Source organism: Pseudomonas citronellolis, assembly GCF_001586155.1.
In the GTDB taxonomy this organism is placed as follows: domain Bacteria; phylum Pseudomonadota; class Gammaproteobacteria; order Pseudomonadales; family Pseudomonadaceae; genus Pseudomonas; species Pseudomonas citronellolis.
Genome location: NZ_CP014158.1, coordinates 2,816,836 through 2,872,873 on the forward strand (window position 1 = coordinate 2,816,836; position 56,038 = coordinate 2,872,873).

At 61.2% G+C, this 56,038-nt stretch carries 51 protein-coding genes and 2 pseudogenes (2 of these 53 running past the window's edge); 28 read left to right on the top strand and 25 right to left on the bottom strand.

Going from position 1 to position 56,038, the window contains the following annotated elements; genetic code table 11:
* Both PcP3B5_RS12475 and PcP3B5_RS12480 read left to right on the top strand, forming a co-directional pair.
* Window positions 1-80, top strand: partial view of an electron transfer flavoprotein subunit beta/FixA family protein gene (locus PcP3B5_RS12475; RefSeq protein WP_061561401.1) — the end only. 703 nt of this gene lie to the left of the window's left edge; the window shows 80 of its 783 coding nt (coding positions 704-783); its start codon lies beyond the left edge, outside the window; it ends in the stop codon at window positions 78-80.
* The gene (locus PcP3B5_RS12480; protein ID WP_061561402.1) at window positions 77-1,045 is read left to right on the top strand and encodes an electron transfer flavoprotein subunit alpha/FixB family protein; all 969 of its coding nucleotides are present in this window, start codon (window positions 77-79) and stop codon (window positions 1,043-1,045) included. Before PcP3B5_RS12475 ends, PcP3B5_RS12480 begins: the two co-directional genes overlap by 4 nt.
* Before the next feature lie 9 nt (window positions 1,046-1,054).
* Here the strand turns inward: PcP3B5_RS12480 and PcP3B5_RS12485 are convergent, their stop codons facing one another.
* Window positions 1,055-1,996 carry a LysR family transcriptional regulator gene (locus PcP3B5_RS12485; protein WP_061561403.1) on the bottom strand — a complete coding sequence of 314 codons (942 nt, stop codon included), beginning with the start codon at window positions 1,994-1,996 and terminating at the stop codon, window positions 1,055-1,057.
* Window positions 1,997-2,094: 98 nt separating this feature from the next.
* On the opposite strand from PcP3B5_RS12485, the gene PcP3B5_RS12490 reads away from it, so the two are divergent.
* From PcP3B5_RS12490 to PcP3B5_RS12500, 3 genes are read left to right on the top strand one after another with little or no spacing between them, the layout of a single operon-like run.
* Complete coding sequence (locus tag PcP3B5_RS12490) at window positions 2,095-3,543, top strand: FAD-dependent oxidoreductase (RefSeq protein WP_061561404.1); 1,449 nt, start codon at window positions 2,095-2,097, stop codon at window positions 3,541-3,543.
* 1 nt (window position 3,544) lies between these two features.
* A complete protein-coding gene (locus PcP3B5_RS12495) occupies window positions 3,545-4,276 on the top strand; it encodes an SDR family NAD(P)-dependent oxidoreductase (RefSeq protein WP_061561405.1) in 732 nt (243 codons plus the stop codon).
* Window positions 4,277-4,298: 22 nt separating this feature from the next.
* The gene (locus tag PcP3B5_RS12500; protein ID WP_061561406.1) at window positions 4,299-4,874 is read left to right on the top strand and encodes a cysteine hydrolase family protein; all 576 of its coding nucleotides are present in this window, start codon (window positions 4,299-4,301) and stop codon (window positions 4,872-4,874) included.
* A 63-nt stretch (window positions 4,875-4,937) separates the two neighbouring features.
* Here the strand turns inward: PcP3B5_RS12500 and PcP3B5_RS12505 are convergent, their stop codons facing one another.
* Window positions 4,938-6,767 (bottom strand): sigma-54-dependent Fis family transcriptional regulator, encoded by a 1,830-nt coding sequence (locus PcP3B5_RS12505; RefSeq protein WP_061561407.1) that lies wholly within the window; start codon window positions 6,765-6,767, stop codon window positions 4,938-4,940.
* A 280-nt stretch (window positions 6,768-7,047) separates the two neighbouring features.
* Here PcP3B5_RS12505 and PcP3B5_RS12510 point away from each other — a divergent pair, with 280 nt between their 5' ends.
* The 13 genes from PcP3B5_RS12510 to PcP3B5_RS32140 all read left to right on the top strand — a co-directional run bounded on the left by PcP3B5_RS12510 (window position 7,048) and on the right by PcP3B5_RS32140 (window position 21,681).
* Window positions 7,048-8,040 (top strand): VOC family protein, encoded by a 993-nt coding sequence (locus tag PcP3B5_RS12510; protein WP_237143086.1) that lies wholly within the window; start codon window positions 7,048-7,050, stop codon window positions 8,038-8,040.
* 91 nt (window positions 8,041-8,131) lie between these two features.
* Window positions 8,132-8,635, top strand: coding sequence for a flavin reductase family protein (locus tag PcP3B5_RS12515; protein WP_237143087.1), 504 nt, complete (start codon window positions 8,132-8,134; stop codon window positions 8,633-8,635).
* A gap of 31 nt (window positions 8,636-8,666) precedes the next feature.
* Window positions 8,667-9,875, top strand: a complete 1,209-nt coding sequence (locus tag PcP3B5_RS12520; protein WP_061561409.1) for an acyl-CoA dehydrogenase family protein — start codon at window positions 8,667-8,669, stop codon at window positions 9,873-9,875.
* Window positions 9,876-9,984: 109 nt separating this feature from the next.
* Window positions 9,985-11,655 carry a DUF1302 domain-containing protein gene (locus PcP3B5_RS12525; protein ID WP_082816299.1) on the top strand — a complete coding sequence of 557 codons (1,671 nt, stop codon included), beginning with the start codon at window positions 9,985-9,987 and terminating at the stop codon, window positions 11,653-11,655.
* Between the two features lie 11 nt (window positions 11,656-11,666).
* Complete coding sequence (locus PcP3B5_RS12530) at window positions 11,667-13,037, top strand: DUF1329 domain-containing protein (RefSeq protein ID WP_061561410.1); 1,371 nt, start codon at window positions 11,667-11,669, stop codon at window positions 13,035-13,037.
* Between the two features lie 58 nt (window positions 13,038-13,095).
* Window positions 13,096-14,184: a WD40/YVTN/BNR-like repeat-containing protein gene (locus PcP3B5_RS12535; protein WP_061561411.1), complete on the top strand. Its 1,089-nt coding sequence runs from the start codon at window positions 13,096-13,098 to the stop codon at window positions 14,182-14,184.
* A 12-nt stretch (window positions 14,185-14,196) separates the two neighbouring features.
* Window positions 14,197-16,623, top strand: a complete 2,427-nt coding sequence (locus tag PcP3B5_RS12540; protein WP_061561412.1) for an efflux RND transporter permease subunit — start codon at window positions 14,197-14,199, stop codon at window positions 16,621-16,623.
* A complete protein-coding gene (locus tag PcP3B5_RS12545; protein ID WP_061561413.1) occupies window positions 16,620-17,057 on the top strand; it encodes a GlcG/HbpS family heme-binding protein in 438 nt (145 codons plus the stop codon). The genes PcP3B5_RS12540 and PcP3B5_RS12545 overlap by 4 nt, the downstream gene beginning before the upstream one ends.
* A 37-nt stretch (window positions 17,058-17,094) precedes the next feature.
* Complete coding sequence (gene dmpE, locus PcP3B5_RS12550) at window positions 17,095-17,880, top strand: 2-oxopent-4-enoate hydratase (protein ID WP_061561414.1); 786 nt, start codon at window positions 17,095-17,097, stop codon at window positions 17,878-17,880.
* Between the two features lie 16 nt (window positions 17,881-17,896).
* The gene (locus PcP3B5_RS12555) at window positions 17,897-18,835 is read left to right on the top strand and encodes an acetaldehyde dehydrogenase (acetylating) (protein ID WP_061561415.1); all 939 of its coding nucleotides are present in this window, start codon (window positions 17,897-17,899) and stop codon (window positions 18,833-18,835) included.
* Window positions 18,836-18,845: 10 nt separating this feature from the next.
* Complete coding sequence (gene dmpG, locus PcP3B5_RS12560) at window positions 18,846-19,868, top strand: 4-hydroxy-2-oxovalerate aldolase (RefSeq protein WP_061561416.1); 1,023 nt, start codon at window positions 18,846-18,848, stop codon at window positions 19,866-19,868.
* A 67-nt stretch (window positions 19,869-19,935) separates the two neighbouring features.
* On the top strand, window positions 19,936-20,664 hold the full coding sequence (locus tag PcP3B5_RS12565; protein ID WP_061561417.1) for a hypothetical protein: 729 nt from the start codon (window positions 19,936-19,938) through the stop codon (window positions 20,662-20,664).
* A 465-nt stretch (window positions 20,665-21,129) separates the two neighbouring features.
* Window positions 21,130-21,681 carry a sulfatase-like hydrolase/transferase gene (locus tag PcP3B5_RS32140; protein ID WP_237143088.1) on the top strand — a complete coding sequence of 184 codons (552 nt, stop codon included), beginning with the start codon at window positions 21,130-21,132 and terminating at the stop codon, window positions 21,679-21,681.
* A 230-nt stretch (window positions 21,682-21,911) separates the two neighbouring features.
* Here PcP3B5_RS32140 and PcP3B5_RS31405 read toward each other — a convergent pair whose 3' ends face one another.
* Window positions 21,912-22,277, bottom strand: a complete 366-nt coding sequence (locus PcP3B5_RS31405; protein ID WP_145923894.1) for a hypothetical protein — start codon at window positions 22,275-22,277, stop codon at window positions 21,912-21,914.
* 29 nt (window positions 22,278-22,306) lie between these two features.
* Here PcP3B5_RS31405 and PcP3B5_RS12575 point away from each other — a divergent pair, with 29 nt between their 5' ends.
* From PcP3B5_RS12575 to PcP3B5_RS32550, 4 genes and pseudogenes are all read left to right on the top strand, one after another.
* Window positions 22,307-23,152: an alpha/beta fold hydrolase gene (locus PcP3B5_RS12575; protein WP_061561419.1), complete on the top strand. Its 846-nt coding sequence runs from the start codon at window positions 22,307-22,309 to the stop codon at window positions 23,150-23,152.
* Between the two features lie 153 nt (window positions 23,153-23,305).
* Window positions 23,306-24,511, top strand: coding sequence for a multidrug effflux MFS transporter (locus tag PcP3B5_RS12580; RefSeq protein WP_061561420.1), 1,206 nt, complete (start codon window positions 23,306-23,308; stop codon window positions 24,509-24,511).
* Between the two features lie 907 nt (window positions 24,512-25,418).
* Window positions 25,419-25,661 (top strand): annotated as a pseudogene (locus PcP3B5_RS32545) (methyl-accepting chemotaxis protein); the annotation flags it as partial.
* A 66-nt stretch (window positions 25,662-25,727) separates the two neighbouring features.
* Window positions 25,728-26,576, top strand: coding sequence for a methyl-accepting chemotaxis protein (locus tag PcP3B5_RS32550; RefSeq protein ID WP_420820167.1), 849 nt, complete (start codon window positions 25,728-25,730; stop codon window positions 26,574-26,576).
* A gap of 632 nt (window positions 26,577-27,208) precedes the next feature.
* On the opposite strand, the gene mobH is transcribed toward PcP3B5_RS32550, so the two are convergent.
* A complete protein-coding gene (gene mobH / locus PcP3B5_RS12590) occupies window positions 27,209-29,023 on the bottom strand; it encodes a MobH family relaxase (RefSeq protein ID WP_061561422.1) in 1,815 nt (604 codons plus the stop codon).
* Between the two features lie 208 nt (window positions 29,024-29,231).
* Window positions 29,232-29,699 (bottom strand): hypothetical protein, encoded by a 468-nt coding sequence (locus PcP3B5_RS30620; protein WP_082816300.1) that lies wholly within the window; start codon window positions 29,697-29,699, stop codon window positions 29,232-29,234.
* Between the two features lie 511 nt (window positions 29,700-30,210).
* On the opposite strand from PcP3B5_RS30620, the gene PcP3B5_RS30625 reads away from it, so the two are divergent.
* The gene (locus PcP3B5_RS30625) at window positions 30,211-30,588 is read left to right on the top strand and encodes a DUF3742 family protein (RefSeq protein ID WP_082816301.1); all 378 of its coding nucleotides are present in this window, start codon (window positions 30,211-30,213) and stop codon (window positions 30,586-30,588) included.
* Between the two features lie 17 nt (window positions 30,589-30,605).
* Here PcP3B5_RS30625 and PcP3B5_RS12595 read toward each other — a convergent pair whose 3' ends face one another.
* From PcP3B5_RS12595 to PcP3B5_RS12615, 5 genes are all read right to left on the bottom strand, one after another.
* Window positions 30,606-32,120, bottom strand: a complete 1,515-nt coding sequence (locus tag PcP3B5_RS12595; protein ID WP_061561423.1) for a conjugal transfer protein TraG N-terminal domain-containing protein — start codon at window positions 32,118-32,120, stop codon at window positions 30,606-30,608.
* A gap of 13 nt (window positions 32,121-32,133) precedes the next feature.
* A complete protein-coding gene (locus PcP3B5_RS12600) occupies window positions 32,134-32,478 on the bottom strand; it encodes a hypothetical protein (RefSeq protein ID WP_061561424.1) in 345 nt (114 codons plus the stop codon).
* Window positions 32,475-33,818 carry an integrating conjugative element protein gene (locus PcP3B5_RS12605; RefSeq protein ID WP_061561425.1) on the bottom strand — a complete coding sequence of 448 codons (1,344 nt, stop codon included), beginning with the start codon at window positions 33,816-33,818 and terminating at the stop codon, window positions 32,475-32,477. Before PcP3B5_RS12605 ends, PcP3B5_RS12600 begins: the two co-directional genes overlap by 4 nt.
* A 62-nt stretch (window positions 33,819-33,880) precedes the next feature.
* Window positions 33,881-34,819: a TIGR03756 family integrating conjugative element protein gene (locus tag PcP3B5_RS12610; protein ID WP_061561426.1), complete on the bottom strand. Its 939-nt coding sequence runs from the start codon at window positions 34,817-34,819 to the stop codon at window positions 33,881-33,883.
* Window positions 34,816-35,253 (bottom strand): TIGR03757 family integrating conjugative element protein, encoded by a 438-nt coding sequence (locus PcP3B5_RS12615; RefSeq protein ID WP_061561427.1) that lies wholly within the window; start codon window positions 35,251-35,253, stop codon window positions 34,816-34,818. Before PcP3B5_RS12615 ends, PcP3B5_RS12610 begins: the two co-directional genes overlap by 4 nt.
* A 623-nt stretch (window positions 35,254-35,876) precedes the next feature.
* Here PcP3B5_RS12615 and PcP3B5_RS32145 point away from each other — a divergent pair.
* Window positions 35,877-36,071, top strand: a pseudogene (locus tag PcP3B5_RS32145) (hypothetical protein); the annotation flags it as partial.
* A gap of 40 nt (window positions 36,072-36,111) precedes the next feature.
* On the opposite strand, the gene PcP3B5_RS32715 reads toward PcP3B5_RS32145, so the two are convergent.
* Window positions 36,112-36,219, bottom strand: coding sequence for a DUF7740 domain-containing protein (locus PcP3B5_RS32715; RefSeq protein WP_476726661.1), 108 nt, complete (start codon window positions 36,217-36,219; stop codon window positions 36,112-36,114).
* A gap of 467 nt (window positions 36,220-36,686) precedes the next feature.
* Between PcP3B5_RS32715 and PcP3B5_RS31410 the strand changes: the two genes are divergently transcribed.
* Together PcP3B5_RS31410 and PcP3B5_RS30635 are read left to right on the top strand one after the other, a co-directional pair.
* Window positions 36,687-37,229 carry a hypothetical protein gene (locus PcP3B5_RS31410; protein ID WP_145923895.1) on the top strand — a complete coding sequence of 181 codons (543 nt, stop codon included), beginning with the start codon at window positions 36,687-36,689 and terminating at the stop codon, window positions 37,227-37,229.
* Complete coding sequence (locus PcP3B5_RS30635; RefSeq protein WP_082816302.1) at window positions 37,226-38,536, top strand: hypothetical protein; 1,311 nt, start codon at window positions 37,226-37,228, stop codon at window positions 38,534-38,536. Before PcP3B5_RS31410 ends, PcP3B5_RS30635 begins: the two co-directional genes overlap by 4 nt.
* Window positions 38,537-38,825: 289 nt before the next feature.
* Here the strand turns inward: PcP3B5_RS30635 and PcP3B5_RS12620 are convergent, their stop codons facing one another.
* The 10 genes from PcP3B5_RS12620 to PcP3B5_RS12665 form a co-directional block, all read right to left on the bottom strand.
* Window positions 38,826-39,740 carry a LysR family transcriptional regulator gene (locus tag PcP3B5_RS12620; RefSeq protein ID WP_061561428.1) on the bottom strand — a complete coding sequence of 305 codons (915 nt, stop codon included), beginning with the start codon at window positions 39,738-39,740 and terminating at the stop codon, window positions 38,826-38,828.
* A gap of 79 nt (window positions 39,741-39,819) precedes the next feature.
* On the bottom strand, window positions 39,820-40,905 hold the full coding sequence (locus PcP3B5_RS12625; protein WP_061561429.1) for a methyltransferase: 1,086 nt from the start codon (window positions 40,903-40,905) through the stop codon (window positions 39,820-39,822).
* 4 nt (window positions 40,906-40,909) lie between these two features.
* Entirely contained in the window at window positions 40,910-41,947 is a 1,038-nt protein-coding gene (locus tag PcP3B5_RS12630; protein ID WP_061561430.1) for an NAD(P)/FAD-dependent oxidoreductase, read from the bottom strand.
* A gap of 4 nt (window positions 41,948-41,951) precedes the next feature.
* Window positions 41,952-43,829, bottom strand: a complete 1,878-nt coding sequence (locus PcP3B5_RS12635) for a class I tRNA ligase family protein (protein ID WP_061561431.1) — start codon at window positions 43,827-43,829, stop codon at window positions 41,952-41,954.
* Between the two features lie 87 nt (window positions 43,830-43,916).
* Window positions 43,917-45,149 carry a diaminopimelate decarboxylase gene (gene lysA, locus PcP3B5_RS12640; protein ID WP_061561432.1) on the bottom strand — a complete coding sequence of 411 codons (1,233 nt, stop codon included), beginning with the start codon at window positions 45,147-45,149 and terminating at the stop codon, window positions 43,917-43,919.
* Window positions 45,146-45,538: a cupin domain-containing protein gene (locus PcP3B5_RS12645; protein WP_061561433.1), complete on the bottom strand. Its 393-nt coding sequence runs from the start codon at window positions 45,536-45,538 to the stop codon at window positions 45,146-45,148. The genes lysA and PcP3B5_RS12645 overlap by 4 nt, the downstream gene beginning before the upstream one ends.
* A 19-nt stretch (window positions 45,539-45,557) precedes the next feature.
* Window positions 45,558-46,820 (bottom strand): ATP-grasp domain-containing protein, encoded by a 1,263-nt coding sequence (locus PcP3B5_RS12650; protein WP_061561434.1) that lies wholly within the window; start codon window positions 46,818-46,820, stop codon window positions 45,558-45,560.
* Window positions 46,821-46,837: 17 nt separating this feature from the next.
* Complete coding sequence (locus PcP3B5_RS12655) at window positions 46,838-48,013, bottom strand: MFS transporter (RefSeq protein WP_061561435.1); 1,176 nt, start codon at window positions 48,011-48,013, stop codon at window positions 46,838-46,840.
* A complete protein-coding gene (locus tag PcP3B5_RS12660; RefSeq protein ID WP_061561436.1) occupies window positions 48,010-49,311 on the bottom strand; it encodes a SidA/IucD/PvdA family monooxygenase in 1,302 nt (433 codons plus the stop codon). The genes PcP3B5_RS12655 and PcP3B5_RS12660 overlap by 4 nt, the downstream gene beginning before the upstream one ends.
* A gap of 466 nt (window positions 49,312-49,777) precedes the next feature.
* Window positions 49,778-49,975 (bottom strand): DUF7740 domain-containing protein, encoded by a 198-nt coding sequence (locus PcP3B5_RS12665; RefSeq protein ID WP_061561437.1) that lies wholly within the window; start codon window positions 49,973-49,975, stop codon window positions 49,778-49,780.
* A 177-nt stretch (window positions 49,976-50,152) separates the two neighbouring features.
* Between PcP3B5_RS12665 and PcP3B5_RS12670 the strand changes: the two genes are divergently transcribed.
* Window positions 50,153-50,524, top strand: coding sequence for an MbcA/ParS/Xre antitoxin family protein (locus PcP3B5_RS12670; protein ID WP_061561438.1), 372 nt, complete (start codon window positions 50,153-50,155; stop codon window positions 50,522-50,524).
* Entirely contained in the window at window positions 50,521-51,045 is a 525-nt protein-coding gene (locus PcP3B5_RS12675) for an RES family NAD+ phosphorylase (protein ID WP_061561439.1), read from the top strand. The genes PcP3B5_RS12670 and PcP3B5_RS12675 overlap by 4 nt, the downstream gene beginning before the upstream one ends.
* A gap of 12 nt (window positions 51,046-51,057) precedes the next feature.
* Here PcP3B5_RS12675 and PcP3B5_RS12680 read toward each other — a convergent pair whose 3' ends face one another.
* The 4 genes from PcP3B5_RS12680 to PcP3B5_RS12685 form a co-directional block, all read right to left on the bottom strand.
* Complete coding sequence (locus tag PcP3B5_RS12680; RefSeq protein WP_061561440.1) at window positions 51,058-53,895, bottom strand: conjugative transfer ATPase; 2,838 nt, start codon at window positions 53,893-53,895, stop codon at window positions 51,058-51,060.
* A gap of 203 nt (window positions 53,896-54,098) precedes the next feature.
* Window positions 54,099-54,476 carry a hypothetical protein gene (locus PcP3B5_RS31415; protein ID WP_145923896.1) on the bottom strand — a complete coding sequence of 126 codons (378 nt, stop codon included), beginning with the start codon at window positions 54,474-54,476 and terminating at the stop codon, window positions 54,099-54,101.
* A 240-nt stretch (window positions 54,477-54,716) separates the two neighbouring features.
* Entirely contained in the window at window positions 54,717-55,493 is a 777-nt protein-coding gene (locus PcP3B5_RS31420; protein ID WP_145923897.1) for a hypothetical protein, read from the bottom strand.
* 202 nt (window positions 55,494-55,695) lie between these two features.
* On the bottom strand, window positions 55,696-56,038 hold the 3' portion of the coding sequence (locus PcP3B5_RS12685; RefSeq protein WP_061561441.1) for a DUF1543 domain-containing protein. Its footprint extends 158 nt past the window's final position; the window shows 343 of its 501 coding nt (coding positions 159-501); the start codon falls outside the window, past its right edge; its stop codon occupies window positions 55,696-55,698.

A 56,038-nucleotide genomic window follows, 5' to 3' on the forward strand; every position in this document is an offset into this window, starting at 1 on the left:
GCCGCCTGCTCGAGGGCACGGCGCCGGTGCAGGCGCGTGCGCTGCTCGACTGGTTGAAGGCGCAGGGGGTGAATCCATGAGCGACGTGATGGTGGTGCTGCCCCAGGCTTGGGGCGAGGAGGCGCTCGACGCTGGGCTGGCGGCTGCGCAGAGTCTGTCGGCCGAGCACGACGGCTTCGTCGCTGTGCTGATCGGCGACGAGGTGCTAGTGAGCGTGTGCGAGCGCGTCGCCCAGACCGGTGCGCGGCAGATCTGGAAGGCCACGCATGCCAAGTTGGCTGGTCGGGATGATCCGGCAGCGCTGGCAGTGGCTGCCGCCGAGGCGCTGCGCCGAGTGCCGGGTATCGCTGCTGGCGTGCCGCTGGTGCTGCTGCCGCCGGGGCCGCTCGGTGAGGAGCTGGCGGCGCTGCTCGCCGAGCGTCTTGGCGGTCGTGCGTTGGGCCGCTGCCTGACGCTGCGTCGTGACGGCACCGCGCTGCTCGCCGAGCGCGCCGCCTGGGGAGGGCGCATGCGTATCACTCTGCGGGTCGACGACGGTCCGGCGTGTGCCTGCCTGCGGGCCGGCCGGCCGCGCTTGGATCTGGTTGGTGCACCGGCGTTACATAACCTGGCGCTGCACGAAGAGCTGTCGGCGGCGTTGGCCCTGGAACTGCGCGACAGCGCGCAGCGCCTGCCGCCACTCGATGGCGCGAGCTTGGTGGTGTCCGGCGGGCGTGGTGTCAACGAGGCCGGTTTCGCCCAGCTCGAAGCGCTAGCCGTCGCGCTCGGCGGTACCCTCGGTGGCAGCCTGCCGGCGGTGGACGCCGGCATGGTGCCGGTGATGCGTCAGGTCGGGGTCTCCGGCAAATTCGTCAGTCCCGACGTTTACCTTGCCGTCGGTATTTCCGGCACGCCGCAGCACTTGGCGGGCGTCAGCCCGGACAGCCGCATCGTGGCGATCAACTCCGACCCTGGTGCGGAGATCTTCAAGGTCGCCAGCGTCGGTGTGGTCGGTGAATGGCAGGCGCTGTTGCCAGCCCTGCTGGAAGCCGTCGCCGAGGTTTGAACTGTGCACTTAGCGCCGGCCTGGCCGCAGCGCCACGGCGGCTTCGGCCGGCGGCCGGCGCTGCGCGTCGAGAGTGGCGAGCATGAAGTCGATGAAGGCGCGGGTGCGCGGAGCGACAAAGCGCGCTTTCGGCGTCACCGTGTAGAAGCTACGCCCGCCGGTACCCCAGTCGCCGAACAGCTCGACCAACTGGCCGGCGGAGATCAGAGCGTTGACGAACACGTCGAGCACGTAGATGAAACCCTGATCGGCCAGCGCTGCTTGGATCAGCGCGTCGGTGCCGTTGAAGTGCAGGCTGCCGCGCGGGTTCAGGCTATGCTGCTCGTCGTCGCGCTGGAACGACCATTCCGCCGGGGTATAGCGACCTGGTCCGAACAGCCCTAGGCAATGCGCCGGGTCCAGTTCACGAGGATGTGCCGGCGTGCCCAGACGAGCGAGCAGGGCAGGGGTGGCGCAGGCGACGTAGTGTGCCTGGTACAGCGGTCGAGCGACCAGATCGGCGTCGTTGACCGAGTCGATACGGATTGCCACGTCGGTGCCGCTGGCGATCAGGTCGCCGGTCTGGTCGGTCAGGCGCAAGGCCACCGACAGCTCAGGATGCTGCGCAGTGAACGCTGGCAGTGCTGGACAGATCAACGCGCGGGCGAAGGCCGCCGGCGACTCGATGCACAGCTGCCCGCCGATCGCGCCCTTCTTTTCACGCACAGCGCTTTCCGCTGCTTCGATCTGCTGCAGTAGCCGCGTGCACTCCTCGAAATATACCGTGCCCTCGTCGGTCAGTCGCAACGAGCGGGTGTTGCGCGACAGCAGGGTCACACCCAGGTAGTTCTCCAGGTTGCGCACACTTGACGTCACCGTGGCGTTGGCGATGTCCAGCGACTCGGCAGCGCGGCTGAAGTTGCCGCATTCCACCACCTGCACGAACACCTGCATGGCCCAGAGTCTGTCCATTGGTTCTTCACCTTTTTCTAAAAGCCCATTAGACGTGCCTCGCTCGAACCCTCCCGGAGGCCGGCCCATAGTACCAGCCACCAAGGGAGGTACTGACAATGACTGATTTGAACTTCGATCTGGTGGTGGTGGGATGTGGTGTCGCGGGCCTGTCGGCGGCGCTCAGCGGTGCAGAGAACGGCCTGCGCGTGGCGGTGCTGGAGCGGGCGACGCGCGAGGAGCGCGGAGGACAGAGCCGGTTCACCGAGGCCTACCTGCGCATGAAGAGCCACGAGGAAGTCACTGACGACTTCGACACCTTCCTCGCCGAGCACTCTGGCTATTACCAGGACCCCGACTTCGTCGCCGAAAGCCTGCGGGACCGTGCCAGCCGTTCGATACAGGCGCGTGCTGTGGGTACGGTTGACGCCAATGTGATCGGCGCCTTCTCCGCTTACGTACCGGAGACCATCGACTGGCTCAAGGCTAACGGTGTGAAGTTCGACTTCCTGCCGACCCAGTTCCTCACCAGCACCCAGCCGCGCTTGCTGCCGGTTGGCGGCGGAGAGGCAGTGGTCGAGGCACTGGCGGCACGCGCCGAAGCACTTGGTGCGCAGTTCTTCTACGAGACTACTGGCCGTTCGCTGATCACCGAAGGCGGCAAGGTCATTGGCCTGCGCGCCCGCTCGCGCGAGTGGGGTGAACTGCAGTTCCTGGGGGCGGTGGTGCTGGCCTCCGGTGGCTTCGAAGGCAACCCGGAAATGCTCGCGCGCTACCTCGGTCCACGCTCGGTATTCCTGCGTCCGGTGTGCAAGGGCGGCTACTACAACCGCGGCGAGGGCATCCAGATGGCTCTCGACGTCGGCGCTGCGCCGTGCGGTGAGTACGGCAGCTACCATGCCGAACCGGTCGATCCGCGCTCCGGGGTTTCCGAGCCGTCGATCTTCATCTTCCCCTACGGCGTGCTGGTCAATCAGCTCGGCGAACGCTTCACCGACGAGGCGCCGGGCACCGTGGATGCCTGGTACGAGCGCGTCACCCGGCAGATCTACCAGCAGCCGGAAGGTATGGCCTGGGTAATCCTCGACCAGCGCGTGAAGGACATCCCCAACTACCGCCTCGGCATCCGCACCGACCAGCCGGCTGTCGAAGCACCGACCCTAGCTGGGCTGGCAGAGAAGATCGGTGTGCCGGCAGCCACCCTGGAAGAGCAGGTGGCGCGCTACAACGCCGCCTGCCGGCCAGGTGACTACCGTCCGCTGCAGCTTGATGGCGTTGCCACCGAGGGCCTGTTGCCGGCGAAGAGCAACTGGGCGCTGCCGCTCGACCGGGGCCCGTACATGGCCTATCCGATCATTTCCGCCAACGTGTTCACCTTCGGAGGCCTGAAAATCGACGAGGAGGCGCGGGTGATCGACGCCGACGGTGAGCCGATCGACAACTTGTATGCCGCCGGCGAAACCGTTGGCCTGTACTTCGGCAACTACGCGGGCGGTACCTCGGTGCTCAAGGGCTTGGTGTTTGGTCGTCTGGCCGGACAAGCCGCGGCCGCGCGGCGGAGCGTTTGAGATGGGCGTAGCCGTGGTCACTGGTGCCGGCGGCGCCATCGGCAGTGCGGTGTGCCGCCAACTCGCCGCCGAGGGCTACCAGGTGGCGGCTCTCGATCTCGTCGAACCAGAAAAGCTCGTCAAGCGTACGCAATTTTTTGCCTGCAATGTCACTTCGCGCAGTGCGGTGCGTAGCGTGATCGAGGATGTCGAGGATCACCTCGGTGAGATCGACGCGCTGGTCAACGTTGCCGGTGTGGTTTCGCGCGGTAGCGCGCTGAGTCTGAGCGTCGCCGAGTTTGAACGGGTCATGAAGGTAAACGTGCAGGGTACGCTGATTCCTTGCCAGGTGATCGGTCAGCGCCTCGCCGAGCGTGGTTTTGGCGCGATCGTCAACGTCGGTTCCGTGGTCGGAAAGAATGGGGGCAATGCGCGCCCCTGGCTCGACCCCGGCGAGCAGGCCAATGCCGGCAACGTCGCCTACGGCATGTCCAAGGCGGCGGTGCACACCCTCACCCTGTTTCTCGCCAAGGAGCTGGCGGCACGGGGAGTACGGGTCAATGCGGTGGCGCCCGGACCGATCGCCACCGATATGACCACGAGCTTCCCGGAGCACCTAAAGGCGCTCATCCCACTCGGTCGCATGGGCCGTGCCGACGAGGTGGCCGCCGCGGTGAGCTTCCTGCTTTCCGATAAGGCCGGCTTCATCTCCGGCGAGATTCTCGACATCAACGGCGCACTCTGGTGCGACTGACTCACCCTAAGGAAACGCAACGATGAAAAGCATCTATCTGGTTCTCGACATGCAGAACGACCTAGTCCACGCCGACGGCGCCAGCGGCAAGGGCCCTCTCGGCGAGCAGGTGCGTGCGCGCAACGTGATCGAGCGCACTGCAAAGGCCATCTCCAAGGCGCGCGCCAAGGGTATTCCAGTGGCCTATGTGCGAGTTGCATTCTCTGATGACCACCGTGAAGCCAACCCGAACTCCCAGGTGTTCGGCCCCATCGCCAAGAACGGCATTCTCAAGGCCGATGCCTGGGGGGGCCAGGTTCACGAGGCGCTGGCGCCGCAAGCTGGCGAGTGGGACATCGTCAAGCACCGTGTCTCGCCGTTCTACGCTACCCGCCTGGAGGTGCTGCTGCGCCGCGAAGGCATCGAGCGCATCTACTGCAGCGGCGTGAGCACCCAGGCGGTGGTCCAGGCTACCGTGCGCGACGCTCACGACCGCGACTTCGACGTGGTGGTGCTGGAGGACTGCTGCGCCTGTCCGAACGAGCAGGAGCACCTCAACTCCATGGGCAGCATCGCGCGCTTCTGCACCAGCGTGAATTCCGACGCCGCTTTCGACTGAACTCCACCTCTCCACGCCTTTCAGGGCGCCGGCACCTCCCCGTGGGGTCGGCGCCTTTTTTCGTCAGGCGCCTTCGTTCTGCATCTTCTTCAGCCGGTAGTCGAGCTGCGCGCGGCTGAGGCCGAGCAGCGGGGCAGCCTTGGAAATGTTGCCCTCGCTGAGTTGCATCGCGACCTCGATATACACCTCCTCAATCTCGCTGAGGCGGATTGGGCCGCGCTGCAGGGTGCGTTGTGCTACCGCCATGAGCTGATCGCGGCTGGCGTTCTCCTGCTGGGCGCTGCCGAGACCGGGTGTCGGTGTGGCGTCGGGCATACGGATGCCGATGCTCGGGCTGGCGTCCCAGCCGAGGGTGCCGATGCGTTCAAGTTGGCCGCTCAGAGCGTCGAGGCCGGAGAGGTGGCGGATGTCCAGGGCATCACCATCATCGGCGAGAATCACTGCGCGCTCGACGACGTTCTCGAATTCACGAATGTTGCCCGGCCAGTGATAGTCGAGGATCACCTGTAGTGCTCGTGGGGTGATACCGTTCAGGCGCCGGCCGTGCAGGGCGCTGAGCTTGCGCACGAACGTGTCTAGCAGCAGTGGCAAGTCGTCCTTGCGCTCGCGTAGCGGTGCGATGGTCACCGGGAACACGTTTAGCCGGTAGAACAGATCGCTGCGGAAGGTCCCAGCCTTCACCGCCTTGGCCAGGTCCTCGTTGGTCGCGGCGATCACCCGTACGTCGACCTTGATCGTTTTGTTGCTGCCTAGGCGTTCCAGTTCGCCGCTCTGCAGAACGCGCAGGAGCTTGCCTTGGGCGGTCATGCTGAGGGTTGCCACCTCGTCGAGGAATATGGTGCCGCCATGGGCGATTTCAAAGCGGCCCGGCCGTGCTTCGGTGGCGCCGGAGTAGGCGCCACGCTGCACGCCGAACAGTTCGGATTCGATCAGCTGTTCGGGGATTGCCGCGCAGTTGATCTCGACGAAAGCGGCATCGGCGCGCTGGCTGTTGGCATGCACTTCGTGGGCGAACATGGTCTTGCCGACGCCGCTTTCGCCGAGCAGTAGCACGGTGGCATTGGTACCGGCGACGCGGAGAATCTTGTGCAGTGCATTGTGATAGGCCGCCGAGCTGCCCACCGGACGATCGAGGTCGGTTGGAAGCGGCGTCTCGATGCCGAGACCGAAAGGCGCTTGCTGCGGGCTGACCACCAGGCGGGTACGCAGGGTAGGGGGCGTGCGGCGGTGGTCGGTGGCGCGCGGCTGGAAATACTTGAGGTCTTCTTCGGCGTCATCCCAGTCCTCAACCGGTCGCGCTACCACCCGGCAATGCTCGTGGCCACAGGCCTGACACTCGATCTCGCGGACAAGGAAACGGCGGCCCATCAGGCGGGTCAGGAAGCCCGAGCTGTAGCCGACCTCCATCCAGCAGATCGGGTCGGTGCTGGTGCCGTTGGCCGCAATGTGCACGTCGCTCTCGACTGAGCGTTTCCAGGTGAATTCACCATGCAGGTAGCCCTTGGCCGGATCGACCTCGATGAATTTTGGCGCCACCTCGACGATGCCTGACAGTGCGTGCAACTGGCCGCCGGCGGCGAGGATCTCCAGTTCATTGCCTGTGCCACGCGCCTGGATTGCCAGATCGGCGTCGCGCAGGCCAGTGAGGTAGCCGATGCGGGTGAACAGGCCGCGGGTGAATTCCACGCCGTTGCTTTCCAGCAGTTCCTGGCGGAGCGCGCCGAAGGCTTCAACGTGAAGCAGCATCATGCGCTTGCCTCCGAGCCAGATGAGGCCCTCCTTCGGGTTGAAGTAAAGCTGGTCGGTGAGGTCTTGCATGTCGGGGAAACGCAGGTCAGTGATGATGTTGATGCGCGGCGGGCTGTTCGGCGCGTCGCTGACGGGATGGGTCATGTCAGGGCCTATCGATCTTGTTGTAGTTATCTGATCGTGTGTGATGCCAACAGCGTGCCAGGCTCCGTTTCAGAGTCCGGCAGCATGACCCGGCGGCTTGGGGTGGCAAATAGAGCCCGCCCCGCAGCGGGTTATGCAGCGCTTCACGAAAATCCATATATGAATTTCAACATGTTTTGAAAATCCTGAAATTGCGCCTTTCGACGGATGGCTACGAAGAAACTCCTCCAGATGAATTTTTATTTTCGTAAGTAATTGAATGTAAAGGAGTAAAAATTTATTGCTGGCATGCTTCGAAAGCTGGCACAGCGCTTGCCATTGTCTCCTCAAGGTCACCGGCCGCAGCGCGCGGTGGCAGAACAACAACAAGAGGTATGCACAAGTGGCAGAAATTCATTCGCTGGCTTACGTCGGCCTGGGCGTAAGCGATCTTGACCGGTGGCAATGGTTCGCCACCGAAATCCTGGGTATGCAAGTGGCCGGGCGTGACGAGGGCAGCCTCAGTCTGCGTATGGACGAGTACTGCCAGCGTTTCTTCCTTGAGCGCAATCCCATCGATGACCTGCTGGTTGCCGGCTGGCAGTTCCGCAGCGAAGCGGAGCTTGAGGACTACGTCGCCGAACTGCGAGAGAAGGGTGTTGCAGTTGAGGCGCTCGGCAAGGACCTGTTGCAGCGGCGAATGGTCGAGAAGGCCTACAGTTGCCTGGACCCTAACGGTTTCGCCCACGAGTTCTTCTTCGGCCACCGCGTCGTCGAGTTGTCCGACAGCTTCCGCTCGGCGGTGTTGAGAGGCGGCTTCGTCACCGGTGACCTCGGTGTTGGCCACATCCTGCCGTTCGCCAAGAATGGTCCGGAAACCGTGGCTTTCTACAAGGACGTGCTCAAGCTACGCGTCAGCGACTATATCCGCGAGGAAGTGCGCCCGGGCCTCGTGGTCGATGCGACCTTCTTCCATACCGCTACCGGCCGCCACCACTCCATCGCCACCGCCGAGGCACCGACACCGAAGGTGCTCAACCACTTCATGATCCAGGTCGAACAGATGGATGACGTCGGACTGGCCTACGACCGAGCGGTGAAAGCCGGCATTCCGATCATTCTCGAGCTCGGGCATCACCCGAACGACAAGATGTTCTCCTTCTATGCGCAGACCCCCTCCGGCTTCAACTTCGAGATGGGCTGGGGCGGCATCGTTATCGACGAGGCCGCTTGGGAGGTTCGCTCCTACAGCGAAATGAGCGACTGGGGCCACAAGCGCAACCTCGTGCTCTGAGTCGCCGCCTGAACGGGGCGTAACGCCCCAACCACATCGTGAGGGTTCAACGATGCTCAATGCCGTTTCCACGAGCGGCACGGTCCCGGCCGTGCCCGAAACTATCGCCAGCGCCGATTTCTGCAAGGGCATGCGCCAACTGGCGGGTGCCTGCGTAGTGATCGCCAGCGGCGATTACCACGAGCGCGCCGGGCTGACCGCCACTGCGGTCTGCTCGATCACCGCCGATCCGCCGCGCCTGCTCATCTGTGTCAATCGCAACGTGCGTGCCAATGCCGTTATCCAGCGTGCCGGCGCTTTCAGCATCAACGTCCTCGGCGCCGAGCAGGAAGCCATCGCCAAACGCTTCGCCGGCATGGTCGAGGGGGTGTTCGGCGAGGCGCGCTTCGCCGAGGGCGACTGGCGCAGTGGTGTCACCGGCGTGCCGGTATTCGACGAAGCGCTGGTCAGCTTCGAGTGCCGCCTAGTCGAGCAGATCGCCGCCAGTACCCACGACATGTTCATAGGCGAGGTCGTTGGCCTCGCTGGCCAGCGGGGCGAAGGCGGTCCGCTGGTGTACTTCAACAGCCAGTTCGCCGCGCTTCGCCAAGCCTGAACCCCACAACAAGAAATTGAGAGAGATCCCGATGAATACGATTGCCAACCCCAACTTCACCAGCGCGCCGACTGAGGCTGAACTGCTGCGTCGCGCTCGCGACTTGGTCCCTCTGCTGCGCGAGAAGGCCAACTCGGTCGAGCAGAACCGCATGGTGTCCAAGGAGACCATCGCTGCGTTCGTTGACTCCGGCTTCTTCCGCATTCTCCAGCCCAAGCGTTTCGGCGGCTGGGAGATGAACCCGGCAGTGTTCTACAAGGTGCTGATGGAGCTCGGCCGCGGCTGCCCGAGCAGCGCCTGGAACATGATGATCCTCGGCATCCACAACTGGGAGTTCGGTTCGATGCCGGACCAGGCCTGCGAGGATGTCTGGGGCGCCGACGACGCCACCATCATCGCTTCGTCCTATCCGCCCTTCGGCAAGGTCGAGGAGGTCGAGGGTGGCTACAAGATCAGCGGTACCTGGAAGACTTCCAGTGGTTGCGATCATGGCAAGTGGGCGTTCCTCGGCGGCCTGCGTCGCGATGCCAGCGGCCAGGTCATCGATCGCCTGTCGATGCTGGTACCGAGCGAGGCGTGGGTCATCGAGGACGACTGGCATGTGTTCGGCCTCGCCGGCACCGGTAGCAAGAGTCTGGTGATCAAGGAAGCCTTCGTGCCGTACCACCGCACGCACAGCTTGATCGACTACCAGTACAGCGACCGTGGAGACATGTACCTATACCCGTTCAACCAGGTGTTCTTCGGCGCGGTGTCGGCGGTAATCGTCGGAATGGCGCAGGGCGGGGTGGACGAGTACATCGCGCAGATGACCGTGCGCACTGACACCACCGGCGGAGCCCCTGCGGCGCTCAGCCCCTACGTCAAGGATCGCCTCGGTAACGCGGTGAACCGTGTGCGTACCGCACGAGCCCGCTTGCTGCAGATGATGGCTGAGACCACCGAGTATGTGGAGCGCCGCGAGCTGGTGCCGACTTTCGATCGCATTCACCACATGCTCGACATCGCCCGCGTCGGCCGCGAGTGCGAGGAGGCGGTGATGCTGCTGTTCAAGGCCACCTCGGCTCGCGGCATCTACCTCAACAACCCGATGCAGCGAATCCTCCGTGACGTCATCGCCGGAGCCAACCATATCACCCAGAACGCCGATGACACCGCCGGCATGCTCGGTGGCTACCTGCTCGGTCAGCAGATTCCGCCGCTGGTGTTCGGCCTCGAAGCGGTTTCTCTGAAGGGCTGATCGAGCTGTACATGGGGGCAACTCGCCCCCAGTTTCACCCGCCGCTGAGGTATGTCGTAGCGGCGATCCCATAACAACAAAAGGCGGGTTACCGTCCCAGAGGTATTCGATGTCCACACTACAACTATGCATCCATGCTGCCCAACGTGCTGGCTTTCGTTTCAGCGGCCTCGGTGCCGCTCTGCTAGCCTGTTCTGTCCTGCCTGTGCAGGCTTTCCAGTTCGACACTGGTGACCAGGACCTGTCTGTCCGCTGGGACAACACCGTCAAGTACAGCAACGCCTGGCGCGTGAAGAAGGCCGCCGACAAGCTCACCGCCGACCCCAACCTGGACGACGGCGACCGTAACTTCAGTCGTGGCCTGGTCTCCAATCGCCTGGACCTGTTCTCCGAATTCGACGCCAGCTACAAAGCAGTGGGCGCGCGGGTCAGCGGCGCGGCCTGGTACGACGACGTATACAACCGTCGCAATGACAACAACTCGCCGGAAACGGTGAACTCGTTCAGCGTCGCACCCGACAAGTTCACTCATGACTCCCGCGACCTGCAAGGGCGCCAGGCGGAGTTCCGAGACGCCTTCGTGTACGGCAATTTCGATCTGGGCGACGAGATGTCCGGCGTCGCCCGGCTCGGCCAGCATGCGCTTGTGTACGGCGAAAGTCTGTTCTTCGGCAACAACGGTATCGCTGCCGGCCAGCAACCGATCGACGTGGTGCGCGCGCTGCAGGTGCCCAACTCGCAATACAAGGAGCTGGGCCTGCCAGTGAAGCAGTTCTCCACCCAGTTGCAGGTGACCCCTACGCTGTCGGTGGGCGGCTACTACCAGTTCGAGTGGGAGAGCAACCGCATTCCGGCCGCGGGCAGCTACTTCAGCCCGGCCGACCTGCTCGACGAAGGCGGCGAGCGCATCATCGCCGCGTCCGTTCCCGGCGTTGGCCCGGTGGCTTCCTTCTATCGTGGCAAGGACATCGACGCGCGCGACTCCGGGCAGTGGGGCGTGCAGCTGCGCTACCGCTCCGAGGCGCTGGGTACCGACTTCGGCCTCTACGCGATCAACTACCACGACAAGAACTTCCAGGTGCAGGTGCGCCCCGGCTACAACCTCGGGCCGACTTCGCCACTGGACAAGATCGGCGAGTACGAACTGGTGTTCCCCGAGGACATCAAAGCCTACGGCTTCAGCGCCAACCGCGGCATCGGCGACGCCAACGTCGGCTTCGAAGCCTCGATTCGCCACAACGCGCCGCTGGTCAGCCTGACCGTCACCGACCTGGCCGGCACCGCCGACAACGACCACGATCCGTTGTACGCCGTGGGCAAGACCGCGCACCTGCTGCTCAACACCATCTATACCATGCCCACCAGCGCGTTCTGGGACGGCGCCGTGTTCCTCGGCGAGATCGCCTGGAACCGCACCCTGAGCGTGGACAAGAACCGCGACAACCTCGACCCCAACTCCACCCGTGACGCCACCGCACTGCGCCTGGCCTTCACCCCGACCTACTACCAGGTGCTGGATGGCGTCGACCTGTCGGTGCCCATGGGCGTCAGCTTCGGTATCGACGGTCGCTCCTCTGCGGTCGGCGGCTTCAGCCAGGAGCACGGCGGTGACTACAATCTTGGGCTGAGCGCCGACTACCTGCACTCGGTGACCTTCACCCTAGCCTACAACGGATTCTACGGGCCTTCCGCGCCGATCAACATCGACGGCATCAAGACCTATCGGCAAACCAACGCCGACCGCGACTTCATCTCTTTCAGCGTCTCCCACACTTTCTAAGAGAGTTCGCCATGCATAACCATAAGTTTGCCCGGCTACTGGCCTGCCTTGCCTTCTCGCTCACCTTGCCGGTTGCCCACGCAGGCGTCAGCGAGGCCGAGGCTCAAGCTCTGAAAAGTACCCTGACACCGTTGGGCGCCGAACGTGCCGGTAACGCCGAAGGTAGCATCCCCGCCTGGACCGGCGGCTTGACCCAGGCGCCGGCCGGCTACCAGTCCGGACAACGCCGTAACGACCCGTTCAAGGACGACAAGCCGCTGTACAGCGTGACCGCTGCGAACATGGCGCAGTACGCCGATAAACTCAGCGACGGTGTACAGCAACTGCTCAAGGACAATCCACAGAGTTTCCGCTTGGATGTCTATCCGACCCGCCGCACGGCCGCAGCGCCGCAATGGGTATACGACAACACCTACCGCAACGCCACTCAAGCCAGCCTGGAAGGCGACGGCCTGGTGTTGAAGGGCGCCTACGGCGGTGTGCCTTTCCCGATTCCCAAGTCTGGTATTGAGGTGTATTGGAACCACTTGCTGCTCTGGCGCGGCGAGGCGACCCACACCAAATATAAGGTCTGGAGCACCACTGCTGACGGCCAGCGTGTGTTGGCCACTGCCGCCATCGACGAGGCGCAGTACCCGTACTACTACAAGGAGCTGAACGCCCAGACCGCCCCTGGTCCGGAGTTCATGCTGGCGACCCAGTTCACTTATGCGCCAGCCTTCCGTGCCGGTGAGGCGTTGATGGTGCACGACGTGACTGACTACGTGAAAGGTCGCTCCCTCTGGCAATACCTGTCTGGCCAGCGCCGTGTGCGTCGCGCGCCGAGCATCAACTTTGACACGCCCAACCCGGTGTCCTCGGGAGTCAACTTTGTCGACGAGAACTACGGTGGTAACGGTTCGCCCGAGCGTTACGACTGGAAGCTAATCGGCAAGAGGGAAATGCTGATCCCCTACAACAACAACGCTCTGCTAGCGCATGGCGATGAGGAGGTAATGGGCCAGCGCCATGTGAAACCGGAGTTCATGCGTTGGGAGCTCCACCGTGTGTGGGTGGTCGAGGCGACGCTGAAGCCTGGCAAGCGCCATGCCGTGCCAAAGCGGATGTTTTACTACGACGAGGACAATTGGGGGAACGCCATCATCGACGGCTGGGACGCCGAAGGTACCTTGTGGCGGACTTCGCTGACCACTCCGTTCTCTGCGCCGGATATCCCGGCCACGGTCAACTACTGCACCAGCTTCTTCCATGATCACCGTACCAAGGCGTGGATGTACAACTGCGCCCTGGGCGATGCCGGTAACGAGCAGTTCCAGATTGTCGAGCGTCGGCGAGAGACCTTCTTCTCACCCGAGTCGCTGACCAAGATGAGCGCACGCTGATGTCTTCGGCGACCCGCCCCAGGGGGGGGCGGGTTCGCCTGCTTACCGGAGGTTTACGGTGAACAGAAAGAACCCAGGTTTTGCCTGCGTGCTTGTCCTCGGCCTGCTCGGTTGGGTCGCGCAGGTCAGTTTCGCGACGAACAACCCGGTCAACCGGGACGTCGCCGATACCCTGCAGCAGAAATCCACCGCCAGTGCCCTGGCCTCGCGTTCGGCGCTCAACGCCGTGGCGCTGGCTGGGGAGCGCCTGGTGGTTGCCGGTGTGCGTGGGCACATCCTCTATTCCGACGACCAGGGTGGCCACTGGAAACAGGCCAGCGTGCCGGTCTCGGTCAGCCTGACCGGATTGTGCTTCGCAGATGCCCTCAACGGCTGGGCGGTCGGTCACCGCGGGGTGATCCTTGCCACCCGCGACGGTGGCCAGAGCTGGACCCGTCAACTGGATGGCTTCCGCGCTGCCCAGGCGATTCTCGACGCCTACCGGAGCGACCCGGAACGTGCCGAGGAGGCGCGCCGGCTGGTCGACGAGGGCGCCGACAAACCCTTCCTTGCCGTGCAGTGCCTCGGCGGCTCGCGCGTGCTGGCGGTCGGTGCCTACGGCTTGGCCTTTGCCAGCGACGACAGCGGCGTCCACTGGCAGCTGGCCCGCGAACTACAGGACGGCAGCAACGGCCGCCACCTCAATGCTGTGGAGCGTCTCCACGGCCATCTGTTCCTCGCCGGCGAGCTGGGCGGGCTAATGCGTGTGAATGACGATCTACATAATTTCGTCCGCCTCGACGAACCCTATGACGGCAGCTTCTTCGGCCTGCTCGCCAGCAATGCCGGCACGCTGTTCGCTTTCGGCTTACGTGGTCACCTGTTCCGCTCCGAGGACCAGGGGGGCAGCTGGCAGCAGGTGGCGTTGCCGACCACCAAAAGCCTGACTGCCGGCGCGCGCCTGAAAGACGGCAGCCTGCTGCTCGCTGACGAGTCAGGACAGGGCTGGCTGAGCCGAGACGATGGCCGGAGCTTCCAGGCCGTCAGTCCCGAGCAGCGCTTCCCGCTGGTTGCCCTGCTCGCCACCACCGATGGCGGCAGCCTGGCGGTCGGCAGCAACGGCATCACCCGTTTTTCGCCGAGCGCCCTGCGCCAAGCCGGCAGGTAGAGGTTACGAACCATGGCTATCAGTTCCAACGACGGCTTCGCCGTCATCGCGTTGCTAGCGGATTTCGACAAGCATTCTGGCAATCGCCTAGAGCGGCTGCTGTTCAACCATCGTCTGCTAGTGATCGGCGTCTGCCTGCTGCTGACTCTGCTGCTCGGTGTCGCCGCCAGCGGTCTACGGCTCAACGCCAGCTTTCTCAAAACTATCCCCGCTCATCACCCCTTCACCCTGGCCTATCTCGAACACGCCAGAGACCTCAAGGGGGCTGGAAATGCCCTGCGCATAGCCGTAGCGCTGCCGGCTGGAAAGAGCGGCGACATCTTCGCTGCTGACTACATGGAGACCCTGCGGCAGATCAACGATGATCTCTACTTGGTCCCCGGTGCCGACCGTGCCTTCATGCGCTCGTTGTGGACCCCAGCGACGCGTTGGCAGGGTGTCACCGAGGACGGCTTCGATGGCGGCCCGGTGGTGCCGGACGGCTTCGACGGTAGCGCCGAGAGCCTTGACAGGCTGCGCGCCAATGTCGAGCGCTCCGGCGAGATCGGCCAGTTGGTGGCACGCGATCTGCGCTCGACCATTGTCTACCTGCCGTTGCTCGACGTTGATCCGAAGACCGGCCAGCCGCTCGACTACAAGATACTCTCCGATTCGCTTGAACAACTGCGCGGCAAGTACCAGGCGAAGGGCGTGGACATCCACATCATCGGTTTCGCCAAGGTCATGGGTGACCTGATCGAAGGGCTCCATGCGGTGCTTGCGTTCTTCGCCGTGGCGGTGCTGATCACCTCAGTGGTGCTGTTCCAGTTCACCCATTGCTGGCGCAGTACCCTGCTCGTGCAGGGATGTACCTTGGTCGGTGTGGTCTGGCTGCTTGGCCTGCTGCCACTACTCGGATACGAATTGAATCCGTACTCGATCCTGGTGCCGTTCTTGGTTTACGCCATCGGCGTCAGCCACGGTGCACAGAAGATGAACGGCATCATGCAGGACGTCGGGCGCGGTACTCATCGGTTGATCGCCGCTCGCTACACTTTTCGCCGTCTGTTCGCCGCTGGCATGACCGCGCTGCTTGCCGACGTGGTTGGCTTCGCTGTACTGACCATTGTTGACGTGCCGGTGATCCAGGAATTGGCAGTCGTCGCCAGTCTTGGGGTCGGTATCCTGGTGTTCACCAATCTCGCGTTGCTGCCGATCATGCTGTCGTTCACAGGTGTGTCGGACAGCGCCGCCGCGCGCAGCCTGCGCCAGGAACAGCTGGAAGAGGGATCGCGGCCGCCGCTGTTGGTCAGTCTGTTGGTTCGTTTCACCCAACCGAAGCCGGCAGCCACTGCGATTCTATTGGCCGTCGTGGTGGGTGTCGGTGCGCTGCTGATTGGAGAGCAGTTGAAAGTCGGTGACCTCGATCCAGGCGCCCCGGAGCTGCGCGCCGACTCGCGCTACAACCGCGACAACCAGTTCATCATCGAGCACTACCAGGCCAGCAGTGATGTATTTGTGGTCATGGTCGAGACACCGCCGAGCCAGTGCGTGGAGTACGCGACGCTACGCAAGGTTGAGGAACTGGAGTGGCGCCTGCGCCAGCTGCCGGGCGTCGACGCCACCAGCTCAATCGCCGGGTTGGCACGTAAGATCAATGTCGGCATGAACGAAGGTAACTTCAAGTGGGACGAACTGTTGCCTAACCAGGCGATGATCAATGCCGCTGCCGTGCGTTCACCGCGCGAATTGTTCAACGGCACCTGTGATCTCCTGTCGATCTATGTCTTCCTCAAGGACCACCGTGCCGACACTTTGGCCTCCGTGGTAAAGGCCACCGAGAACTTCGCCCAACGCTACAACGACGAGCGCGCGCGCTTCGTGATGGCTGCCGGAAATGCCGGAATCGAGGGCGCCACCAACATCGTGGTGAAGACGGCCAACGGGCGGATGCTGATCGGCGTTTATCTGGCAGTGACGTTGCTGTGCTTTATTGCCTTCCGCTCCTGGCGCGCGGTGCTCTGTGCGGTGCTGCCGCTGGTACTCACCTCTCTGCTCGCCGAGGCGCTAATGGTCCAGCTGAACATGGGACTGAAGGTCGCCACGCTGCCGGTGATCGCGCTCGGAGTCGGTATCGGCGTCGACTACGCGCTGTACATTCTCAGCGTCACGCTGTTCTGGCTACGCCGCGGCGCCAGCCTGGCCATGGCCTATCGCCAAGCGATGCTGTTCACCGGTCGCGTGGTGGTGTTCACCGGTCTGACCCTGTCTCTCGGCGTGGTCACCTGGGTGTTCTCGCCGATCAAGTTCCAGGCCGACATGGGCGTGCTGCTGACCTTCATGTTCCTCTGCAACATGCTGGTGGCGCTTGTCCTGGTGCCAGCCCTGGCCTGCTATCTGTTGTCCCCATCGAAGATCGCCGCAGAGCCAGCGACCTGTGCCAGGGAGGCCTCGGCATGAGCAAGAAACCCAACGAAACCCTCGCCGATCCGCTCAGTCACGCCGCCGCCCAGCGTGCTGTGGACGCCGCCCTGCGCCTGGCTGATAGCAGCGGCTGGCGTGTCAGCGTCGCGGTATTGGACGGCGGCGGCCACCTGCTGTCCTTTGGCCGAGCGGTCGGCGCCGCGCTACACACCATTGAGATCGCTCAGGACAAGGCGCTCACCGCCGTGTCCTTCGACATGTCCACCGAAGAGGTCGGATCACGCCTGCGCGATGCCCCTGAGCACGTGCGCGCCAGTCTGATGCTGCGCCCGCGCCTGGTGCCGATGGGCGGTGCGTTGCCGCTGCGCGTCGGCGACCGGCTGGTCGGCGCCATCGGCGTTTCCGGCGCCAGCGAGGAGCAGGACTGCGAATGCGCCGCCGCCGGCTACCGCGCCATCGTCCCCGACTGATTCCCTTTTTCGCCATGCACTGGCAGGAGTAAACCACGTGAAAGACCCGAACCTGATCGAGCACCTCGGCGACGAGCTGTTCGTCGCTCTCGACAAGGCTGAGGCGCTGGTGCCGCTGACCGAGCGCCATCCAGACCTCACCATCGAGGACGCGTACGCCATCCAGCAACACCTGATCGCCCGCCGCCTCGCCCGGGGCGAGCGGATCATCGGCAAGAAGATCGGCGTCACCAGCCAGGCAGTGATGGATATGCTCGGTGTCGGTCAGCCGGACTTCGGCCTGCTCACCGACGCCATGGTGGTGGAGCAGGGCGCCTCGGTGCCAATGCGCAGCCTGATCCAGCCCAAGGCCGAGGGCGAGATCGCCTTCGTCCTCAAGCATGACCTGGCCGGTCCCGGCATCACCGTGGCCGATGTGCTGCGCGCCACCGAAGGTGTGATGGCCTGCTTCGAGATCGTCGATTCCCGCGTTCGCGACTGGAAGATCAAGATCCAGGACACCGTGGCGGACAACGCCTCCTGCGGCATGTTCGTGCTCGGCAATCGCCTGGTCGACCCGCGCGGGCTCGACTTGGTCACCACCGGCATGGTGTTGGAGAAGAACGGCCGCGTGGTCGGCACCGGTGCTGGTGCCGCCAGCATGGGCTCGCCAGCCATCGCCGTGGCCTGGCTGGCCAATACCCTCGGCCGCCTGGGAATGAGCCTCAAGGCTGGCGAGGTGATCCTCTCCGGTGCTCTATCGGCCATGGTGCCGGTGGCCGCCGGCGACAACCTGCGGGTGAGCATCGCCGGAATCGGCGGCTGCTCGGTGCGCTTCGACTGACTGCGAGATTTTTCCCATGAGCAAGAAACGCAAAGTCGCCATCGTCGGCTCCGGCAACATCGGCACCGACCTGATGATCAAGATTCTCCGTCACGGCCAGCACCTGGAAATGGGCGCTATGGTCGGCATCGATCCGGCCTCCGATGGCCTGGCGCGCGCCGCCCGCATGGGCGTTGCGATCACCCACGAAGGCGTGCAGGGCCTTGCCGCACTGCCTGAGTTCGCCGACATCGATTTCGTCTTCGATGCTACTTCGGCAGGTGCGCACGTGAAGAACGATGCCTTCCTGCGCAGCATCAAACCGGGCATCCGCCTGATCGACCTGACCCCGGCGGCCATCGGCCCGTACTGCGTGCCGGTGGTCAATCTCGAAGAGCATCTCGGCAAGCTCAACGTCAACATGGTCACCTGCGGTGGTCAAGCCACCATTCCGATGGTTGCAGCGGTGTCGCGAGTGGCGAAAGTCCACTACGCCGAGATCATTGCCTCTATCGCCTCGAAATCCGCCGGCCCCGGCACCCGCGCCAACATTGATGAGTTCACCGAGACTACCTCCAAGGCCATCGAAGTGATCGGCGGAGCGGCCAAGGGCAAGGCAATCATCATCATGAACCCGGCAGAACCCCCGCTGATCATGCGCGACACAGTGTATGTACTCAGCGAGGCTGCGGATCAGGCTGAGGTCGAAGCCAGCATTGAGGAAATGGCCTTCGCTGTGCAGGAGTATGTGCCAGGCTATCGCCTCAAGCAGCAGGTGCAGTTCGACGTCATCCCCGAATCCTCACCGCTGAACATCCCCGGCCACGGCCAGTTCTTCGGGCTGAAGACCTCGGTGTTCCTCGAAGTCGAAGGCGCCGCCCACTACCTGCCGGCCTACGCCGGCAACCTCGACATCATGACCTCCGCTGCCTTGGCCACCGCCGAGCGCATGGCGCAGGCGATGAACAACGCCTGAGGACACGGACATGAACGGCAAGAAAATCTACATCTCCGACGTCACGCTGCGCGACGGCAGCCACGCCATCCGCCACCAGTATGGCCTCGACGACGTGCGCGCCATCGCCCGTGCGCTGGACCAGGCAAGGGTTGACTCCATCGAAGTCGCCCACGGTGACGGCCTGCAGGGTTCGTCCTTCAACTACGGCTTCGGCAAGCACAGCGACCTCGAATACATCGAGGCGGTCGCCGGCGAACTCAGCCACGCGAAGATCGCCACCCTGCTGCTGCCCGGTATCGGCACGGTGCACGATCTGAAGAACGCCTACGACGCCGGTGCGCGCATCGTCCGCATCGCCACCCACTGCACCGAGGCGGACGTCTCGAAGCAGCACGTCGAGTACGCGCGGCACCTAGGCATGGATACTGTCGGTTTCCTGATGATGAGCCACATGATCCCGGCCGAAGAGCTCGCCCGTCAGGGCCAACTGATGGAGAGCTACGGCGCGACCTGTATCTACATGGCCGACTCCGGCGGTGCGATGAACATGAGCGACATCCGCGACCGCATGCGTGCCTTCAAGGCTGTGCTTAAACCCGAGACGCAGACCGGCATGCACGCCCACCACAATCTCAGCCTCGGCGTGGCCAACTCGATCACCGCGGTAGAGGAGGGCTGCGACCGCATTGACGCCAGCCTTGCCGGTATGGGGGCCGGCGCCGGCAACGCGCCGCTGGAAGTGTTCATCGCCGCCGCCGAGCGTCTGGGCTGGAACCACGGAGCCGACCTCTACCGCCTGATGGACGCCGCTGACGAACTGGTGCGCCCGCTGCAGGACCGACCGGTACGGGTCGACCGCGAGACCCTCGGTCTCGGCTACGCCGGCGTGTACTCCAGCTTCCTCCGTCATGCCGAGATCGCCGCGCAGAAGTACGGCCTGAAGACCCTCGATATCCTCGTCGAGCTGGGCAAACGGCGTATGGTCGGCGGTCAGGAAGACATGATCGTCGACGTGGCGCTGGATCTGCTCGCTGCTGGAAAGGCGCACTGAGCCCGTCACCTACGGGGCGCGGCATCTGGCGATGCCGCGTTATCCATCACAACAAGGGAATGCCGCCATGCCCTGGCGCCTGTCGCTGATCCTGCTGTGCCTGTTGCCGGCTCTGGCCTGCGCCGATCTGTCTGCACGTCGCCTGCAGGACATCCGTCTGCAGGCGTTTGGCTTGTGCAGCAACCTGCTGGCGTTCTACAACCCCAATCAGCAGGCGGCCGATCCCCGGTATGCCGAGCGTTATCGTCAGGACCTGCTGACGCTGCGCGGCTTGCTGGCGGGGCAGGGGGCGGCCTCGCTGGAGCTGGCGGTGGCGGTGGCCGAGATGGGCAAGCAGATCGACGGCCTGGAAGCCGTGCCGGCCGGGCAAGACGAACTCTATCCCGGCTGGATCATTCCGTTGCTGAAAGCTCATGCCCGTCTGGATCGTGAGGCGGCCGAAGCATACGCCGCGTCGCCGCCTGGCGATGAGCGCCTGCTGACTCTACATCGCCTGAGCCTCGATATCGAACGCCTGCTGCTGCTCTACCAGACCCGCGCCTTCAGCATGCTCGGCATGTACGTGATGGTGGTGGACGATGACACCGTGCCGCAGTTGGATGCCGGGATTCTCCAGGGCTTCGCTGACCTGACGGTGCAATGGCCTGAGCATTCCGCCGAACTGGAAGCCCTCAAGCACAACTACGACTTCATTCGGCCGCGCCTGCTGCAGCATTCGCGGAACTGGGTACCAGGCAGCGCCGCCTATTACCTGGGGCGGATCACCAGCCGCCTGGCGCAGTTCGACACCGAATAGTCTCATGCCGAGCGGGCGGCAGAGCAGCACACGCCGGCAATAACAAGAGAGGACATCCATGAAACTGTGGATCGCTGGTGCTGCTGGCTGGCTTATTGCCTGCTGCCGTGAGTGCGGCATCTACCCAACCGAACATCCTGGTGATCCTCACTGACGACCTCGGTTTCTCCGACATCGTCAGCTCTGGCGGCGAGATCCGTACCCCAGCCTCGACCTGCTCACCCATGACGGCGTGCGGCTGAGCAGCTTCTATGCCGCTGCGGCCTGTTCGCCCACGTGCTCGATGCTGATGTCACCTGATCGGCCTCGGCGCCATGGCCGAAGTGCTACCGTTCTCGCCGTGCTTGCAGGGTGAGCCCGGTTACGCGAGCTATCTGAACGGTCGCGGGTAGCCCATCGCCAGCCTGCTGCGCGACGGTGGCTACGTCCCCTACATGGCCGGCAAAAGGCACCTCGGCAAGGCCGATGGCCGGAGCCCTGACGCCTGGGGCTTCGACCGCTCGCCTGATCGATTACCTCAAGCTGCGAGGCGAATATGACAACACCCTGATCGTCTTCCTTTCCGACAACGGCGCGGCGGGCGAGGACCACACCCAGAGCTATTCGCCGGGCGACGCACACACCGACAACTCGCTGGCCAATCTCGGCTGCAAGGGCTTCAACGTCAGCTACGGTTATCACTGGGCAGAGGTCAGCTCGACGCTGCTCAGCCTGGTCAAGGGCACCAGTGCCGAGGGTGGCATATCTGTCCCGGTCATCGTCGACTTGCCGGCCGCGCTGGGTGGTGCTCGCGGCAAGGTGCTGCACGGCTACGACTTGGCGCCGACCTTCCTGGCCGCTGCCGGTGGCCGACGCCGAGTGCCAGTCAATCACTGGGCAGTCGCTGCTGCCATTACTGCACGGGCAGGAATCGGGCCGTGCGCCGCAGGTTGGCGGCGAGCTGTTCGGTCAGCCCTACGTCCACGAGGGAAACTGGAGGCAGGTCTCCGCCTACGTCCCGGACGACCGCCCACCTAAGCCTGACGTTCCGTACCACTGGCGCTTTTACGACCTCACCAGCGATCGTGGCGAGACCCGCGACCGCAGCGCCGAGCAGCCACAGCGAGTGGCCGCGCTGAAGGCTGCCTGGCGACGCTACGTCGAGTGGGCCAACGTTATCGATCCACCCGCGCAACCCTGATCTCGATTGCTCCCCCGGGCGCCGATTCCGGTGCCTTTTTTACCCGCACCACGGCACTTCATGTTTTTCATACGGAATTTTCCGCAGCCTTCGCAAAGTTCTTAAACCACAGCCGCTGGCGCGCAGTTTGTTGCTCATCGGGTAGGGCGGTTTTAGGTCTGTAAGCTACTGAAAATAAATACTTTTGAAGATTGTCTGGATTGTTTTTCCGCGGCTGGCACAGGCGTTGCTCAAGGGAGGTAAAGCAGTGCCCGCGCCAGCCGGCGCACTTGGTGGATTCGTTCGCCACCCATAACAAGATCCGGGAAATGCCTGTGCACCAGATGCCTATGCCCCGCGCAGCCGCCTGCGCCACTCCGCCGCTTTCTCCATTCGCGCGAATACCCAACCCGCATCCCTGATCGCCGACCTGTTCGTAGGCCGGTGTTTCCATCCGTCCACTCCCTAACCAGGACTATCCCCATGAGCAGATTTACCGAAGCCTCCACCAGCCGTTTCATCCAGACCCCGGAATGGCGCCTCCACTACAACGACGCCGGCGAAGGCGAAGTCGTTATCATGATCCACGGTTCCGGCGCCGGTGCCACCGGCTGGGCGAACTTCCACCGCAACGTCGACGCTTTCGTCGATGCCGGCTACCGCGTGCTGCTGATCGACTGCCCGGGCTTCGGCAAATCCGATCCGCTGGTCACCGCCGAGCCGCGCTTCGTGGTCAATGCCCGCGCGGTCAAGGCGCTGATGGATGCGCTGGACATCGACAAGGCTCACCTGGTCGGCAATTCCATGGGCGGCGGCAGCTCCCTCGGCTTTGCGGTCGCCAATCCCGAGCGCCTGGACAAGATGATCCTCATGGGCTCCGGCGGCGTCGGCCGCACCAGCCTGTTCACCCCGCTGCCGATGGAAGGCATCAAGCTGCTGTTCGGCGTTTACCGGGAGCCGACCATGGAGAACCTGAAGAAGATGCTCGATGTCTTCGTCTACGACTCCAGCGCGCTCACCGAGGAACTGATCGGCCTACGCCACAAGAGCATCCTCTCTAACCCGCAGCACTTGGAAAACTTCCTCAAGAGCGTCGAGTTGAGCAAGTTCCAGATGGGCGATTTCACCGCCGACCTGCCGAACATTCAGGCGCAGACCCTGATCACCTGGGGCCGCGACGACCGCTTCGTGCCAATCGACTGGAGTCTGAAGCTGCTCAACGGCATCCCCCACTCGCGTCTGCATGTGTTCAGCCAGTGCGGCCACTGGGCCCAGTGGGAGCACGCCGAGCCGTTCAACCGTCTGGTGATCGACTTCCTCAAGCACTGACGCCATGACGTCCGCCCGGCACGGCCCGACCGGCCTGCCGGGCACGTTGGTCTTCACGGCCAGTGGGGACACGCGGACCCACGAGGACCACGTCGTCCTGCTTCCGAATCGTTTGCGCGCGGCTGCGGTCTGGCCGCGCTTCGAGGTATCCCCATGAGTCTGCCTCTGCGCACCGGCTGGCTGGTTCTGCTCGGTGCCCTGACCGCTATCGCACCGATGTCCACCGACATGTACCTGCCGGCGTTCCCGGCCATCACCGCTGCACTGCAGTTGTCGGCAGGAGGTGTGGAACTGAGTTTCTCCGGCTACTTCGTCGGCGTGTTGTTCGGCATCCTCTGCTACGGCCCGCTCAGCGACCGTTACGGTCGCAAGCCGCCGCTGTTTTTCGGCCTGGTGCTCTACAGCCTGGCCTCGCTGGCAATTACCCAGGTGGATAGCCTTGCCAGCCTGGTGGGCTGGCGTTTTCTTCAGGGGCTCGGCGGTTGCGCTGGCACCGTGCTGACCACCGCCATCGTTCGTGATCGCTGTGCGCCGCAGGACACCGCGCGGGTGCTGTCGAAGATCATGCTGGTGATGGGGCTGGCACCAATTCTCGCACCGCTGGCCGGCGGCGTGCTGCTGACATTGTGGGGCTGGCAGTCGATCTTTCTGGTGCTGGCGGCCTTTGGCCTCGGCTGCCTACTGGCGGTCTACGCACTGCTCGACGAAACCCTCGCGCCGGTGCACGTCCAGCCGCTGCATCCGGTACAGATACTGCGACGCTACGGGCGGCTGCTTACCAACCGCACCTTCGTCGGCTACCTGCTCAGCCAAGCGTTCGCCGCGGGGGCGATGTTCGCCTACATCGCCGGCTCGCCGTTCGTGCTGCTCGATCTGCACGGTATCTCCCCGTCCCACTATGGGATGTTCTTTGGCCTCAACGGCATTGGCCTGCTACTTGCCAGTCAGCTCAACCGGCATCTACTACGTCATTACAGCGCCAGCCTGCTGCTGTCGCGTGCCCTGTGGGCACCGTTGTCGGCTGGCTTATTGTTGCTGGCTGCCGAACTGGTGGGCCTGCGATCTTTGCCGCTATTGATGCTGGCGTTCTTCGGATTGGTCTCAAGCATCGGCCTGATCAACCCCAACGCCAGTGCTATGGCCATGGCAGGGCAGGCCGATCAGGCGGGCAGCGCGGCGGCACTGCTTGGTGCTACCACCTTTGGCATGGGTATGCTCGGTGGTGCCTTCATCGGTTTTGTCCACGATGGCAGCGGCTTGCCGCTGGCGCTGGCGATTGCTGGACTGGGCGGTGCGGCCTGGCTGGCTAACCGGCTGCTGCTGGGCGCGCGTCCGACAGCCTGTGAGCAGACGGCATGAACCTCAGTTTTAGCTTGGGCCTGGCCAGTTTCGTCCACGACATGCGCTCCAGCAGCCTGCCAATGACCCGACATAGCCGTCGAGCTGATTTCGATGGAGGACTGATGACATGCATGGGCTCGTGAGATGGCTGGCCGACCTTGCAGTCGGCCGCAAGCTGCTGCTCGGATTTGGCCTGGTCGGTGCTCTGTCGCTGGTGGCCATTGGGCTTGCCTTTCAGGCTGTCGATGTACTCGTTGCCGGTAATCGCCAGAGCCAGGTAATCGCTGACATCAATCTGTCGCTTGGCAACGCCCGGCAGGCCGAGAAAGACTACGAGCGGGTACCGACTTCGGCGAGCGCTGAACGTTTGCGCAAGGCCGTCGACGTACTCTGCGAGCGGGTCAGCGGGCTGGAGGAGAGTGCTGATGCCGTCACCCTGGCCGCGCTGCGCGAGATCGACCAGGGGAGCCGTGACTACCTCGCGCGTTTCGAACAGGTGGTGCTGCAGAATGGTGCTGCTGCACAGGCGCTGACCGACATGCAGGCGCAAGCCGAGGACGCGCGCCTCCAGTTCGAGTTCGTCGAGCGCGATATGCTTGATGCCCTGCGCGTGGCGCTTGACAACCAATCAGCGATAAGCGGCGACACCCTGACCTTCGCCGATAACGCCGCCTCGCTGTTGCGTCTGCTGCTTGCCGTGCGCAACCGCGAGTACGCCTTCGTGCAGGGCGGTGGTGAGGTACCGCTACGCGAGTGGGGCGAGCTCATGAAGACCGCAGAGGGGGTAGTGGCCAGCCTGCTGGCGAGCATCGGCGAGGAGCATCGCGATATCCTGCAGGCCGCCCAGCAGGCGCTTGGTGCCTATCGCCACGCCTTTGAGCACTATCGCGAGAGCAGACTGGCTAGCCAGCGCGACAGCGAACAGATGAGCACGTTGGCTGCGCGAGTGTCGGCGCTAGCCGACCAGACCCGTGACGACCACTTGCAACGCCTGGAGGCACAGCGGACGAACATCCTGCGGTTGCTGGCGATTAGTGCATTGGTGATCGTCGGGCTCGCCGGGTTGGCCAGTTTGGTGATTCGCCGTTTATTGTTGCCGCCGTTGCAGCGCACGCTGGAGCAGGCGCAGAGGATCGCCGCCGGCGACCTCAGCGGCGATCTTGACGAGCAGCGCCGCGACGAACTAGGCCAGCTCTGCACGGCGATGCGGCAGATGACCTGCAACCTACGTGACATGTTGGCGCGGGTCGGTACCGGCATCGATCAGTTGCATGGCGCTGCAGAACAGCTCAGCTACAGCAGTCGCCTGAGCGATGAGGGCGCCCGTGCCCAGCAGCGCGAGACCGAGCAGGCCGCGGCAGCGACCCAGCAGCTCGCTAGTGCCGCCGAGGAGGTATCGCGCAACGCCGCCCAGGCCGCCGAAGCTGCCGAGCAGGCCAGCCGCAGCGCAAGTGCGGGCGATCAGGTCGTCAGCCATAGTGCCGGACAGATCGGTCGTCTGGCGGCCGACATCGACCAATCGATGGACACCATCCGCTTACTGCATCAGGGCAGTGAGCGTATCGGCGGAGTGCTTGACGTGATCAAGGCAGTCGCTGAGCAGACCAACCTGCTGGCGCTCAACGCCGCTATCGAAGCGGCTCGCGCTGGTGAGCAGGGACGCGGTTTCGCCGTAGTCGCCGACGAGGTACGCGCGCTGGCCCGGCGTACCCAGCAGTCGACCGCCGAGATCGAAAGCCTGATCGCCGAACTGCAGGCGCTCTCCGTGCGCGCGGTACAGCAGATGGCCGGCAGTGCGCAGCTTAGCCGTGAGGCGGTGGAGTTCGGCGAGCAAGCGCGTCAGGCGCTGACCCTGATCACAGGGGCAGTCGGCAGCATTGAGCAGTTCAATCAGCAGATCGCCGCCTCGGCGGTACAGCAGAGTGCTGTGGCCGAGGAAATTAGCCGCAACGTGGAACAGGTTCGCGAGGTGGCCCAACAGGGGGTGGTTACCAATGCACGGATGGCTGCCGCCAGTGGCGAACTGGCGCGACTTGGCACAGAGCTTCAGCAACTGGCGCAGGAGTTCCGCCTTCATCCGTAGAGGTTGTTCGCTAGGGCAATCTATCCGTAAGTTTGGTAACGGAGTGGAAAGTCTCCAGTCCTATCGAAGTATACTCCAGCCTTCTTTTTAGCGAAGGTAGGCGTGGTTGTGATTGGCTGCTTCCAATAGCAGAGCTCCCAACGTGTTCTCAACCAACACCAATATAGCGAACGAGTCTGTGTGCTGTTCAGAGTTTCAGCATGCTTGTACACATGTCGATAACTCTGTCAGAGCGTTGGATGTCTGGTCTGTGGGGAAATGCAGATGAAGCTATGGGCTAGGTAAGAACTTGGTGGTCGTAAGGCAACCCTATCCAGGGTTCTTCATCTTGCTTTGAGACTCAATGGAAAGCAGCATCCCCTCCAATCGCTTCTTTCGTCTCTATTTGCTCCATGGCCCCGTTGGCTCTAGTTGTCATGGCTGGTTGCAGCATGAACCGAGCGTTTCTTCTCCCCTTCCAATAAGTATTTTAAAGGCTCTTCGGGGCCTTTTGTTCCATTCCTACCCTAAACCAGTATCGAGATTAAAGTCCACGGTAATCCTTGGATATTTTGCAATGGCAAGGGGTGGCAGTAGTTGCCAGGTAGGGGATCGGGAAAATGTTGCAAACACTGTACGAGCTCTTTATTTTGTTATTCATTGAGAAGCTGTAAATACGGATTGTTGAGCGGTACCTTTCCAAATACGTGCTGTGGATCTGCCAGTAGGTAGCCATGTAACTGCCGTGACTTGCGGGGACCCGTTACTTCGCAGGTCCAGATATTTCGACCGTTGTCCTGCTTACGGTGCAGTTGCAGTTTCTCGAAGCGCTTCTGCACCCACTGCCAATCAGCGAGCTGATCCTGCTTCGCGAGTACGTCAGTATGCGGATGCTCTTGCGCGTAGCGCTGGAACACGCCTGGGCTGACCAGAAACGCGGTGCTGTCCACGGTATGCACCAGAGCCCGGGAGTCGTTGATGATGAGCTTGTGGTTCTGGATGCGTTGCCGCAGCCAAGTCATGAAGTGTTCGCCTGATGGAGGCGCCGGCGGGGTTCCGTTGTCCGCAATGGGTGGAAAGGCGGGGGCAGGTGGTGGCGCTGAATCGCTCTGCGGGGAATAGGTGAGCAACTCATCGGTAAAGGTTGTCGAGGACAGTGCGACTTCCAACTCGTATGGAGCCGGTTCGGAATCAGAGGTGCCCAGCAAGGCTAGCAGGGCATCAACATTATCTACACCGGGTGCTGCAGGTGGTGTTGATATGACAGTAGTCGCCGGTGTGATGCCGCTAGTATCGGTTGATGGTGTCGCCGAGGCGTCGTTGGTCTCCAGTTCCACCACGACGGTACCGGCGAATGGCGCTGGTCGATCACCTTCCCAGATCAGGGCGGGAGGCAGCCGCAAGAGTGTGAACGTATGCGACCAGCCTGCGTCGCTGGTAACGGTCGCTCGCCAGATCGCTTTGCCTTGTGGGCTGGGCTGGAGCACGCCGTGATCTTGCAACACGTTGAACACGGCGGTGTTGTTCGCCGGAATGCCGTCGATACCCTGGGCTAACAGGTGGGCACGCAGCTTGTCTGAGACGGTCTTGCTCACCAACCACAGGGCATCTTGCGTTAGCCAACCATCCGAAGCCTGTGGTTGGTTGAGCTTCAGCTCCTCTTTTACCAAGTAGCGCAGGCCCTCCAGCAACTTGCGTTGTAATGCATGCTTTGGAGCTGCCAATGCGCGTGCCGGATCTCCGCCCAGTGCTTGGGATACCGAGGCACGATCAGCCTGCATGACCAACTCACCGAGCGTTCCAGCATGTTCATATTGGCCGGCCAGCACATACAGCAGGGCGGACCATGGCATGGGGTAGGTACTGATCCAGTCGAGCATCTCGTGGCCAAGCACCTGTCGATACAGCAGGCTGGTTGCGGCGCTGTGCAGGCGATACTCGCGATCAGTGCGATAGCGGAAGCGATAGGGCTTCTCCAGAGGTCCGTACCACGGATGCCAGCGGGTACCGTCGGCATATTCGATCTGCAGGTCGACCGCGATCTTGCCGAGGTCATGTAGCAAGGCGGCATAGGCTACTGCGGCGGTCCAGGCCTCTGCCTGCACAACCTGATCCTCGGGGGTGGTGCCAGTAGGTAGCAGATACGACTGCCGCAGCTTGAGGGCGTAGGCCACGATCTCCAGGCCATGGTCCAGCATGCCTCCTGGGTAGGCATGATGGTGGCTTTCGGAGGCGGGAAATTGCTGGACTAGTTCGGCATAGCGTTCCAGTGGCGCACGGTACAGGCTGGCGAACTGCTTGCGAGAGAGCGAGGTGCGTTGCCAGATGTGTTCCAGCAGGAGCTGTCGACGTGGCGTAGCCAGCAGGATGGAGGCAGGTTCCGGGCGTAGCCAGCCCCCCATGGTGGCGCTGTTCTCCAGGAGGCTTTCTGCGGGCGAGGGGCGTTTCCAATGTAAGAGCGCGAGCATCGAAGACACCTGGTGGTGGGGGAGCCTTTTCCTTTTCCGGGTAGGCCCATTTCCCTTGAGCTCCATTCCCTTGGCCGTTATGACCTTTTGCGGTGATGTGCCCTTTCATCGTGAGGCATGAGGCATGTCTGCTTGGTGGAACAAGCCGGAAATCAAATGGCCTTCTTTATGAAAGAGCCGTGCGGTGCACGGCTCAGGTACTCAGGTTTCAATGGATGTTGAATCCGCCGCACTCTCGCAGGAATGCCTCGAACTCTCGTACGTTCTCGGTCGAGAAGGGATAGTGCTTCTCGAAGCTCGGAGTGTGGCCGGTGCCGTTGCATCCATTGCATGGGTGCGTCCCTGCGCCGATCGCAGGCGGTGCTGCTCGCTTTCCTGTTGCGCCACAGACGGTGCAAGGCTCATCAGGTAGCGATTCGAGATAGGCTGCGTAGCGCTGTGCATACTGCTCCGTCTCGCCAGATGCTAGAGCGCTGGCCAGACGATCAGCCAGCTTGAGTGCAGCGTGGTTGCTGAGTCCCCAACCATCATTGGAATGACCCAGGTTGTCGCTAGGGATGATGTCGGGAGCGAGTCGCTCGCAGTAGTCCCATAAGGGATGCCACCACCATACGTTGTTGCGGAAATACTTGCCGCGTTCGGAGGTAGGGGATTTGCCGAAAACATCCATACCCATGGTCAGTACTCCTGGAACAGGAGCAGCCGTCTAGAGGACAACCCTCGGGAAGGAAGTGAGGAGGACGGATGCTCTGGGATAGAAGAACAGGGCATCCGGGCGGAGGGGCACGAATGCCCCACCGGGGGAGAACAGCGGTTCCGGGAGCCTGCTGAGGTCAATCAGCGGGCTGCAGCGTTGCCAGGTGGCACCGGAAGAAGCTGCTATGGGGTATCGCCTGGTAGGCGATGCAGTGTCCGCAGACTGCGAACCAGTTGCAGGACCATCGAAGCACGAACAGGAGAGGCCAAGGCCAGCCAATCCGGCACAACGTCGCCCGGATTATCCGTGGGTTGTTGGAATTGTTCAGCGATATACCGGCTATCAGGTGCGATGCACCTTGCTGAGCTTTTGGCGTTTCATATCAGTGAATGGGGTCGCAACACTTTGTCGTTGCACCGACGCGTGGGCTTCAATTGCGAAGCAGGAGATTTTCGAAGAGCACAGACAGAGCAACCATGAGGTAGTGACCATGAAACCTTCGGCATCGATCTCTTTGGCGGAACGGCTGGGTCAGACGCTAGGTCGAGTATGTTGCGGATACGTCCGCCAGGAGCGGAAGGTGAATGGCTGGTTGGTCGGGCAGGGGATTCCTGCAGATGGTGCTACGGTGGTGCTCTGGGGTATCAAGCTGGTGGTGCTTGGCGTGCTTCTTTACAGCGCTTTTTGGTTGGCGCTTCTACTTGTGGTTCTACTGACAGCTAGCCTTGCTTTCCCACAAAGTAAGTCGCAAGAAAATATCTGGCCGCCCAATGATGAAATACGCCATGGTGAGGCGGGCTTTGGTCTGTATTCCTCCGGTGGGCACCGGCTTGATCCTCACGAGCCTAATGATCCCTACGACGACTGATTTCGTAGCGCACTAACCTACATGACCTTACCCGATACTTTGCTCACGCCTGCCCCTGTGCTGTCTCTGACATCCTTGGAACCGACCGCGATATTCTGAGCAATCACACCTGCATGTATGCCGACCCAGCCCAAGGCGGCGACCCAGAATGTGGGTAATACGATAAACATCGTCGCCATCACGAAGCTGATCAGCAGATCGCCGAAGGCATTGTTCAGCCCAATCATCGGATCGAAGTTCGTGTGCGGGCGATTCCACCCCCAGCCTGCTCCATAGAGCGCGTCCAGGATCGTCGAGTCGATCCAGCGCGCGAGCTGGAACCAGAAGTCGACGAAGAACAGCGCGAATTGCACCACGCTGACGGTGATCACTGTCTTGAGGTCGTAGGTACCGATCACCAGCACGAGCGGAATGCAGATCACCACCGCCATCTTGAGCAACGCCAGAACCATCGGCAGTGCCTGGCGCATGGCATCCATCGCGGGGAAGAAGGCCACGGAGCCTACTGCCAGACCCACATCGCTGGCGGCACGCGCGGCTACGTTCGGCACAGTCATACTGACCTGGCCACCGTAGTCACTGTAGACCGCACCTTGGTTGAGCTTCTGTTGCTGAGGCGAGGCGATGGCTCGGATTACTGAGTCGTCCACCTGATCCTGGGAGAGGAAGCCTGCCCAGTTGGCGATCCTGGTCAGCAGACTGGGGTCGACCTGGCTGAGCAGCCGCGCACGCAGGCCGTTGCTATCCGACCACCACTGCTGGCAAGTGGGATAGCCAGCACCGCTGGGGACCTCGGCGAGCCCTGCGTCGCGGTTGCTGTCATAGGCCCAACCCTCGCGGGGCGTACTGGAGTGGTAGGTGTCGTAGTAGCCGCTGTGGTCGAGGAAGAAGCGCGAGCCAATCCAGGTCACATCGTACATCTGCTCCTCAGTCATCTCGGGGCGGTTCATGAAGAACTTGGCGCGCGCTGGCCCGTAACAGTCGTGTGTGAAATCGCTGACCTCCTGGGCCAGCAGCGGATCGTTGATACGGGTGGCATCGATATCCATGCGGATCTGGCGCAGATCCGTGCCGCAGGGGATGGCCGCCACCGAGGCGCCGGTGATCGCGCGGGAGAGGGCATGCATGAAGAACCACCATACTGGCACCTTCGCCGACTGGTTGTTGAGCGTGCTGAAGGACTGCGACCAACCGGTTTCGGCAGGTTGAGGGGCATTCACCTGGCACTGGGTGGAGCGGGATTGATCGAACTGCAACGTGTTGAAGTCCACGTCGATGAACGGGATGCCGGCGAACATGATGACGACGATCGCCACGAAAACGCGGTTCTCGATGCGGCTGGCTGACAGCGCGCCTTTGTTGCCCTCGTCGGCGCCTTCGGCACGGGCGCGGAGCCACTCCTGGAGGATGATCGCCAGGAATGGCAGGGCGAAAGCGCCACTAGCCGTCAGCACTGACCAGATGCCGTTATGGATGATCCAGCTCACTAGCGTCAGGTAATACTCCAGGTAGTCGGTGGTGTAGAGCGTCATCGTCAGCTCCAGGTCAGCCGTGCTGAGCGAGTGACAGCGTTTCCTGCACGGCGAGTGCGGCGACTGCGGCAAACTCGGTGCACAGCAGTCGTAGCCGGGCAGCGGGATCCGGTTCGCGTGCCAGCACGCGTTTGCGCATCCACAGCCAGCCCCGAGCGGTGGTGGCATAGAGCAGTATTCGCCAGGCTAGGAAGTAGCTGCTGTGTGTCGTCAGCCATACTTGCCAGGTCAAGGCGCTACCCGCCAGGCGGAGGCCGATCGCATTGATCACGGCAATGACTGCAAGCAGCAGGATGCCCCAGGCAAAGAGCGCGCCTTTGCGCCGTAGCCATCGAGGGCATTGCAAGGTGCGACTCACGGAGTGGCTCCGTCGCTTGAAGGCTGCTGCAGCTTGTCCAGGCGGTCGCGTGTCGGGTCGCCCTGGTAGATACCGCGAGAGCCGGCGGCGCGCGTACTGTGCCGTTGGATGATGGTGGTCGGTGAGTTGGCAGCCAGCTCACGGCGCAGCTCCAACTCGGTTTTCAGGCTGAGGATCTCCCGGTCGAGGACATCGCTCTCGTTCGAAACCGCTTTCTGTGCCAGGTCGTTCGCGGCGACGTTCGGCTCCTTGCGGCCGGTCAACAAGGTGCGCTGCAGCAGGAGGGCCTTCTCCAACACGCTCGCCAGCGCAACCTCGGAGGCCAGGCGGCGGGCGAGCAGGTCTTGGTCGGGTTCGTCCCTGAGCGCCTCGATGACGCCGCGGGTGATGGGCAGGGAACTGCTGCCGGCGGCCTGCAGGTTTTTGATGCTCATGGTGCGGCTGCCAGCAACCAGCTGCTGCAGCGCCTCCAGCTTCGCCTCGTACTCTTCCTGGATCAGTGGGGGGAGGCCCACTCCCGGGGTGGCGACGCTCTTGGTGCAGGCTTCGCAGGTCCGTTGTTCCTGTTCGCCCAGCACCCGTACCGCCCAGTTGGCAGCGGCGTCTGGAGAGCTCCAGGTCTGGCAGGCGAGATTGCCGCCACATTGGCTTGTGTCGATCGAGCTGCCGTCGGTGGCATCGCGGCCGTTGACCAGGTTGTAGCCGGCGCGCGTAACGTCGCTGACGATGCGTATCGGGCGTTGTCCTGAGCCGCCGGCATTGTCGCCGCCGACCCAGGGCACGCCGTCGTTGCCGTGACTGGTTTCGGCTTGCTCGACGGCGGAGACGGCGTCATGGCTGGCGACCGCCTGCTTCAACGCCATGCCTTCGGCTAGCTGGTCCCATCCGAGCTGGCCGCCGGCTGTGCTGGCCATCTTGTCGGCCATGCTGCGGCAGGTCAGCTTGGAGCGGTCGAAGTCGAGCCGGGCTTGCAATACTCCATTGGTGAGCAGGTTGTAGAGCCCCGGATCGGCGCGCTGGATGATCAGCGCCGGCAGCGACGCCACGGCCGAGGTGGCGTTCTGGATGACACTGCTCATGATCGTCTGGAAGCCGTTGGTCAGGCCGTTCAACTGGTTCTGGATGGTCGTGGACAGCGACATGTTTCCGCAGATCAGGTTGTTGTTCCAACCCACTCCGACACCAAGGCCATGCATGCTCGAGGCCGGTGACATCGAAACGGCCTGGCCGCCGCCGATGCTGTACAGGACGTCGTCGCCGATGACTGAGCCTTGCTGCTGCGCGCTGTACTCGCTGGCTTGTGCTCCGAACAGTGGACAGGCCATCGCGAAGGCTCCCATGAGCAGCGCCAGACTGCCGAAGCGAATAGGTGAGGGGGAGGGCCGACGCACGCTGGCATTCCTCACTCGAAATCCGTGCTGCCGAGAAACACTTGGCCGCGTCGCTGGCAGCAGCGGTAGGGGCGCCACAACGCCCAGGCGTAGTCTCCCTGCGGCGCCTGCACATGCTGCGCTACGTTGGGGAAAACCGCGCAGGTGGACGACAATGACGGAGTCAGCTCCTGCCATTTGCCTGTCGCCTCATCGCCCTCGATGAGAGCCCCTGCAGGCCAGTAGCCGTCTCGAGGAGTGGCGAGCAGAGGCTGGTAGACATGGATCTGTCCGCGGCGAGTGACGATGTCGCCAGCGCGTTGAGCCACCACGGCAGCGGCTTTGTAGTCATCGGCCTGGTGAAGAAAACCGCCGCGCGGATAGACGTTGCCCCAGAGGTTCAGGGATGAGCGCCTACCTATCTCGCGTGTGCCCGGCGTGAGGGCCTCGGGATAAGCCAGCTCCGGCACATCGTAGCGCCAGGCGAGCGTATCGAGGGTGCTCAGCAGGTAGGGCATGAAGGCGATCCCTGCACCTCGGCAGGCGTAGCCCGAGGCCGCGGCGAAGCGGCTGAGGGCATAGCCTCCGGGATGGCCGAGCACGTCCGTATTCTTGAATTTCGCCAGGTTGTTTTCGGTGTCGTGATTGGTCGTGCCGTCTCCACCGGCTTGTGCGGTGAAGTTGGGAGGGCTGAGTGGGCGTACTTCCACCCAGGGGGTCGCTCCGGTATCCGAGTAGCTGGACACCACCGCATCGGGCACGTAGTGCCTGACCTTCACCGAGGTGCGTATCGAGCAACCGCCATGGCTGCAGTACAGCCAATAACAGATGCCCACGATGTGGTAGGCCAGGCAATCGGGGGACGCAACCGAGGCCACGATGGTCGCCGTGTTGAGGGCAAACGATGGCGCAGCTGCCACCAGCAGGAAGAGGGTGGCGATGCCGGCGCGCAGGCGGCGAGGGCGCGTCATGGTTGCGTCCCTCGGTGCGCCTCGATGAGCGCAACCGCCTTGGCGACGTCCGGCTCGCCATAAACCACGTAATGTCGATCGACGACCACTGCAGGAAGGGTGGTGATGCCCAGGCTCCAGGCTTCCAGTACTCCGTGGTAGGCGGTTGCTATGCGTTGCTGAAGCTCTTCTCCGCCGCTGGCCAGGCGCTGCTGGATGAGTGCTGTGCTGCGATTGATATCACAGGGCAGGTGGGCTGCTAGTTCGGCCTCTATGCGTGCCGGCAGGTCCAGTTCGATGATCCGCACATCGGCGGGGGCCTGTACGAGATGCAGGCTGTCGGTGACGACGAGGATCTCATCGGCTCGCGCCTGCGAAGCAATCAGTATCCCGCACAGCGCTATGGAGAGCAGGAACTGCTGCGAGGAACATGGGCGAGCGAACAGCGATGGCATGTCGAACTACCGCAGGATTGGTCATGGCGATAGTTGACTTGAGGGGGCTGGGGGCGGCGACATACAAACGGAAATCGCTTTGTCCCCATTCTGGGAAGCACGTGCTGTCGCTGAAAATAAAAAAGCCGTCCAGGAGAGGGGACTCTAGACGGCTTTGCCCCAAAGGCATGACCAGTGGGGTAACGGCATGATAGGCCGCCACTTCACAAAACAGAAGCCCTGCCTTGACGAGGTTCCATAGTCAGGGCCGATTCAAATTTATAGTGCGGGTTGGCGAATGAAGGATCAAGCATTTCTGCTGTATTGAATGCGTTAATCGTCACTTCGGTTGGTTGCTGTACAAGAAGAGTAGAAAGGGTTGGCTGCGCTCTACCATTTGCCGTCTAGCCACCGAACCTGCTCGGGCACTTCGCCCGCAAGCGGCGCGAGGACGAGCGTTTCGGCGACTACCTCATTTGTGTCGGCTACGTGAGCGAAGTACTCGACGGGCCGGACTTCAAGAACCCGAACCGCGCTGCCGCCGGTCGGCAGGAGGCGCCTTCCCATGCCGATGCCGGCAACTGAGGCGCAAGCGGCCCGCGGGAACACCCAACTCGGGTGCCCTTCGGGTTCATCAACCCGTCCTGGTCGCAGGGCCGCTATGGAGAGCGCAGCATGAGCCGGCTTCATCTGGAGTAGCCCCCAATTTCGAGCAGGACACCTCCCTCGGGCCGATCCGCTTCCACGAATGGGCGGGGACTCCTGGGGTAATCCTGTTCTCGCACCCCGCCGACTTCACCCCGGTATACACCACCGAACTGGGGCTGAGGGGCTCTTTGCTGTTGATGATCGAGAACATCAGGTGCTACGTAGTATCGCCTACGCACAGCGTTTGGCAGTGGCTTTCACTGCTTTCTCGGTACCATGGATTCGTACGGCGAGCAGCAAAGTGATTGTTGCGTCAGCCACGGTCACAGCGGAACCCACAGAGGCGGATCTGTCCAGCAAGGCCGGCTGGCCGATGCTACTATCTTCGATCCTAAACTGGCTCAGGCTTTAGGCGCTATGCTACGTGTGAAGCGGACACGTGGCACCGCTCAGGAAACTCTGGCCAACTTGGTGGGCATCGAGCGGCCGCATATGAGCAAGATCAAGCACGGGAGGAACCTGTCCCTACCTTGATGATTACCTTCAAGATTGTGGGATTTGGAGTCGCCGAATTGACTGCTCGGAGTGGAAAGCAAACTCAAAGCTTGAAGCAAGCCTTATGCGTTAAGCTAACGGGTCACTACCCACTAGATGGATAGTCACCTGTCTAGATTTCAGGCTGTTTGCCAGCCTTGCATTGGGATAAAATAGATATCAAGTGGTAAGGTTTCTCATTTCGTCACGTGGTGGCCTCTAATCAACCTAAAAGGAAGAGCTAGAGGCAAATTTTATATGTAGAGTTCCTGATGTCCAGAAGAAAGCCGCCATCTCGGATAGTAGCGCAGCGATCTAGGAATAACGCGAATCGGAGGCTAAGTAACACTATGCCGACGGGAGATTTGCGAGCAGCGCTATCGGCCCGCGTGAAATATGGTGCGTATTCGAAGCACAAGTACAATCCATCAGCATACAAACTTACCCCTTATGCGGGCATGGATGTTGAACGGACTTACTGTGATGCACATGCTCACTTTGGAAAAGGTGACTCTCACCGTATTAAAGACCTTCTTAAGAGAGGAGTAATGCTGGGGCTTTGGTCGGATCAAAAAGATGGGGATGTTCCGAGCTTGCTTTGGACAGTTGACGAGACTGGTTGGATTTTTGAGCTTAGAATTACTAACTCTGACCAAGCCTTGTATCATGGATATCCGCTTCTTCCAGAGGATGCTTTTGCGAGACATATCTTGGCTAGGGCTAGAAGCGTGGCTTTCACAGATGGCGAATTTCCGATAGGTCAAGACCAAGGCGTGCAAGCCGCCATTGCAGCAGCGGAGATCTTTTATCGATGAGTGCTTCGGGCTATTTTAATTTCAAAGCTTCTTGGCCAAAGGGAAGTGATGATGTGGCTGAGATACTTATTCGAGTGGGTGAAAGGGTCGTCTCGAGAATTGCAGATACTGAAAAGCAAACTGTAAGAGACTACTTTCGAGCCTCTTCTACTAGCCTGGCTCTCTGGATGGCAGACAACTGGTGGCGCCTGCGCTGGGAAACTATCACTGATTCAAAATTTCCCTCAGTGGATTGGCGTTTGCGCCATGAGTTGAACTCTGCAAGTGGTGGTGCATTATGGCCACCTGTGATGATATTCAGCGTTGGAGATCGTATTGCCTTTGCTCCAAGCATTGGCAAGAGATTCATTGATGGTCCTCAGTCATATTTTGATTTCAAGATTGGTATGGTTGCGGCCAATGAATATGAGTTGGAGCTCGATAACTTCTTTAAGGCCGTTCTTGAACATTGTGCCATGACGGTAGATGGGATGGCTCTTTGTTCACTGCTCAAACAGATTACTGTTGAGCGTGAAGATCCTGAACTTGCTGCATGGAGGCGTTTGGAAGCTTGTCTAGGGTTTGATCCAGATGCGGCCCCAGACGAGGTCATTGAGGCATTAGTCGAACTAGAAAATGTCGCTGGTGAGGATGGGGTCGAAGAGGCCGCTTATGCCCAGCCGGGACCAGGCGCAGCGCACTCCCTAAGACTTGCAATAGAGGCAACCCAGGAGTCAGCAGCGCAAATTGATCTAAGTTTAGCAGATAGCTTGACGCGTGACTGGAATCTACCGACCTATGCGACTCCATGGCAAATGGCAGAAGCAGCTGCAGCAGAGCTTAGATCCATAATTGGCGTTCCGAGAGGCTTGCTCAAGCATAAAGTATTCGAGGATCTTTTCAAGGTGCGATGGGACGAATTGAAGTCGGTTACTGCAACTGCGCGACATCTTCCATATGGCGCTAGGATTAGCGATCCAGGTAATAAGTCGCGTGTGGCTTTGCAAACCTCTACCTCTAGACCATATGACCGTCGTTTTGAGTTGGCTCGACAGTTTGGTGATGCAGTATGGAAGCAAGATGCAGAATTTGGTGTGGTTAGTCGCTCAAAGAGTGATCGGCAAAAATTTCAACGCGCTTTTGCACATAGTTTGCTGTGTCCTTTTGATGATCTCCAACAGGCGCTTGATGTGAATTCGCCTACGCTCGAGTCTATGCAAAAAGCTGCTCGAGCTTTCGGTGTAAATCCATCTGTAGTCCGCAATCAGTTGGTCTACAAAGGATATCTTCCGTTTGAGAATACTAACGAAGAAGCCGAAGCTGTTTAGGTCGTCCCCACATGTCAAAAGAGGAGTATGGAGGAGCGAACAGCGATGGCATGTCGAACTACCGCGGGATTGGTCATGGCGATAGTTGACTTGAGGAGGGGGAGGTCGGCGATACCCAAACGGGAATCGCTGCGTCCTGAAAGATTGGCCGTCGTGCTGTCGGCAGTGCAACATCCACTGGGATTAGTAGGTATGCGTCATTGGCGCAACTAGCGCTTTACGATGACTACTGACATGCAAGAACTAGTTGCGACTTGAACATATGAGCGCTCTGAGCAGCCCATGTTGCTCATAGGTGTAGTAGTTGTTGGGCCAACTGCTCGCAGCAATGCCGCAAGGATTGGATGAACTTGTCAACCAGCGGCGAGTATGGGCGATGGAGCGGGCGCGCAGCACAAAGAGTATAGGGAATGGACAGTTCCACTCTTCGTAGTTCGAGGCCTAGCTTGGCGTAGGCGAGGGCGGTGAGTGGATTGATGATGGCCACACCCAGGCCTTGGGCGACAGTGGCGCAGATCGCGGCGGCACTGTGGGTTTCCACCAGCAGGCGGCGTTGGATTCCGTGATTGTCGAAGTACTGGTCGAGACGAGTCCGGTAAGGGTCGCTGGTCGCCAATGAGATGAAGACTTCATCCTGGAAGTCTTCAGCCCGTACCACCGCGCGGCTGCTCAGGCGGTGTCCCTCGGGCAGAATGCAAACCACGTCGCCGGTGAAAATATGCTCCAGCTCGGAGCCTCCAGGGGCGTCGCTATCCTCGATAAGACCCAGGTCATAGCGCTGTGAGGAAATCCACTCGTTGAGCAGAGGCGAGTCCTGGGGCGTGATGTTGACCGCGACTTCGGGATACAGGTCAAGGAAGTGCTTGCAGACCATGGGTAGTACGGCCTGGGAAAAGGCTGGCAGGGTAACCAGGGCGATCTGGCCGTGCTTGTACTGGCGGATCGCCTCAGCCGCCTTGTTGATTCGCTCCATGCCGAAATAGGCACGCTTGACTTCGTCGAACAGCAGCAGTGCTTGCTCGGTGGGAATCAACTTGGCATTGGCGCGCTTGAACAACTGCAACTGGGTAATGCTTTCCAGGCGTCCCAGCTCTCGGCTCACCGTCGGTTGCGAGGTATGCAACAGAGCGGCGGCCGCGGTGGCGCTCCCGGTTGTCATCAGGGCCCAGAAGATTTCGATGTGACGCAGGTTCAGGGAGGCCATTCCGTAGGTGCCTTGTTGCAAATCCTTTGCCTGAGCATATCAAGCGCGAATGCCTTTTGTTAGGTGATTTACTTTTAATCTAGCGTCTTTGTGCCATCACTGTATCCCGGCAGCCATGGGCACGGTTGTAATGGACCTGCGCCTGTTCGAAGCCATTGTCTTGCAGCAGTCGGGTCAGGCCACTGGCGGTAAAGTTCTCGCCTCCCTCCGTCAGGAGTTGCACGTATAGGCTCATCAACGCAGGGAGTATCGGCCCTCCCAAATCGTCATCGAGCAAGGTTTCGCTGACTACCAGCCAGCCACCTGGACTCAGGTGCAGGTAAGCGTTGGCGAGTAGGCGCCTTTGGTAGTCCAGGCTCCAGTCACCGAGTACGGCCGAGAGCAGCACTATGTCGAAAGGCGTTTCCAGAGGAAGGGGGCTGAAGATGTCGCCGGCTTGGCAGCGGATGCGGTGCTCAAGACCCTGTGCCTGAATTTGCTCCTGAGCGTGGTTCACCGCCTTTGGTAGATCCACGAGCATGATCTGTGCGTCGGGCAGGCCCCGGGCAAGTTCGATGGCCACCTGGCCACCGCCGCCGCCCAGGTCGAGAACACGCAGAGGGCGATCGACGGCTGTGTGGCTGGCGATAATCTCCGCCAAGCGCGTACCGGCACCCCGGCTAAAGGTATTCATGGCGGACATGAACAGGTCGAAGTCCTCGGTGCCCTTGTCCAACTCCGCATAGAACTCACTGCCGTCGCGACCACCCAGCCCCAGGCGGTGGCAGATGGGGGCTTGACGGCGCAACGAATCGCTCAGTTCGGCGAACAAGGGATAGACGTGGCGGCGATGGTGGGTCATCGCCGCGCAAAGATTGTCGGGGCTGTGCCTGGAGAGCAGCTTGCGGGCGTCGTCCGAGCAGTAATATCGCTCTTCCTCCTGTCGCACCAGGCCCACTGAGAGGCAGAAGCAGAGCAGCTTGCGGGTCTGCTCGGGAGATATCCCGCAATGGACTGCCAGTTCGTCCAGGCGTGCCCCGGGGGTTTGGTCCAGGTGGCTGAACAGATCCAGTTCGGTGCAGCTGAACAGCGCACCGGACATCATGTAGGCGTTTATCAGCGTATGAATCAGCGGCTCCGAACTGTTCAGACGGCTGCGAAAATCGATGCTTCCTTGGTTGCTCATGAGTTCACTCGAAATGCTGGTTGATGTAGGCGAGTGTTGCCGCGGGCGCATACTTGAATGCGCTGCCCTGGCCGAAAGCCAGGACGTGAAGGGTCTTCGGCAGTAGCTCGGGCCGTGGCGGTTCCGCCAGACACCAGGCGTCGGCTGAAAGCAGGCTGCGGATGCTCTCTGGCTGTGCTGTCAGTTCTGGCAGATAGCGTTTGAGCTGTGCCAATGCGGCGTTGCATTGTCGGGCGCCGCGGTCGGGCAGGAGGCTGGGTGGCACGTCGAAATCTAGCTGTGGTAGTCCGAAGAGCAGGCCGCCGCTGGCGGTGGGGCGAGCGTGGAAGCCGCTGTCATGCTCGACCACAAAGGGCATGTTTGGCACCGGTGATTGCTCCAGGTAGTGGATGGTCACGGTGCGATTGCGCACTTGTGCCGGCAGACCTAGGTGTTGCAGTAGCGTCTGGGTCCAGTAGCCACTCGCGAGAACCAGTTGCTCGGCGTAATAAACCCCGCTCGCTGTATGCAGGCGATGCCGGTTGTCGCCGGTCGTTAGACTGATGACTTGGCGGCCGAACTCCAGGCATACCCCCAACTCTCGACAGCACGCAAGCAACGCTAACCAGACTTGGCGAGCCTCACGGTATCCGGCGAGGGGATCCTCGATGGCCCAACTGATCGCCTGCCAGTTGAGTTGCGGATAACGTGCTCGCAGTTGCTCCCTGTCTAGGACACGAAAGCCACGACACTCGGCGTCTTCCAGAAGTCTCTGCTCGCTATCCTGGTTCAGGCAATACAGGCTTGGAGTTGGGCTGTAATCGAGGCTTGGCGCCAGGTCCTCGTAGAAGCCATGGCTGTCCTGAACCCAGGTACTGATCTGAGGGTTAGGGTCGAAGAAGCGGATACCTGCGCCAGAGCTGAGGGTGGCATTGTTGGGCCGTACCTGCTGCTCCAGCACGAGTACCCGCTTTCCGCGCCGGGCCAGGTGGATGGCTGTGCATAGGCCGATGATACCGGCCCCGACGATCAGCACGTCCAGTTTGCGATCTGCACTTTTCAAGGGGTTATCCAAGCAATTGCGCGGTAGCCGTGGGCATCAAGCAAGCCAGGTGCTGGCGTAGCCCGAGCATCGCCGCGGACTCGAGGTAGAGGCTGGTGCGGCGCTGCTCGACAGCGGCCTGTGCGGTGTAGTGCTCCCGGGTCAGGTGCTGGAAGCGCGCCAGGCTGTCGACCAGTTGCAGCAGGGTGGTGGTGAACTGCTTGACCGAATAGCCGCAGGGCGCGCTCAAGGCGTTGTCCAACTGCTGGCGCAATTGTTCGAAGCTGCGTCCATATTCCTGGTGCAGTCGCTTCCAGGCGCCGCCCTGTTGCAGGTCGAGGTCGGCAGCAAAGCTGGCCAGGCGTTGTCGGTGGGTGCTAGCCAGCAACTGCAGACGTTCGCCCAGGTCCTGGCGAAACTGTTCGAACTCCTCGTGCCGATAGTTTTCGCGCTGGGCTTCAGGGCGCTTGAGTGACAGGTAGAAGCGGTACCAGTCGGTATCGACCGGGTCGGTGAAGACATCCTTGGCCCAGATAGCGTGGTTGCGGCTGGTGGAGAACTTGGACTGCTCCAGGAGCAGGAACTCGTTGACCACGAAGGTGATCTTCAGCTGCTTGAGTCCCAGGGCCGCGAAGAGCCGCGGGTACAGGTACGCGTAGTAAAAGGAGTTGTCGAAGCCCATCAGGTGGATGACATCGACATCCGCCTGGTTGAGCCTGTCGATTGCTTGCGCGGTGCCATCTGGCTCTTGGTCGAAGACGCCTCGGTAGAGTGCGGCCAGATAGCCTGCAGCCATTTCGATCCAGGCCAGGTAGGTTTGCCCTGCCAGTGCAGGGGCCTGCGCGGGGATGCCCCATTCGCCAGTAAAGCTCACCACGTAGTCGCGTTGAGGCTGAAGCTCCTGGTGCCGCAGGTAGGTAGCCAGACGCGGTGGCGCATCGATCTGCAGCCCGGCCTGGGCGAAGTGTTCACGGCATGCGTGCAGGTTCAGTACTGCCTTGGTCTGAGATTTGAGCTGTGGGGTATTGCCACACAACATGCAATGCAGCTTGTCCAGGTCGTAGCTGTTGTTCGGGCTGCCGCAGTCTTCGCATACGCAACCATTGGAAGGCTGGGCGCAGCTTGGGCATTCGCCGCGAGCAAACGCATCGAAGACCTCCAGGCTGCAGTGTTCGCACCATGCGTAACTGTGTGTCTGATGGTGCAGTACGCCACGCTCCTGCAGGCGATGGATGAAGTCATGGACGAAGGGGGCGTGACCCTTGGCATCGCAGTCGTATACCGAGTCGAAAGCCATGCCGGCATGCCGGAAGGTCTGCATGATCGACTGCGAGTAGTGCTCGAACAGTGCCTGGGTCGGTTGAGCACGCTGGCGAGCCTTGAGGTCGACGTAGGACTGGCTCTTGTCTGTACCTACCACCAGGTGGGCATTCTTGCCCTTGCGCTGCAGTTGTCGGCGGATCACATCGGCGGCGATGTAGGGGCCGCAGATATGCCCCAGGTGCAGGTCGCCGTTGGGCGTAGGCGGCGGGGTAAAGATCAGGTGGTGGGTCGAGGAGGGTTGCTCGGCCAGGTTCTGTGGTTCCCACCAGATGCTCATGAACTGGATATCGCAGGCGGCGTCGGCCTCCAGATAGTGTTCGCTGAATGGCTTGATGTAGAGCACATCGCCCGATGCCACGCGCTCCTTGTGGCCATCCTGCACGAACAGGCCTTGGCCCTGCAGAATGACGAAGGTCTCATGCTCATGATGCTGGTGCGGTTGGCTGCGCGTCCCGGCATCGACGGTGGCGTAGGCCGAGCCGAAAGGTGTCTGCAGGCCTGGAACGGGGTAAAGGCGCTTGAGCTGGGTGTCGTATTCACGGCTGATCTTGAACTGCTGGTGCTTTCTAATGGCTTCCATGGCTTCACACGGCAGGTTGCGGGATAGGGGCTAGGTCAGAACAAGGGCGCGTGGCAATGCCTGCACATCGCGCCTTGCCATGCGGGGTCAGAGTTCCAGTTGCAGGAGTTCGTCCAGCCTCTGGCGGCGGCGGATCAACCGCACGCTGTCGCCATCGAGCAGGATCTCTGCTGCCAGCGGACGGCTGTTGTAGTTGGAGGACATGCTCGCGCCATAGGCCCCACAGTCGTGGAAGACCACCAAGTCATTGACCTCCACGCCGGGCAGTAGGCGTTGCTCCGGTTCGCTGCTGGCGGACTGGGTGAATACGTCCCCGGCCTCGCACAGGGCTCCGGCCAGTATTGTCGGACGCTGCGGGCGAGGCGCCTGGCCGGCGTGCCGGGGAATCACCGAAACGTGGTGGTAGCTGCCGTACATGGCCGGGCGCATCAGATCGTTGAAGCCGGCATTGACCAGTACGAAATGGTTGGCGCCTACGTCCTTGTAGGCACGTACCTGGGTGACCAGGCAGCCGGCCTCGGCGACGACGAAGCGACCGGGCTCCAGTTCGAGCGTGACCGGATGACCCAGGTGTGCCTCGATCTGCTTCCTGGCGCTGTCCCAAACTTCGAAGTACTGGTCGACGTCGATCTCGCTGTCGGTCTCTCGATAGGCTACGGGCAGTCCACCGCCCGCGGAGATGGCCTGGATATCGAAGGGGCAGCGGCGCACTTGCTCCACCATCGCCGTGCTGACCTGCTGCAAGTGCTCGTAGTCCACGCCCGAGCCGATGTGCATGTGCAGGCCGATCAGCTTCAATCCGTAGCCCTCGATTAGCGAGTAGCACTCCTGCAGGTTTTCGTGCCAGTTGCCGTGCTTGCTGCTCTGGCCGCCGGTGTTGGTCTTGCGGCTATGACCGTGGCCGAAACCGGGATTGATGCGCAGCCATACCGGGTGTCCCGGGTTTGCCTTGCCGATCTGTTCGAGCATCTGCGGCGAGCCGGCATTGACCGGGATCCCCAGCTCGACCACGCGGGCGATGGTCTCTTCGTCGATGACATCCGACGTGTAGACGATTCGCGGTACGCCATCCTTGTTGTGGAATCCGGCGCACAGGGCGCGTTCGATCTCGCCCAGCGACACCGCGTCGACCCATACCCCGAGGCCTTCCATAAGGCGCAGCAGGTGCAGGTTGGAATTGGCCTTCTGGGCGTAGCGCAGGGTGTCGAAACGGCGTAGCTGATCGATGCGCCGGCGGATGATCGCGGCGTCGTAGCACCAGAACGGCGTCTGGTGCTGCTCGGCGAGCAGCCTGAGACGTTGCGGTTCATAGAGGCTCACTGGGCTTCTACCTCCGCTGCCGCAACGGGCTCCAATTCATGCCAGGTGAAGGCTTTGCGCGCCTTCTGCAACACGTGCCAGGTACCGGAGTAGCCGGCCGGGAAAACGAGTTGCATGCCTGGCAGGAACTGCAGGATCCGACCGTTCCCGTCCTCGATATGAATCTCGCCCTCCAGCAGATGGGCAAACTCATGGCCGGTGAACTGTACGGTGAAGCTGCCGGTCTCGCATTCCCAGAGACCGACGGTGAAGAGGCCGTCGGCAGTCTCGAAATGCTTGTGGAAGGTTTGCACCGGGGCACCGAGCTTGCACTTGTGCGCGGGTGTTTGCAGATGCGAGATGCTGCGGGCGGGGGCCGCCAGCGAAATGATGGAAAGATTATCCAGCATGGTTCCGTCTCCAGCCTGCTCAGGCGGGCTCGATAGTGAAGAGGCGTGCGGAAAGGCGGACGGTCTCGGACATGAAGTCGGGAGTGTGGTCATGGCTGTGCGGCCAGAACCATTCGATGTGGCCCTCGCGGGTCTCGAAGTTCTGGGCAGCGCTTGCCGTCAGGTCGCCTACGCCCTTGTAGAGGGTGAGTTCTCGGACACCCTCGGGAAGCTCTACGGCATTGACCTGGCGAATGACGCCAGGGGCCGACTTGAGGAAGGTCACCGCTGCGGTGCCCTGCCGGCGGGGGGCCGGGAAGCTGTCCTGCAGGCCGCAATAGCTACGGGCGTGCAGGGCATAGAGATCGACGTCCAGGGCGCGATAGACCAGGTCGATGATCTTGTCGCCGGCAGGGCGCGCCCCGACTTCGATGATGTAGGGCTCGCCATTGACGATCTTGATTTCCACGTGGGCAACGCCGAGATCGATACCCAAGGCAGTGCAGGCTTTCTCTGCGGTGGCGAGCAGTTGCTCGTAATCGTTGCCGGCGTAGGGAACCAAGTGGCCCATTTCGGCGAAATAGGGACGTGCCGACAGTTGCTTGTGGGTTACCGCCATGGCCTTGCAGCCCTGCGCTGTGCAGAACACCTCGACGGAGACCTCCAGTTCGCTGTCGAGGAAGGCTTCCAGGTGGATGCGCCTGGCATCGAAGTGCAAGGCTTCGCCGTAGCGCTGCAGCAGTTGTTCGGCATCGTCCAGGGCCAGTTGCAGTTCGTCGCGGTTACGCACCAGGCGCACGCCGCCACTGCCACCGAACACGCTGGGCTTGAAGATGGCGCTCTGTTCTGGGGCGAAGCTGAATCCGGCGACTGCTTCGTCGACCGCCAACGTCTCGGCCACATTCAGTCCTGCGTCGGCCAGGGCCTGCTTCATGACGAGCTTGTCGCGGCAGCGAAGAATCACCTCGTCACCGAGGAACGGTACGTTGTAATGGCGGGCGATGGCCGCTCCTGCTTCCAGCACGAAGTCGTTGACCGGTACCACTGCCGCAGGGATCGCTCCGGTCTTTTCCTGGTAGGCCTGTACCGCCTCGAGAGCACGTTGTGGGTCAAGTAGGCAGGGGCTGGCGATGTAGTCATCAGCCAGGCCCGCGGCGCCGCGGCGGCGTTGCGCAAAAGCCTCCCCGGGGTAAGCCAGGATGACCACCGGCAGGTTTAGCGCCCGGGCGGTGCAGAGCACGGCACGTTCACGCGTGGGAAGGTCGCCGCCAATGAGCAGGGCGAAGCTGTTGGAGTGGCTCATGGTTTCCTCGTGGGATGTCAGGGCGCACGGGCGGCATCATTCGCAGCCGCGCGGGGTTGAGAACGTTGCAGAGTCGACTGCATGAGGAGTGCGATCGACAGGGCGATCAGCGCGAACGGTAAGGCCCATGCCAGCCAGAGGGCATTGAATTGGGCCAGCAGAATCAGCAGCAGGGCTGGGGTTGCCAAGGCGTTCGCCCGGCTCACGGCTTGCCCGACCTCCGCCTCTTCCAGGCGATGGGCGATGGCTGCGCGGATATGCACGCGGGCACCACCAAAGGCCACGCCCAGGACTACGAGGCACAGTGACTTGGCTGCTAGCTGCGAGGGCAATATCAGCCAGGCCAGTGCGGATGCGGCGCTGAGCAGCAGTAACAGTGCAAGGAAGGCGAACAGGCGAGGTCCGCTGGCGCCGGTAATTATCAGTAGCCCCACGAGAGCCATGCCTAGGCCAAAGGCAGCATCCAGCACGCCGAGCTGGAAAAGATCCCAGCCCTGCTGCGTGACGAACACTGGCAGCATGAAGTTGAAGGCGCCGAGCGTCGGCCAGACCAGCAGCAGCGGTATGAACAAGGACAACGGCAGGGCAGGTGTCGAGGCCTGCCGCACTTTGGCTGGCGGCGCGTCGGCGCCGCCGCCAGCCTGGTAGCAGATCGCAGCCACCAGCAGGAATATCGCTGCCAGCAGCACTGCGAACCCAAGATTACCGAGCAGTGGTGTGAGAACTGCCGCCAGCAGCGGGCCAATCATCAATGCGGCTTGGCTGCTGGCAGTTGTGGCCCCGCTAACGCGTTGCACCAAGGCTTCCGGCAGTCCGCGCAGAACCTGGGTGAACCACATGTCCAGGCTGGCCTCTAGCAGCAGGAAGAGCAGCCAGACAATCAGGTTGGTCAGCAGCAGCGCTATTGTCTGATAGCGGCTCAGACCTGCGATCACCCCCAGTACCGCCAGCCCACCGAGGAAGCGCGCACTCATCTGCCGGCCGTTCATTCGCAGCGAGAGACGGCGGACCAGTGCCGGCGTGACGAAGGCCGGAATGAATGAACAGAAGATCGCGACCGCCAGAGGCAGATAGCTGACGCTGTGCTGGTGGAGAATATTCCACGTTAGCGAGACCAGTAGAGCGCCGGAGGCCAAGCGATAGAGCGTGGAGCACAACAGGAAGGTCATGGTGCCACGGGAGTAGGCGCTCATACGGCGATATCCCTGTCGACTCGAGGCGCTAGGTGACGCTCGACCATGTCCTGGGCAACCTCGTAGGCACGCCGGGAAATGACGGAGAGGAGGGTATCGCTCAGCCCGTGGGTAGTTTCCGACATCCCCTGGATATAGATGCCAGGCAGGAAGTCCTCGCGCGTCTGCAGCGCATAGTGGCGGCTCAGTACCGGTTGGGTATTAGTGGATGTCTGCCAGTAGGGTTTGAGCGCATTGAGCAGGCTGTTGTTGTGCCGGCGGTGGTAGCCGGTGGCGAAGATCACCACATCGGCCCCACGGACATGCTCGTGGCCGTCCAGTGTGGATTTGAGTCGGACCTGGATGCCGTCATCTTCGAAGTCCAAATGCGCCAGACGGGAAAACTTGAGCACGCCGAAACGCTGGCGGCTACCGTCGATCGAGGCTTCGTACTCTTCGCGGTACAACTGCTGAATCAGGCTGAGGTCCGCTACCGAATAATTGCTGTCCTTGTGCCTGGCAAGCAGGTTGCTGCGCTCGGTCTCGTTCAGGCCGAAGAAACGGTCAACCATGCTGTGGTCGAACATCTCGTTGATGTAAACGCTATCGTCCGCTTGCTTGAAACCAATTCCGCTGCACACCACATGCACGTCCGCATGGCGGTAACGATCAATCAGGTATTGATAGATTTCTGCAGCGCTCTGACCTGCGCCTACTACGAGGAAGCGGTGGGGCTTGGTCGGGTCGTAGTGTTCGATGCGTTGCAGGAAGGCAGAAGAGTGGAAGACATGTGGATGTTCGGCGGGGGCTGGCATCACCGGTTGGCCACCGATCGCCAGGGTCAGGTTGCGCGTACGCACGATGTTGACAGCTTGGGTACGAGTATCGCGTACCTGCAAGTCCAGATAGGTGACTTTGCTGTTGTGAATTACCGGAACTACGGCTTCTACTGAAGAAGAATAACGAATTAATCCCTTAAACTGCTCTGCCGTCCAGCGTAAGTAATCGTCGAACTCCTTGCGGCTTGGATTGAAGTCGCGCAAGTTTGCAAAAGAGGCCAGACGACCTTTCTGGTGCAGATAATTGACGAAGGTATAGCGGCTGGATGGATTGCGCAGGAAACACAGGTCCTTCATGAAGGAAATCTGCATTTTTGCATTGGGCAACATCATCGGATGATGCCAGCTGTGCGAGGTTTTGGACTCCAGGAACAGGATCGAGCTATCGCGGGTTTCGACCGCAAAGTCTTCTTTCAGGGCAATAGCGAGTCCGATATTGGATGGGCCAAAGCCCACGCCAACCAGATCGTGCACATCCATGCTGGGTATCTCTGTGTATTGATAAGGTTCGAGCGGAAATCCTGCCGGGAAATGAATTCCCGTCAGTGGGCACTGGGCTTTGAGTTTTCTATTAAATGTGTTTTCAGAGCGTTGATAACGTCGGTGTGCTTAACATACTTAAAATAAAATGCGGGTGGAAATATCAATCCTTAGGGTACGGTTTCAGAACTGATATACCCCGCTGAAACGTGCAGATTGCAGGTTGCGGTGAGTCTCGTGGGTTATTTCCTCAGGCGGCACGACCCTGAGTCATCGTCCTGGGCGATCCGGTTGGCAAGATCGAGCATGAGGCGGCCCATGGGTATCGAGCTCCAGCTCCTGGGACCCTGTGGACCCACCCTGCTTTCTCGGGGTGTAGCTTGGCCGGCGAGGATTTGTGCCTATTCCCCGAGGTGCAGGTATTTAAGAGGCGACCGGCCTTTGAGGTCGGAGCGAACCAGACGAGCTAGTCCAGGCTCAGGTTCTCGGCGATATGGGCGACGAGCTTCAGAGGCTCCTTGCTATTGACGATTGAAAACATCAAGTCACGCTGGCTGCGAGGCAGGGCCTGGGCACAGCGCTTGGCCGTGGCTTTCACCGCTTTATCGGTACCATGGATTCTTGCGGTAAGCAGCAGGGCGATTGTCGCGTCAGTCAGTGTCACTGCGAGGGCTCGTCAACCGGGCAAGGGATTGGTGGGCGGGTAGTGTACCGCGCAATGGCGGGCGATACGGTAGGGACGAACTGGCTCTGCGCCTCTCCAGGCGAAGTGGATGAGTTTGCCGAGGGTTCATTTTGGGTGCAAAATAAGTGCATGCTCTCTGCGTCAGGAGTTCGACAGATGAATACTGTGCTGCAAGAACCCTTTGTCGAGCGGTTCCGCGAGCCCAACACGCCCTACCTGTCTCCGTCTAAGGTCGGTGACTTCTTTGGCTTCCGGGTCCAGGAGTTGGCCGAGCGCGCTCACGTGCATCGCAATACTCCGACTGCCCGGCCCCAGGCGCCGCAACTGCAGAAGTATCTGCAGGACATGGTGCGAGTGCTGGCGGTGGCCACCGAGATGACCGGCGATGTCCAGCGGGCGGTTTTCCTGTTGCGCAACGAGCCGCTGCGAGCCTTCGGCTACAAGACCGCTGACACTCTGATTCAGGAAGGTCGCGCCGATGCGGTCATCGCCTACCTGGAATCCTTCGCCGGCGGTGCGGCCGGATGATCTCGAAGATGCTCGGCGCCGACGGCGACGAGGCCTTTTACCGAGTCATCGTGCCGGCTTATGCCGGCACACCCTTGTCCGGGATGGGGGCGGCGCGCCAGGGAGGGCGGTTCAACCGTCCGGACCAGGAGGCGTTGTACCTGGCACTGGATGAGTCGACGGCGTTGGCCGAATACAAGCAGGACAACCCGTGGCTACGTCCCGGCACGATCTGCACGTTCTTCGTCAACGGCCTGCGCGTCGCTGACTTGAGCGCCGGTTTCGATCCGGATCACTGGCCGCCGCTCTGGGCCGACTACACGGTGGACTGGCGAGCGGAGTGGTTCGACAAGTCGGTCGAGCCGCCCACTTGGTACATGGCTGACGACGTGGTCGCTGCTGGGCTGGACGGCATTCTGTTCCCTTCGCAGGCAAGGCCGGGTGGAGCCAACCTGGTGATCTATAGCAGCTCGTCCCGGCCTGCGGCGCAACTGCGTGTCTATGATCCGGACGGAGCCCTGCAGCGCTTGACTCCTCAGTGAGGCAATACGTGCTTAGTGCCCGAGTCCCGCCATACCGGCACAAGATGTAATGCCCCTGTTCCGGTCGATGGCTTCTGCAATACGGAGTGCAGCATCCAGCTCGCTGATGCCGTATTGCTGCATGAGCTGGTAGCGCTCGGCTTTTTCCTCCGGCTCGGTCTGTGCCAGGGCGAGGTAGAGGCTGGGTGGGATGGCTCGAAACAGCAGTTCCATGCTGCGCGACAGGATCACGCCCTCCGAGAACTTGCCGGACTCTTTGCGTGCGGAGAGCATCAAGGTCTTCTGGGCTGGCGTGAGTTCGCGGAACTTCGCAATTTTCTCTACTTCGTCCGGCGGCATGCTGAGACAGAGCCACCATTCCATCATGTTCAGCATCGGCTCGGCGGCTTTGGGCAGATCATCCAGGTTCTGTGTGGCCAGCCAGAACCATGCACCCAATTTCCTCCACATTTTGGTCACTTTCACCACGTAGGGTGCGAGCAGCGGATTCTTGGTGATGATGTGCCCTTCATCGGTGACGTTGATCATCGGACGGCCGAGGAACTGGTCGCGCTCGGCGATGTTGTTCACCGTACTGATCAGCGATATGTAAGCGATCGAAAGCTGGGCGTTGTAGCCCTCGCGGGCATAGGTGGCCAGATCCACGATGGTGATGTCGGCCTCCGGCCACGGCGAGCCTGGGCGGTCGAACATGTCACCGTCCGCTCCTTGGCAGAACATGTCCATTGCGTCTGCCATTTCCAATAGCCGCGCGCGCCGAATCTCCGGCAGCGTGCTGTCGCGGCTGCGCTCGCGTAGCGCGTCCCGGACGTCGCGCGTGAGCGTCGTGCGTTGCTCGGCGACGCAGCATTGCGCCGCATCGAGAATGCACTGGCGGATCAGGCTGCGGTCGGCGCGCGTCATGCGCGCTTCCTCGCGCTCTTCACCGCCGGTGATCATCAGTCGCGCAGTGATCTCCAACTCGCCGAGCACGTCGCGCTGCTCATCGCCCTCGTCGGTCGAGCTGTTGTCGTCATCAAACGCGTCGGCATCGAGCGTCTGAACCTGGCTTGGCGTATCAACTAAGCGCCAGGCATCGGCGAACGGCGCGAGACTCACACCTGCACCGGGCGCGAGTTTCACACGGTGCACCGTCAGTTCCAACCGGGCAGCGAAGTCGCCGAACAGGCCGAACGAGTTGCCTGCTTCGACGATGAATAGCCGCGGGCGGTAGACTGCCATGACCTGGTTGAGCAGGTTGTTGAGGGTGGCGCTCTTGCCTGAGCCGGTCGGGCCAACCAGGAACAGATGGGCGTTCATTTGCCGGTCGGCCCTGTTCAGCGGATCAAAGGTCAGCGTGCTGCCACCACGGTTGAACAGGGTGATGCCTGGATGTCCTGTACCCTGGCTGCGCCCCCATAAAGGAGCCAGGTTGGCCGCGTGTTGGGCAAACATCAGCTGGGTGTACCACTGCCGCTTGTCCTTGCCCGGATCGTAGACGCAAGGGAGCCAGCGTAGATAGGTGTTGAGCGGGGCTACCTCATCTTCTTCCCGCACAGGCTGCAGACCAGCACCGAGCAGCACATTGCCGAGCTGTAGTCCACGGGCCTCCAACTCGGCCTGATCACGCCCACGTAGGTAGAAGGTGAGGGCGCCTCGAAAGAGCTTGTGCGCGCTGCCGATCAGTCCACGAGCCTGCTGCACGTCGCGCCGGGTCTGCTCGGACGCCAGGGTGTCGCCGACCGCCTTGCGGGCCAGGTGGTTGAGGTGCGCCTCGAGGACATCCTGCGGAGTGATGACCAGCGTCAGGCACAAGATCGTGTCCTCCGGCATCTGGTCCATCAGCGCATTGATGGCATCGCCCTTGTGCGTCTCGCCGGTGAGGTGTCCGGTGGACGGTGCCGTACGGAGGCGGTCGATGGTTATGGCGCGGTGTGGCCATCCATCGAAGTGCCAGGTGCCTTGGGATACATCGGATCGTGGCTGGCCGAAGAACAAGCGCTGAGCAAAATCGGTGCCGCTGGCCAACTCGATCTCGCCGGCTTCCTGCTCCTGCGGGTAGTGGGTCAGTGCGTAGAAGCGTTCCTGATCGGCGGGTGCGGTGCCGAGCAAGGTCGGGTACGGGTTGAACCAGCGCAGCAGCCAGGCATGGATGTCCGGAGCGTCGATTCGCTGGCAGCGCACACCAGCATTGGCCAGGCCTCCGGTAAGGCGATCGCAGATCAGGTTGAGGGCCTGTTCGGGTGTTTGTCCTCGGCGAGTGGCGGCTTGGCCAACGTGACGATAGACGACCAGGCGGGTACGGCGGATCTGGCCACGCCAGGGCAGGCGGGTAATGGTCTTGTCTTCGAACAGCCCGCCGGGCTTGGCGATAGCGCCCAGATGGTGGCGGAAGAACCGTAGGTAGAACTCGGTAAATGCCGAGCCTTGGGCTCGGGGCTGGATGTAGTCGCGCAGCGTGCCAAGGTAGGGCTCCCAGTCTGTCTCGTCCTGGGCGTAGAGTTGGACTACCCACGGGTTGTCATCCAGTTCGTCGAACGCGTCCTGTAGCACGTTCTCCAGCGTGTCGCGCACCTGCAACAGCCAACTCGGCTCACGGCCTTCGGTGCCGATCGGCTGCAGCTCGAAGAATGCCGCCACGGAGTGCCCGTCGTCCAGCAGCATGCAGCGCGATTCGGGTAAGTACTCGACCCATGGCAGTAGGTCGACGAAAGAGGGGGATGCGTTATAGAGCGCCTGCTCGTCGGCCAGGGTAGCTGGTTGCTGGCAAAAGCGTGCGCTGCCAGGCTCGGAAATGCCGTGGGCATGCAGTTCAGCAACATGGTGCTGCCAAGTATCTTGACTAGGTTCTGTATTCTGCTCGCGCGACATGCCCACGCCTTTTGATGATTGGGCTGCCACTATTGAGGAGGCGGGCATTTACCGCGTGCAATAAACCGCTTTTCCACTCTCCTGTTTATGCTGCTAGGACAGTGGCGCCTCAGAGAAAAGGCGGTCGAGCTTCAAAGGGGGGGCCTTTCCCCTGTCATTTTTCTGCCCGCATAATCCCGGATGAACTGCCAGGCAGTTGCCTGTTAGGTATTCGCCGGCGGTTTGTATGCTTTCAGCTTTGAGAAGCTCTTCTTTGCATTTTTGACTTTATATTTCCGCCCTAAGACATCTTCAATCTGAAGGTCCTGAGCCTCTCTCTGATCCTCCTCAAAGAAATCATAAAGTATACGGTCATCGTCATGATGGATAATCATCTCGAAAATTTCACCTTCAGACAACCGGATAGAAGTATTTTGCGAAACAAACCTCTCGATTAATGGTCGGCCCTCGGTAATGGCTTCTTGTAGTTCTTTATCTCCGAGTGTTCGAAGAGGAGTAAACCAGTTGCCTTGATCGCTTATAACAATAAATTGAGTTATTGTGATTGGTCGGCGTCCCGCATTAATGATGCGCACTCTCATGCTGGGCTCTGGTTCTAAGCTACGAGTGCTATCGTAGAAAATCTCTGACCGTGCGTACACTTGTGCACGGTCGCGGCGAACATTATGGAAGGAGATTGCGAGGCTGAGTCCCGAAATAACGGCTGCGAAAATTGAAACTATCAGGGAAATTTCGTTGGGCATGAGTAGGGCCTGGTTCTGAGTAAGTGGCTCTGTATCATTCGTACTCCAGCTCGAGAGGCGAGCGAGTTGGACCACTAGTTATTTTGCAAATTTGACTTTTCCCTCTAGATTCTTTTTATATCCGGAAATAAGTAGGTCAACGATCTCGGGTATATCAAAAATATCTAAAAAGGGGGCGGTGATTGTCTTGCCTAATGGGTTTATTACTCCTTTGGTTGCTCGTTGTTTTAATGTGTGGCCAGGCATAAATATTTCTATGAAGAATCCCTCGAACAGGAAGCAGAAAGAAATCTTGTGATTCGGTAATTTCCTGAAAAGTGGGGAGATGATAATGCTCTTTAGGTCTTTTAAACTAAAGCCGTCTTTTACGCTTCTGTCTATTAGGCGAGAGATTTTTACGGTCATGAAACGTAAAGGGACACGTTTTTTGTTCAGGAGATGAATTCGAAGGTCGTTGTTCCAGGGTTCAGGGATGAAGACCTTTTGATACGCCTCATTTCTTGAGTTGGCTGCGCGCCAAAAAATGGATAGAAAGAATAGTTGTATTTTTAATGTGTCTATCTCGCTAAAGGTCACACCAAGTTCATGTTTAAAGATCTTGCCTTTCCCAGCCCTGATCACGGAAAGAGAGTATTGTTCATAGTTCAGATTCAGGTGCTGCTCGCAGTCACCGCAGAGCTGGTATTCCCACCAGCTATCGCTTGAGTAGTCGATTGGAGATGTGTCATCGTCATTGAGCCTAATGGACTGGCCATTGTTTTCCTTGGAGACTCTTTTAAAGACAGAATCTGGGATGGCATGTGATCGCCTAAGCTCGGCAACAGCTAGGCAAAGTGCACACTTACCGATTGGCATAGTTATTCCTTTTGCAACCTAATACCTGAATCAGGCTGTGCCACGAACGGCATCGGCTTGACGAGTGTTAGGTGGACTCTGGCAGGTTGATCGCCCTCCTGGACGCCGCTAGATCCGCTCGGCAGGTGCTATGTACCTTTGTCCTGCAGGAGCTGTAGGAGGGCAGCAAGATGGAGGGAGCTTCGAGCATGGTGCCTCCGTGTCAGGGATTGATCAGGATGTAGTCGCTACGCTGTAGCACGCCACTGTGCGAGCCGCCTGGTACCAAGTGCACGTATCGGCCCTCTACCCGATCCACGGGCAGGCAATCGTCCACATCCAGTAGGGCATCGGTATGCGGCTTGTACCAGTCCTGCAGCAGGCGTTGCTTGCCTTTGGCCTTGGCTTCGGTCTTGTTTCGGGCGATCACCAACAGGTATCGGTGCGCCTCGCCGAACACACCATCTTCATAGCCGCCAAGGTTGATGAAGTACAGTCGCAGGTCGTCATCGGCCGGCGCCTGGGTGCTGAGCTCGACCTTGCAGTCGCCGATGCCATCCACTGCC

What these genes read in the sequence shown, in the direction of transcription:
- PcP3B5_RS12490 (WP_061561404.1), top strand. Translation starts at nt 2,095, where the DNA reads ATGACTGATTTGAACTTCGATCTGGTGGTGGTGGGATGTGGTGTCGCG.
- PcP3B5_RS30625 (WP_082816301.1), top strand. Translation starts at nt 30,211, where the DNA reads ATGAAACCTTCGGCATCGATCTCTTTGGCGGAACGGCTGGGTCAGACG.
- PcP3B5_RS31405 (WP_145923894.1), bottom strand. Translation starts at nt 22,277, where the DNA reads ATGGAAACACCGGCCTACGAACAGGTCGGCGATCAGGGATGCGGGTTG.
- PcP3B5_RS12650 (WP_061561434.1), bottom strand. Translation starts at nt 46,820, where the DNA reads ATGAGCCACTCCAACAGCTTCGCCCTGCTCATTGGCGGCGACCTTCCC.
- PcP3B5_RS12530 (WP_061561410.1), top strand. Translation starts at nt 11,667, where the DNA reads ATGCATAACCATAAGTTTGCCCGGCTACTGGCCTGCCTTGCCTTCTCG.
- PcP3B5_RS12635 (WP_061561431.1), bottom strand. Translation starts at nt 43,829, where the DNA reads ATGGAAGCCATTAGAAAGCACCAGCAGTTCAAGATCAGCCGTGAATAC.
- mobH (WP_061561422.1), bottom strand. Translation starts at nt 29,023, where the DNA reads ATGCTCGCGCTCTTACATTGGAAACGCCCCTCGCCCGCAGAAAGCCTC.
- PcP3B5_RS12520 (WP_061561409.1), top strand. Translation starts at nt 8,667, where the DNA reads ATGAATACGATTGCCAACCCCAACTTCACCAGCGCGCCGACTGAGGCT.
- PcP3B5_RS32550 (WP_420820167.1), top strand. Translation starts at nt 25,728, where the DNA reads ATGTTGGCGCGGGTCGGTACCGGCATCGATCAGTTGCATGGCGCTGCA.
- PcP3B5_RS32140 (WP_237143088.1), top strand. Translation starts at nt 21,130, where the DNA reads ATGGCCGGAGCCCTGACGCCTGGGGCTTCGACCGCTCGCCTGATCGAT.
- PcP3B5_RS12645 (WP_061561433.1), bottom strand. Translation starts at nt 45,538, where the DNA reads ATGCTGGATAATCTTTCCATCATTTCGCTGGCGGCCCCCGCCCGCAGC.
- PcP3B5_RS31410 (WP_145923895.1), top strand. Translation starts at nt 36,687, where the DNA reads ATGTCCAGAAGAAAGCCGCCATCTCGGATAGTAGCGCAGCGATCTAGG.
- PcP3B5_RS12610 (WP_061561426.1), bottom strand. Translation starts at nt 34,819, where the DNA reads ATGACGCGCCCTCGCCGCCTGCGCGCCGGCATCGCCACCCTCTTCCTG.
- PcP3B5_RS12655 (WP_061561435.1), bottom strand. Translation starts at nt 48,013, where the DNA reads ATGAGCGCCTACTCCCGTGGCACCATGACCTTCCTGTTGTGCTCCACG.
- PcP3B5_RS12625 (WP_061561429.1), bottom strand. Translation starts at nt 40,905, where the DNA reads ATGAGCAACCAAGGAAGCATCGATTTTCGCAGCCGTCTGAACAGTTCG.
- PcP3B5_RS12575 (WP_061561419.1), top strand. Translation starts at nt 22,307, where the DNA reads ATGAGCAGATTTACCGAAGCCTCCACCAGCCGTTTCATCCAGACCCCG.
- PcP3B5_RS12540 (WP_061561412.1), top strand. Translation starts at nt 14,197, where the DNA reads ATGGCTATCAGTTCCAACGACGGCTTCGCCGTCATCGCGTTGCTAGCG.
- PcP3B5_RS12615 (WP_061561427.1), bottom strand. Translation starts at nt 35,253, where the DNA reads ATGCCATCGCTGTTCGCTCGCCCATGTTCCTCGCAGCAGTTCCTGCTC.
- PcP3B5_RS12500 (WP_061561406.1), top strand. Translation starts at nt 4,299, where the DNA reads ATGAAAAGCATCTATCTGGTTCTCGACATGCAGAACGACCTAGTCCAC.
- PcP3B5_RS12675 (WP_061561439.1), top strand. Translation starts at nt 50,521, where the DNA reads ATGATCTCGAAGATGCTCGGCGCCGACGGCGACGAGGCCTTTTACCGA.
- PcP3B5_RS12505 (WP_061561407.1), bottom strand. Translation starts at nt 6,767, where the DNA reads ATGACCCATCCCGTCAGCGACGCGCCGAACAGCCCGCCGCGCATCAAC.
- PcP3B5_RS12680 (WP_061561440.1), bottom strand. Translation starts at nt 53,895, where the DNA reads ATGTCGCGCGAGCAGAATACAGAACCTAGTCAAGATACTTGGCAGCAC.
- PcP3B5_RS12605 (WP_061561425.1), bottom strand. Translation starts at nt 33,818, where the DNA reads ATGGGAGCCTTCGCGATGGCCTGTCCACTGTTCGGAGCACAAGCCAGC.
- PcP3B5_RS12545 (WP_061561413.1), top strand. Translation starts at nt 16,620, where the DNA reads ATGAGCAAGAAACCCAACGAAACCCTCGCCGATCCGCTCAGTCACGCC.
- PcP3B5_RS30635 (WP_082816302.1), top strand. Translation starts at nt 37,226, where the DNA reads ATGAGTGCTTCGGGCTATTTTAATTTCAAAGCTTCTTGGCCAAAGGGA.
- PcP3B5_RS12580 (WP_061561420.1), top strand. Translation starts at nt 23,306, where the DNA reads ATGAGTCTGCCTCTGCGCACCGGCTGGCTGGTTCTGCTCGGTGCCCTG.
- PcP3B5_RS12660 (WP_061561436.1), bottom strand. Translation starts at nt 49,311, where the DNA reads ATGGATGTGCACGATCTGGTTGGCGTGGGCTTTGGCCCATCCAATATC.
- PcP3B5_RS12595 (WP_061561423.1), bottom strand. Translation starts at nt 32,120, where the DNA reads ATGACGCTCTACACCACCGACTACCTGGAGTATTACCTGACGCTAGTG.
- PcP3B5_RS31420 (WP_145923897.1), bottom strand. Translation starts at nt 55,493, where the DNA reads ATGCCAATCGGTAAGTGTGCACTTTGCCTAGCTGTTGCCGAGCTTAGG.
- dmpG (WP_061561416.1), top strand. Translation starts at nt 18,846, where the DNA reads ATGAACGGCAAGAAAATCTACATCTCCGACGTCACGCTGCGCGACGGC.
- PcP3B5_RS12495 (WP_061561405.1), top strand. Translation starts at nt 3,545, where the DNA reads ATGGGCGTAGCCGTGGTCACTGGTGCCGGCGGCGCCATCGGCAGTGCG.
- PcP3B5_RS30620 (WP_082816300.1), bottom strand. Translation starts at nt 29,699, where the DNA reads ATGGGTATGGATGTTTTCGGCAAATCCCCTACCTCCGAACGCGGCAAG.
- PcP3B5_RS12555 (WP_061561415.1), top strand. Translation starts at nt 17,897, where the DNA reads ATGAGCAAGAAACGCAAAGTCGCCATCGTCGGCTCCGGCAACATCGGC.
- PcP3B5_RS12480 (WP_061561402.1), top strand. Translation starts at nt 77, where the DNA reads ATGAGCGACGTGATGGTGGTGCTGCCCCAGGCTTGGGGCGAGGAGGCG.
- PcP3B5_RS12525 (WP_082816299.1), top strand. Translation starts at nt 9,985, where the DNA reads ATGTCCACACTACAACTATGCATCCATGCTGCCCAACGTGCTGGCTTT.
- PcP3B5_RS12485 (WP_061561403.1), bottom strand. Translation starts at nt 1,996, where the DNA reads ATGGACAGACTCTGGGCCATGCAGGTGTTCGTGCAGGTGGTGGAATGC.
- PcP3B5_RS12670 (WP_061561438.1), top strand. Translation starts at nt 50,153, where the DNA reads ATGAATACTGTGCTGCAAGAACCCTTTGTCGAGCGGTTCCGCGAGCCC.
- PcP3B5_RS12565 (WP_061561417.1), top strand. Translation starts at nt 19,936, where the DNA reads ATGCCCTGGCGCCTGTCGCTGATCCTGCTGTGCCTGTTGCCGGCTCTG.
- PcP3B5_RS12620 (WP_061561428.1), bottom strand. Translation starts at nt 39,740, where the DNA reads ATGGCCTCCCTGAACCTGCGTCACATCGAAATCTTCTGGGCCCTGATG.
- PcP3B5_RS31415 (WP_145923896.1), bottom strand. Translation starts at nt 54,476, where the DNA reads ATGAGAGTGCGCATCATTAATGCGGGACGCCGACCAATCACAATAACT.